General features: G+C 51.4%; 52 protein-coding genes (1 of these 52 running past the window's edge). 22 read left to right on the forward strand and 30 right to left on the reverse strand.

The window, feature by feature from the left end:
* Positions 1-147 precede the first annotated feature (147 nt).
* The gene (gene orn / locus ABT56_RS07990) at positions 148-693 is read right to left on the reverse strand and encodes an oligoribonuclease (RefSeq protein WP_047878357.1); all 546 of its coding nucleotides are present in this window, start codon (positions 691-693) and stop codon (positions 148-150) included.
* 28 nt (positions 694-721) lie between these two features.
* On the opposite strand from orn, the gene ABT56_RS24580 reads away from it, so the two are divergent.
* The 6 genes from ABT56_RS24580 to ABT56_RS08015 all read left to right on the forward strand — a co-directional run bounded on the left by ABT56_RS24580 (position 722) and on the right by ABT56_RS08015 (position 7,552).
* The gene (locus tag ABT56_RS24580) at positions 722-853 is read left to right on the forward strand and encodes a hypothetical protein (RefSeq protein WP_276203178.1); all 132 of its coding nucleotides are present in this window, start codon (positions 722-724) and stop codon (positions 851-853) included.
* Complete coding sequence (gene rsgA / locus ABT56_RS07995; RefSeq protein WP_047878358.1) at positions 828-1,880, forward strand: small ribosomal subunit biogenesis GTPase RsgA; 1,053 nt, start codon at positions 828-830, stop codon at positions 1,878-1,880. Before ABT56_RS24580 ends, rsgA begins: the two co-directional genes overlap by 26 nt.
* A gap of 136 nt (positions 1,881-2,016) precedes the next feature.
* Positions 2,017-2,898: an archaetidylserine decarboxylase gene (gene asd / locus ABT56_RS08000; RefSeq protein ID WP_047878359.1), complete on the forward strand. Its 882-nt coding sequence runs from the start codon at positions 2,017-2,019 to the stop codon at positions 2,896-2,898.
* A gap of 135 nt (positions 2,899-3,033) precedes the next feature.
* Positions 3,034-4,449: an SLC13 family permease gene (locus ABT56_RS08005; RefSeq protein WP_047878360.1), complete on the forward strand. Its 1,416-nt coding sequence runs from the start codon at positions 3,034-3,036 to the stop codon at positions 4,447-4,449.
* Between the two features lie 231 nt (positions 4,450-4,680).
* A complete protein-coding gene (locus tag ABT56_RS08010; protein WP_047878361.1) occupies positions 4,681-6,564 on the forward strand; it encodes a methyl-accepting chemotaxis protein in 1,884 nt (627 codons plus the stop codon).
* Between the two features lie 271 nt (positions 6,565-6,835).
* Positions 6,836-7,552 (forward strand): carbonic anhydrase, encoded by a 717-nt coding sequence (locus tag ABT56_RS08015; protein WP_047878362.1) that lies wholly within the window; start codon positions 6,836-6,838, stop codon positions 7,550-7,552.
* Between the two features lie 302 nt (positions 7,553-7,854).
* Here the strand turns inward: ABT56_RS08015 and epmA are convergent, their stop codons facing one another.
* Positions 7,855-8,826, reverse strand: coding sequence for an elongation factor P--(R)-beta-lysine ligase (gene epmA / locus ABT56_RS08025; protein ID WP_047878364.1), 972 nt, complete (start codon positions 8,824-8,826; stop codon positions 7,855-7,857).
* 535 nt (positions 8,827-9,361) lie between these two features.
* Here epmA and frdA point away from each other — a divergent pair.
* Genes frdA through frdD form a run of 4 tightly spaced genes read left to right on the forward strand, consistent with a single transcriptional unit; the run spans position 9,362 to position 12,666 of the window.
* Entirely contained in the window at positions 9,362-11,167 is a 1,806-nt protein-coding gene (frdA, locus tag ABT56_RS08030; RefSeq protein ID WP_047878365.1) for a fumarate reductase (quinol) flavoprotein subunit, read from the forward strand.
* Positions 11,167-11,907 (forward strand): succinate dehydrogenase/fumarate reductase iron-sulfur subunit, encoded by a 741-nt coding sequence (locus tag ABT56_RS08035; protein ID WP_047878366.1) that lies wholly within the window; start codon positions 11,167-11,169, stop codon positions 11,905-11,907. The genes frdA and ABT56_RS08035 overlap by 1 nt, the downstream gene beginning before the upstream one ends.
* A gap of 2 nt (positions 11,908-11,909) precedes the next feature.
* Positions 11,910-12,293, forward strand: coding sequence for a fumarate reductase subunit FrdC (frdC, locus tag ABT56_RS08040; RefSeq protein WP_047878367.1), 384 nt, complete (start codon positions 11,910-11,912; stop codon positions 12,291-12,293).
* A gap of 10 nt (positions 12,294-12,303) precedes the next feature.
* Entirely contained in the window at positions 12,304-12,666 is a 363-nt protein-coding gene (gene frdD / locus ABT56_RS08045) for a fumarate reductase subunit FrdD (RefSeq protein WP_047878368.1), read from the forward strand.
* Between the two features lie 67 nt (positions 12,667-12,733).
* Here the strand turns inward: frdD and ABT56_RS08050 are convergent, their stop codons facing one another.
* Positions 12,734-14,122, reverse strand: a complete 1,389-nt coding sequence (locus tag ABT56_RS08050; RefSeq protein ID WP_047878369.1) for an SPFH domain-containing protein — start codon at positions 14,120-14,122, stop codon at positions 12,734-12,736.
* Positions 14,123-14,295: 173 nt separating this feature from the next.
* Complete coding sequence (efp, locus tag ABT56_RS08055; protein WP_047878370.1) at positions 14,296-14,862, reverse strand: elongation factor P; 567 nt, start codon at positions 14,860-14,862, stop codon at positions 14,296-14,298.
* A 33-nt stretch (positions 14,863-14,895) separates the two neighbouring features.
* On the opposite strand from efp, the gene epmB reads away from it, so the two are divergent.
* The 4 genes from epmB to rimK all read left to right on the forward strand — a co-directional run bounded on the left by epmB (position 14,896) and on the right by rimK (position 20,093).
* Positions 14,896-15,918 carry an EF-P beta-lysylation protein EpmB gene (epmB, locus tag ABT56_RS08060; RefSeq protein WP_047878371.1) on the forward strand — a complete coding sequence of 341 codons (1,023 nt, stop codon included), beginning with the start codon at positions 14,896-14,898 and terminating at the stop codon, positions 15,916-15,918.
* 240 nt (positions 15,919-16,158) lie between these two features.
* Positions 16,159-17,376, forward strand: a complete 1,218-nt coding sequence (gene alr / locus ABT56_RS08065; protein WP_047878372.1) for an alanine racemase — start codon at positions 16,159-16,161, stop codon at positions 17,374-17,376.
* A 344-nt stretch (positions 17,377-17,720) separates the two neighbouring features.
* The gene (alr, locus tag ABT56_RS08070; RefSeq protein WP_047878373.1) at positions 17,721-18,941 is read left to right on the forward strand and encodes an alanine racemase; all 1,221 of its coding nucleotides are present in this window, start codon (positions 17,721-17,723) and stop codon (positions 18,939-18,941) included.
* A 243-nt stretch (positions 18,942-19,184) separates the two neighbouring features.
* The gene (gene rimK / locus ABT56_RS08075) at positions 19,185-20,093 is read left to right on the forward strand and encodes a 30S ribosomal protein S6--L-glutamate ligase (RefSeq protein WP_047878374.1); all 909 of its coding nucleotides are present in this window, start codon (positions 19,185-19,187) and stop codon (positions 20,091-20,093) included.
* 947 nt (positions 20,094-21,040) lie between these two features.
* Here rimK and groL read toward each other — a convergent pair.
* Entirely contained in the window at positions 21,041-22,687 is a 1,647-nt protein-coding gene (gene groL / locus ABT56_RS08080; RefSeq protein WP_047878375.1) for a chaperonin GroEL, read from the reverse strand.
* Between the two features lie 41 nt (positions 22,688-22,728).
* On the reverse strand, positions 22,729-23,019 hold the full coding sequence (locus ABT56_RS08085) for a co-chaperone GroES (RefSeq protein WP_047878376.1): 291 nt from the start codon (positions 23,017-23,019) through the stop codon (positions 22,729-22,731).
* A 208-nt stretch (positions 23,020-23,227) separates the two neighbouring features.
* On the opposite strand from ABT56_RS08085, the gene ABT56_RS08090 reads away from it, so the two are divergent.
* Complete coding sequence (locus ABT56_RS08090) at positions 23,228-24,598, forward strand: MATE family efflux transporter (RefSeq protein WP_047878377.1); 1,371 nt, start codon at positions 23,228-23,230, stop codon at positions 24,596-24,598.
* A 66-nt stretch (positions 24,599-24,664) separates the two neighbouring features.
* Here the strand turns inward: ABT56_RS08090 and ABT56_RS08095 are convergent, their stop codons facing one another.
* Positions 24,665-25,231, reverse strand: coding sequence for an FxsA family protein (locus tag ABT56_RS08095; RefSeq protein ID WP_047878378.1), 567 nt, complete (start codon positions 25,229-25,231; stop codon positions 24,665-24,667).
* 458 nt (positions 25,232-25,689) lie between these two features.
* Between ABT56_RS08095 and aspA the strand changes: the two genes are divergently transcribed.
* From aspA to ABT56_RS08115, 4 genes are all read left to right on the forward strand, one after another.
* Positions 25,690-27,153, forward strand: a complete 1,464-nt coding sequence (aspA, locus tag ABT56_RS08100) for an aspartate ammonia-lyase (protein ID WP_047878379.1) — start codon at positions 25,690-25,692, stop codon at positions 27,151-27,153.
* Between the two features lie 102 nt (positions 27,154-27,255).
* Entirely contained in the window at positions 27,256-28,563 is a 1,308-nt protein-coding gene (locus ABT56_RS08105) for an anaerobic C4-dicarboxylate transporter (RefSeq protein ID WP_047878380.1), read from the forward strand.
* 705 nt (positions 28,564-29,268) lie between these two features.
* Positions 29,269-30,159 carry a LysR family transcriptional regulator gene (locus ABT56_RS08110; RefSeq protein ID WP_240478280.1) on the forward strand — a complete coding sequence of 297 codons (891 nt, stop codon included), beginning with the start codon at positions 29,269-29,271 and terminating at the stop codon, positions 30,157-30,159.
* A gap of 236 nt (positions 30,160-30,395) precedes the next feature.
* Positions 30,396-32,189 (forward strand): protein-disulfide reductase DsbD, encoded by a 1,794-nt coding sequence (locus ABT56_RS08115; protein ID WP_240478284.1) that lies wholly within the window; start codon positions 30,396-30,398, stop codon positions 32,187-32,189.
* Between the two features lie 73 nt (positions 32,190-32,262).
* Here the strand turns inward: ABT56_RS08115 and ABT56_RS08120 are convergent, their stop codons facing one another.
* Positions 32,263-33,402 (reverse strand): GGDEF domain-containing protein, encoded by a 1,140-nt coding sequence (locus ABT56_RS08120; RefSeq protein ID WP_047878382.1) that lies wholly within the window; start codon positions 33,400-33,402, stop codon positions 32,263-32,265.
* A gap of 179 nt (positions 33,403-33,581) precedes the next feature.
* On the opposite strand from ABT56_RS08120, the gene ABT56_RS08125 reads away from it, so the two are divergent.
* The 3 genes from ABT56_RS08125 to ABT56_RS08135 all read left to right on the forward strand — a co-directional run bounded on the left by ABT56_RS08125 (position 33,582) and on the right by ABT56_RS08135 (position 36,414).
* Positions 33,582-34,217, forward strand: coding sequence for a response regulator (locus ABT56_RS08125; RefSeq protein WP_047878383.1), 636 nt, complete (start codon positions 33,582-33,584; stop codon positions 34,215-34,217).
* Positions 34,218-34,433: 216 nt separating this feature from the next.
* Positions 34,434-34,700 (forward strand): DUF4212 domain-containing protein, encoded by a 267-nt coding sequence (locus ABT56_RS08130; RefSeq protein ID WP_047878384.1) that lies wholly within the window; start codon positions 34,434-34,436, stop codon positions 34,698-34,700.
* A gap of 10 nt (positions 34,701-34,710) precedes the next feature.
* On the forward strand, positions 34,711-36,414 hold the full coding sequence (locus ABT56_RS08135; RefSeq protein ID WP_047878385.1) for a sodium:solute symporter family protein: 1,704 nt from the start codon (positions 34,711-34,713) through the stop codon (positions 36,412-36,414).
* Positions 36,415-36,535: 121 nt separating this feature from the next.
* Here ABT56_RS08135 and ABT56_RS08140 read toward each other — a convergent pair whose 3' ends face one another.
* From ABT56_RS08140 to flgE, 22 genes are all read right to left on the reverse strand, one after another.
* Positions 36,536-37,336, reverse strand: a complete 801-nt coding sequence (locus ABT56_RS08140; RefSeq protein WP_047878386.1) for a hypothetical protein — start codon at positions 37,334-37,336, stop codon at positions 36,536-36,538.
* Positions 37,329-38,360: a plasmid segregation protein ParM domain-containing protein gene (gene parM, locus ABT56_RS08145; protein ID WP_240478281.1), complete on the reverse strand. Its 1,032-nt coding sequence runs from the start codon at positions 38,358-38,360 to the stop codon at positions 37,329-37,331. The genes ABT56_RS08140 and parM overlap by 8 nt, the downstream gene beginning before the upstream one ends.
* A 163-nt stretch (positions 38,361-38,523) precedes the next feature.
* Positions 38,524-39,723, reverse strand: a complete 1,200-nt coding sequence (gene fliB / locus ABT56_RS08150) for a flagellin lysine-N-methylase (protein ID WP_047878388.1) — start codon at positions 39,721-39,723, stop codon at positions 38,524-38,526.
* A 96-nt stretch (positions 39,724-39,819) separates the two neighbouring features.
* Positions 39,820-41,028 (reverse strand): flagellin lysine-N-methylase, encoded by a 1,209-nt coding sequence (gene fliB / locus ABT56_RS23215; RefSeq protein WP_157037803.1) that lies wholly within the window; start codon positions 41,026-41,028, stop codon positions 39,820-39,822.
* A gap of 1 nt (position 41,029) precedes the next feature.
* Positions 41,030-42,058 (reverse strand): flagellar motor protein MotB, encoded by a 1,029-nt coding sequence (locus ABT56_RS08160; RefSeq protein WP_047878389.1) that lies wholly within the window; start codon positions 42,056-42,058, stop codon positions 41,030-41,032.
* Between the two features lie 2 nt (positions 42,059-42,060).
* Positions 42,061-42,909: a flagellar motor stator protein MotA gene (gene motA / locus ABT56_RS08165; RefSeq protein WP_047878390.1), complete on the reverse strand. Its 849-nt coding sequence runs from the start codon at positions 42,907-42,909 to the stop codon at positions 42,061-42,063.
* A gap of 12 nt (positions 42,910-42,921) precedes the next feature.
* Entirely contained in the window at positions 42,922-43,677 is a 756-nt protein-coding gene (locus ABT56_RS08170; protein ID WP_240478282.1) for a FliA/WhiG family RNA polymerase sigma factor, read from the reverse strand.
* A gap of 9 nt (positions 43,678-43,686) precedes the next feature.
* Positions 43,687-44,175 (reverse strand): flagellar basal body-associated FliL family protein, encoded by a 489-nt coding sequence (locus tag ABT56_RS08175; protein WP_047878391.1) that lies wholly within the window; start codon positions 44,173-44,175, stop codon positions 43,687-43,689.
* 43 nt (positions 44,176-44,218) lie between these two features.
* Positions 44,219-45,421 (reverse strand): flagellar hook-length control protein FliK, encoded by a 1,203-nt coding sequence (locus ABT56_RS23220; RefSeq protein ID WP_053062417.1) that lies wholly within the window; start codon positions 45,419-45,421, stop codon positions 44,219-44,221.
* A 12-nt stretch (positions 45,422-45,433) separates the two neighbouring features.
* Entirely contained in the window at positions 45,434-45,739 is a 306-nt protein-coding gene (locus ABT56_RS08185) for a hypothetical protein (protein ID WP_240478283.1), read from the reverse strand.
* Positions 45,736-46,143, reverse strand: coding sequence for a flagellar export chaperone FliS (fliS, locus tag ABT56_RS08190; RefSeq protein WP_047878392.1), 408 nt, complete (start codon positions 46,141-46,143; stop codon positions 45,736-45,738). The genes ABT56_RS08185 and fliS overlap by 4 nt, the downstream gene beginning before the upstream one ends.
* A gap of 83 nt (positions 46,144-46,226) precedes the next feature.
* Complete coding sequence (fliD, locus tag ABT56_RS08195; RefSeq protein WP_047878393.1) at positions 46,227-47,840, reverse strand: flagellar filament capping protein FliD; 1,614 nt, start codon at positions 47,838-47,840, stop codon at positions 46,227-46,229.
* A 225-nt stretch (positions 47,841-48,065) separates the two neighbouring features.
* A complete protein-coding gene (locus ABT56_RS08200) occupies positions 48,066-49,322 on the reverse strand; it encodes a flagellin N-terminal helical domain-containing protein (protein WP_047878394.1) in 1,257 nt (418 codons plus the stop codon).
* 410 nt (positions 49,323-49,732) lie between these two features.
* Complete coding sequence (locus ABT56_RS08205; protein ID WP_047878395.1) at positions 49,733-50,824, reverse strand: hypothetical protein; 1,092 nt, start codon at positions 50,822-50,824, stop codon at positions 49,733-49,735.
* Positions 50,825-50,851: 27 nt separating this feature from the next.
* Positions 50,852-51,766: a flagellar hook-associated protein FlgL gene (flgL, locus tag ABT56_RS08210; RefSeq protein WP_047878396.1), complete on the reverse strand. Its 915-nt coding sequence runs from the start codon at positions 51,764-51,766 to the stop codon at positions 50,852-50,854.
* Between the two features lie 12 nt (positions 51,767-51,778).
* On the reverse strand, positions 51,779-53,182 hold the full coding sequence (gene flgK / locus ABT56_RS08215; protein WP_047878397.1) for a flagellar hook-associated protein FlgK: 1,404 nt from the start codon (positions 53,180-53,182) through the stop codon (positions 51,779-51,781).
* Positions 53,179-53,688, reverse strand: a complete 510-nt coding sequence (locus tag ABT56_RS23225) for a rod-binding protein (protein WP_053062418.1) — start codon at positions 53,686-53,688, stop codon at positions 53,179-53,181. Before ABT56_RS23225 ends, flgK begins: the two co-directional genes overlap by 4 nt.
* A gap of 12 nt (positions 53,689-53,700) precedes the next feature.
* Positions 53,701-54,807 (reverse strand): flagellar basal body P-ring protein FlgI, encoded by a 1,107-nt coding sequence (locus tag ABT56_RS08225; RefSeq protein WP_047878398.1) that lies wholly within the window; start codon positions 54,805-54,807, stop codon positions 53,701-53,703.
* A complete protein-coding gene (flgH, locus tag ABT56_RS08230) occupies positions 54,807-55,469 on the reverse strand; it encodes a flagellar basal body L-ring protein FlgH (protein ID WP_047878399.1) in 663 nt (220 codons plus the stop codon). Before flgH ends, ABT56_RS08225 begins: the two co-directional genes overlap by 1 nt.
* Before the next feature lie 13 nt (positions 55,470-55,482).
* Positions 55,483-56,268, reverse strand: a complete 786-nt coding sequence (gene flgG, locus ABT56_RS08235; protein ID WP_047878400.1) for a flagellar basal-body rod protein FlgG — start codon at positions 56,266-56,268, stop codon at positions 55,483-55,485.
* 62 nt (positions 56,269-56,330) lie between these two features.
* Positions 56,331-57,062 carry a flagellar basal body rod protein FlgF gene (locus ABT56_RS08240; RefSeq protein WP_047878401.1) on the reverse strand — a complete coding sequence of 244 codons (732 nt, stop codon included), beginning with the start codon at positions 57,060-57,062 and terminating at the stop codon, positions 56,331-56,333.
* 9 nt (positions 57,063-57,071) lie between these two features.
* Positions 57,072-57,671, reverse strand: partial view of a flagellar hook protein FlgE gene (gene flgE, locus ABT56_RS08245; protein WP_047878402.1) — the 3' portion only. It continues 612 nt past the right edge of the window; 600 of the gene's 1,212 nt are visible here — the last part of the coding sequence; the start codon falls outside the window, past its right edge — the gene reads right to left on this strand; its stop codon occupies positions 57,072-57,074.

Consider the following 57,671-nt stretch of genomic DNA (forward strand, 5'->3'; position numbering starts at 1 on the left):
AGCTGCTCCACCCCGCGTCCATAAGTGAAAGGCAAATAAACAATTAAGAATTGCCTTTCGAGGCTGCGCATTATACGAGGAAATTAGATGGATGCAATAGATCTTGGGAAAAATTTGATCTTTCCCGATCGAATGCCTAATTAGCCGTCAAATATTGAAAATTTGCTCACGATAGAACCGCAGTTCGGCAATCGATTCGCGAATATCATCCAATGCCAGGTGGCTTCCTGTTTTCTTAAACCCGTCCAATACTTCAGGCTGCCAACGTCGAGTCAGTTCTTTTAATGTGCTGACATCAAGATATCGGTAATGAAAATATTGTTCAAGATCCGGCATGTGCTTATAAAGAAAACGACGATCCTGTCCAATACTATTACCACAAATCGGCGAGGCTCCTTTAGGTACCCATTGCTCTAAAAATGCAATCGTCTGACGAACAGCCTCGGCTTCGTCGATCTCGCTTGCCTTCACTCGCGCAACTAAGCCACTACCTGTATGCGTTGTCGTACACCACTCATCCATCTTTGCCAGCTCTTCATCCGACTGATGGATTGCAAGAACCGGCCCTTCAGCCAAAATATTAAGCTGAGGATCTGTCACTATCGTCGCTATTTCAATGATTTTATGGGTTTCAGGATCCAGACCGGTCATTTCTAAGTCGATCCAAATCAGGTTCTGATCGCTGATCATCATCGGATATTGCCTATTCTATGAGTAAACCATGTATGATAATACCATTCGCGCCATTGCCGAGACAGTTCCGCTGTCGTTCGGCGAGGGGACTCCAGGTATTGTACCGACAGCCAACTTAACTGAACGAAATTCTTGTGGCAAAAAAGAAAAAGCTAACTAAAGGTCAGAGCCGCCGAGTGCGCTCAAACCAAAACAAGCGCTTAACACGCGAAAAAGATGAAATCCAATGGGATGAGTCTCTACTCGAATCTGCTCGCGAGGGCTTGGTGATCACCCGATTCGGCCAACACGCCGACGTCGAAGATCCTGAAACGGGGATCATTCACCGCTGCAACCTGCGCCGCAGTATCAAAAGCCTTGTCTCCGGCGACCGTGTCGTCTGGCGTCCTGGGGTGGAAACCCTTCAAGGAATTGCAGGTGTCGTTGAAGCCGTGCACGAGCGTGAATCCATGCTGACCAGACCGGACTACTACGATGGTGTCAAAGCCGTCGCAGCCAACGTCAACCAGATCATCATTGTTTCTGCGATTTTGCCGGAACTGTCGCTGAATATTATTGACCGTTATCTAGTCGCAGCGGAAACCGTCGGGATCGAACCATTGATCGTCCTCAACAAAGTCGATCTTCTCGATCAAGAAAGCCGAGCATTGATCGATGGCACGCTGGAACTCTATCGCTCAATCGGTTATCAGGTTCGTATGGTAAGCCGAGAGACCGGTGAAGGCTTGGATCAACTCAAGGAAGATCTAAAAGATCGCATCAGTATCTTTGCTGGCCAATCGGGCGTAGGCAAATCCAGTCTGGTGAATGCTCTGATGCCAGAAGTCGAAGCTGAAATCGGCGATGTATCTGAAACCTCCGGCTTGGGCCAGCACACCACGACGGCGGCACGCCTCTACCACTTCCCTGAGGGTGGCGATCTGATTGACTCGCCAGGGGTACGAGAATTCGGTCTATGGCACCTTGATGCCGAGCAGGTCACCAAGGCATTCGTTGAATTCCGCGATTTCCTCGGTGGCTGCAAGTTCCGAGACTGCAAACATGGTGACGATCCAGGCTGCCTGATCCGCGAAGCCGTTGAAGAAGGCAAAATCAGCAAGGAACGCTTTGACAGCTACCATCGCATCATTGAAAGCATGTCGGAAAATATTGCCAACCGCCAGTTCTCACGAAACAAACCCGATTGATCCACCAGCTCTCCCCCTCACGGGGGAGAGCTGCAGCAAGTAACTGACTTTCATCTGCAAGTTAGGTATTATAATAGGTTAACGTTACATTTAAGTAACTATCTTGTTGAAAGACTGACTGTTTCTGGAAGATCCCGTGCACGATAATTTCAAAATCGGCCTGCAGTACTGCGCGCCAAAACAAACTCTGACCCAGCTTGCCGGCAAACTGGCCTCACTCAAGGCAGGCAAACTGACGACGGCAGTGATCCGCTGGTTTATCCGCCAGTACGGCATTGACATGACCGAAGCACGTAACCCTGATCCAGCGGCTTACGCCACCTTCAACGATTTCTTTGTCCGGGAACTCAAAGAGGGTGCACGCCCGATTGATATCCAGCCTGATATGCTTTGCCACCCAGCCGACGCATGTGTCAGCCAACTAGGCCCTATCAATGATGGTCAACTGATCCAAGCTAAAGGTCACACATACGATGCGCAAGCATTGCTAGGCGGAGACAATGAGCTAGCAGAGCAGTTCAAAGATGGCCACTTTGCCACCTTGTACCTGTCACCAAAAGACTACCACCGCGTCCACATGCCATGTGACGGCACCCTTCGTCAGATGATTTACGTGCCGGGCGAACTGTTCTCAGTAAACCCGATGACAGCAGAAAACGTACCTAACCTGTTTGCCCGTAACGAGCGCCTAGTCTGTATTTTCGACACCTCATTTGGCCCGATGGCACAGGTTCTGGTAGGCGCAACTATCGTCGGTAGTATCGAAACCGTCTGGGCAGGTACAATTACCCCGCCACGCAGCCCACGCCTTCACGTCTGGAACTATCCAGCAGACGGCGAACAGGCCGTCACCCTGAAAAAAGGCGAGGAAATGGGTCGCTTCAAACTGGGTTCCACCGTGATCAACCTGTTCCCACAAGGTGCAATTGAATTTGCCGAGGAACTGGCAACTGGCGTTCCAACCCGAATGGGCAGTGCCTACGCCCAGTGTCTAACTGGTACCGTTCAGGAAGGATAACCAGTTAACATTTTTGAATAAAAGGGTCCTTTATTGGGCCTTTTTTTATATAAAAAATTGACCATATCGAGGAAATTTTAGCCACCCCAATAGTATGCTGGGACCAGTCCAATAATTAAAGCAAACCAACATACTATGAAAAAAAACCATTTATCCCAGCTACTTAAAATTGGGGTAGCATTCGGGGTCCCGCTCGGAATCCTGATGCTGCCAATTGATGCCATACCCATTGACGATCTGACCCTGACTCAACACCGACTACTTGCCATCTTTGCCCTCGCCGCCCTGCTCTGGGTGCTAGAGCCTGTACCCGTCTTTGCAACATCTATCCTGATTATCGCCCTTGAACTGATCATGATCTCCGATAAAGGGCTCCATTTATTCAGAGAAGCGCCACCAGGGCATGATATGGGGGTTGTACTGAGTTATACCGATATATTCAGTGCCTTCTCATCCCCCATCATTATTCTGTTCATGGGGGGCTTTGCCCTGGCTATCGCTGCATCAAAATATGAACTCGACAACAACCTTGCTCGCGTGTTGCTCAAGCCTTTTGGCACCCAGCCCAAATACATCATGCTCGGCCTGATGCTAATCACCGCCGTCTTCTCAATGTTCATGTCAAACACCGCAACCACCGTCATGATGCTGGCCCTACTCGCCCCTATCGTGGCCTCTGTTCCCAAAGGGGACATCGGCATCAAGGCGTTGGTGTTGTGTATTCCTATCGCGGCCAATACCGGCGGGATTGCCACACCAATCGGTACCCCGCCCAATGCCATTGCCTTGCAGTACCTGACCGGCGACAACGCCATTAGCTTTCTTGGCTGGATGGCCATCGGCCTACCTTTTGTCATCATCCAGCTCGCTTTTGCCTGGTGGCTACTACAAAAGCTCTTCCCCTCTTCCCACAGCCACATGGCGCTCAAGCTCAATGGTCAATTCCAAACCAGTTGGCAAGCCATCGTGGTCTACATCACCTTCGGATTAACGATCCTGCTCTGGATGACCACCTCCATCCACGGTATGAACAGCTACGTCGTCTCCATCATCCCATTGGCCGTTTTCACCTTGACCGGAATCATGGGTAAAGAAGAACTCAAGCTGATTAATTGGGACGTACTATGGCTGGTTGCAGGCGGTATTGCCATCGGCTTGGGGCTAGATAAAACCGGACTTGCTGAAGCTCTTGCTCATGCCGTGGATTACGATAGCTTGTCCCCGGTTGCCGTCGTACTAACCCTGTCGCTGATTTGCTGGCTAATGGCCAACTTCATGTCAAACACCGCCACGGCCAACCTGTTGATGCCCATCGCCGCAGCGGTCGCCGCCTCGATGGAGAGCCTGGCCTCTATGGGCGGGCTGCAAGGGGTGCTTGTTGTCGTCGCCTTCTCAGCATCACTCGGCATGATACTGCCAGTCTCCACACCACCCAATTCGCTGGCCTATTCAACAGGCCTGATCGAAAGCAAGGACATGGCCAAAACCGGGCTTATCGTCGGTATTGTCGGCCTTGGGATGGTCTACCTCGGCGCAATGCTCTTCACCTAAGTACCTACACGGGAAGGCCGCTTGGCGGCTTTCCTGTCATCAAGAGTCATGACTACAGGGCATATTTTTTGCCACAGGGATCACATTTTCCCCACTTATGAAGCCTCATGAATATTACTGGCTGGCCGATATAAATCTATAGATGCCGGCAATGCTGTCCTATCCATTCAGATATCCGCAGCCATGCCTCCAACAATACATTATTACATTACGGCATTTCAGAGAGTCCTTATGAAATTAACGATCAAACTAAAGATACAGATTGCCATCGGAGTCATCATTGCCACGGTCAGTTCCGTCCAGGCATGGATATCCATAAAACAGCTAAACCAAGAAACCACCAAAGCAGTTAGCAGCCAGATGCAAAATGTGGGGCATGCCACCAGCAAATCAATCAGCGACTGGCTGTCATTGCGTAGCGAGATGATGTTGGCAAACGAAAGCCTCATCGCGAACAACCGCAACATTGATCGCGAACTGCTACTCACCAAACGCGCTGGTAATTTCCTATCGGTATATGCTGGCTTCAGCGATGGCAGCATTGCCTACGGCGACAAAAACGAAAGCTGGCCGGCCGATTACGACCCTCGCTCGCGACTGTGGTACCAAAACGCCATGCGCGAAGGTTCGCTAGTGCTCACCGAGCCCTACCTCGATTTCGACGGCAGCATGGTCGTCAGCTTTGCCAAATCTTTTCAGGGCCAGAACCAAGGCGTTTTGGCTGCCGATCTCACCATCAATGCCATTATCAACCAAGTACTAAATACAAAGCTCGACAATGACGGGTTCGCCTTGCTGATCGACGGCAACAACAAAATTGTTGCTTACAAAGACGAATCACTAAGCCAGAAAAACCTCACAGAGCTTGACCAAGATCTCACCCCTGCCTTGCTCCAGCAACTCGCCGAACAGAAAACAATCAGCACAATCCATTGGGATAGCGAACAGCGCGATAAGTTGGTGTTTGCCACGCCGGTTTCGGGGACCGACTGGACGCTTGCTGTCGTAGAAGATGAGACCATGGCATTTTCATCTATCAGCGAGCAAATCACTTTCATCTTACTGGCATCGATCGGTCTATACGTCATCATTGCCGCCATTGCCGCGATGATCATCAACAGCCTGCTGCGCCCACTCAGCAACCTTAGCCAGTCTGTCGAGCAGTTGGCCCAAGGCAGCGGCGATCTCACCCGCCGTATCGACATCGAGCGAATGGACGAAATCGGCGAACTGGCCGATCACATGAACCGCTTCCTCGGCCAGCTCCAGAGCATGATCCAGGGAATCGTCAGCCAATCGACCGAGCTCGGCGTTCAGGCCGAACAATCCGCCATTCACACCGAGCAAGCTAGCCAAAAGGTTGCCGACCAGCAAAATGACATCAATCAGATCGCGACCGCGATCCACGAAATGTCAGCCACCTCAAGCGAGGTTGCCAGCCATGCGGAAATGACCGCATCAGCGGCGCAGGCATCAACCTCCTCGTGCGAAGAAGGCCAGCAAGTGATCGGCCAGAACCGTGAGGCCATCACTCAGCTAGCCAACCAAGTGCAGGATGCCGCCAATGTGATCCACAAACTGGAGAGCAATGCGCAGGACATCAACCAGATCCTTTCTACGATTCAAGGCATTGCCGAACAAACTAACTTGCTGGCACTCAACGCCGCCATCGAGGCAGCGCGAGCCGGTGAGCAGGGACGGGGGTTTGCCGTGGTGGCCGATGAGGTACGCGTTCTTAGCAAACGTACCCATGACTCCACCGAAGAGATCCGAACCATGATCGAAACCCTGCAGCAAAATACCCGCCAGGCCGTCGACAGCATGCAGGCCAGTACCGATCTCGCCGGGCAAAGCGTCGGTTATGCCGAGGATGCCAGCACCAGCCTCAACCAAATCACTCAGGCGATTACTGAAATTTCGGATATGGCAGTTCAGATTGCCAGTGCCGCAGAAGAGCAACGTGCTGTCAGCGAAGATATCAGCCGCAATACCCAGGCCATCAAGGATGTCTCAGACCACCTCGCTCTCCAGACAGGCGAAGTCACCCAAAGCGCGCTGGCTATGCGTCGTGCGGCGACCTCTATGAACACCGAGGTCTCACGCTTCAAGGTTTAACCCCGTCCTTATTACTCTCCTCCCTTCTCCCAGCGGCCTTTCCGCCGCTGGGACAGCCATTCACCCCACATCAGCTCAAACTTAGTTTGCACATCACGGCTATATTTCTCCCAAGATCCTGATGTAGATAGCAATTGTAATTTCCCCAGCACGCATTTTTCACCGCGGCTCTTACACTAGATCTAGGCGGGCACCCAGATTTACGCCACTCTGATACAAAGAATCAAAACGCCATCTAGGCAGGAAACAATAAAAACGAAGAGGATGAGAAATGAAGAAGCAACTGATCGGGGCCATATTGTGCGCCCTTGCTACCACCAGCGCACAGGCCGCGGAGTGGAGCTACCAAGGGGAAAATGGTGTCGAACACTGGGGAGAGCACTTTGCCACCTGTGGTGAGGGGCTCAACCAGACCCCGATTAATATCGCGAATACCATTGAAGCCGAGCTGGCCCCGCTACATCTTGACTATCAAGGTAAGATCACCAGTATCACCAACAATGGCCATACGGTTCAGGCAAACATTAGCGGAAAAAACGAGCTACTTATTGATGGACAAGCTTTCACGCTGAAACAATTTCATTTTCACACCCCGTCAGAAAACACCATCAACAACAAGCAATTCCCGATTGAGGTGCACTTCGTCCATGCCAATGAGGCCGGCCAGCTCGCGGTGGTCGCCGTGATGTTTAATACCGGTACCCGGGGCAATGAAACACTCTCCGCTCTTACGGCATCACTACCAGCCACTGGTGAGAGTATTACGCTCAGTTCCGATCTGAGCCCGGCCGATCTTCTGCCTCGCGAACGAGACTACTACCGTTTCAACGGCTCGCTAACCACCCCGCCATGCAGTGAAGGGGTTCGCTGGTTCGTTCTAAAAGAGCCCGTTGCCGCAGGCAGTGCTCAAGAATCCGCACTGAGCCGCACGATGGGAGAAAACGCCCGTCCCGTCCAACCGATCAATGCCCGGGTAATCCTCGAGTAATACAGCAGCGCTCTATTATGACAACAAAAGCAAGTGATAACCATTTGCATTTGAGCGGTTAACTGGTTATGATTCGTGCATTGCGATAAGAAGCCTTGGAATCCTACCCTGCCTCTTAGCGTCAATAATGGATATATCTGGCTGTTCCCCCAGAACCATGGCCGCCCGCAGCTCTTTGCAGAGCGCACCAGCAGTATGAACCCGCTTATCTCTGTGACCATACAGTGAATAGCAAAGCGCGGCCGTAAAGGCCGCGCGGTTCATTGGGTTATACCTGCCAACGGATCCTATCCGCTCAACAATCAAGCTATTCCGATCGGAAATGCGGTAACTTGATCAATATGATCCAAACCAAGAGCCAGCATGATCAAACGATCAATACCCAGAGCGACCCCCGCACAATCAGGGAACCCAGCACGCAATGCCTCGACCAGATGCATGTCAATCGGCTGAGGTGTCAGCCCCATCTCAAGGCGTTTACGGTTATCCTCCTCGAAACGGGCTAACTGCTCATCGCCATCAGACAGCTCATGGAAACCATTGGCCAACTCAATACCCTTGAAATAGACCTCAAACCGTTCAGCAACCCTCGGATCCTGCGGATTGATCTGGGCCAAAGCGGCCTGAGAGGCAGGAAAATCATAAACAAAAACCGGTGTTTGCTGGCCGATTTCTGGCTCAATCCCTATGCTGAACAGCAATTGCAGCAAGGTGTCACGATCCTGCTCGGGATCTGCAATGTCAGACAATCCTAGCTTGCCTGCAGCCACTTTCAATTCATCCATGCTGCCTTCCAACGGACAGACGCCTAGCACGCGAAGAAACGCCTGCTGGTAAGTCATACGCTCGGCCGGACCGCACTTCAAGATCAGGCGCAGCAATGCTTCCATTTCATCCATAAGAGCATGGTGATCGAACCCCGGGCGGTACCACTCCAGCATCGTGAATTCAGGGTTATGGTATCGCCCTGACTCCTCATTACGGAACGATTTGCAAATCTGATAGATCGGACCGCTTCCCGCAGCCAGCAAACGCTTCATATGAAATTCCGGGCTGGTCATCAAATATAGCGTCTGACCATCAGCATAACCCGGACCGACAAACTGAGTCTGAAAGGTATGCAGATGAATATCTGTTACCGTTGCCTGACTCATCGCGGGTGTATCCACTTCCAGCACTCCTTGCTGGGCAAAAAATCCCCGGATCGCCGCCAATAACGCGGCACGTTGTTGAAGCTGGGCAAGGTCTGCCGTTGGTTGCCAATGCACTGTCATAACCTGTCTTCATCTTGTGGCAATAGAGTGGCCGCAGTGTATCAAAACTCCCCGTTCTCACCCACCGCCACCGGCGGTTTCCTTTTTGAGATAAATATGAAAGAGTGTGAAAATTTTATGATCAGATAGTACACACCCTGCCTCATCCATCACCACGCAAAACCAACCTATACGCAACACCACGGTCACATCAAAAGCAAAGAAACAACATAAAAAAACGGCCAACATATCCAATATGCAAATATTGGCTTTTTTATTAGTGACTTAACGAGAAATTGCGAAACACATATTTAATGAGCCAGAAACAAAAATTACATTTCATTTCGCTCAATTAACAATCAAAAAACATTACAACTTGTGACAACTCTCACATTTTTTGTAATCACCTTATACTTTTGGGCTATTTCGTTTAAAAAGCTGCGTCTAAATCAAATTTTCTCCCGATGTTGTTTCATAGAATGTCGTCAGGATTTCAAGGTTAAGTACGCTACGGCGTACTTTTTAAATTTTATCGTCTTATCTTCGGAGGATAGCTGTGAAGACTATTACCACAGATATCGCTGTTGTCGGCGCAGGTGGTGCAGGCCTACGCGCTGCCATTGCTGCGGCAGAAGCAAACCCAGAATTGGAAATTGCACTGATTTCTAAGGTTTACCCAATGCGCTCTCACACAGTAGCAGCAGAGGGTGGCTCCGCCGCTGTCATCAAGGATGAAGATAGCTTGGATAACCACTTCAACGATACTGTTGGCGGTGGTGACTGGCTATGTGAACAGGACGTTGTTGAGTACTTTGTAGAAAACGCTACCCGCGAAATGACCCAACTAGAACAGTGGGGCTGTCCATGGAGCCGTAAGGAAAACGGTGAAGTGAACGTACGTCGTTTCGGCGGTATGAAAGTTGAGCGTACTTGGTTTGCCGCGGACAAAACCGGCTTCCACATGCTACACACCCTGTTCCAGACTTCGATCAAATACGAGCAAATCAACCGTTTTGACGAATACTTCGTGGTTGACCTAATCGTTAACGAAGGCGAAGTACAAGGTCTGATTGCTATCCACATGTCTGAAGGCGAGCTTGTTTGCATCAAAGCCAAGTCAGTGGTTCTAGCGACAGGCGGTGCAGGCCGCGTTTACAACTGTAACACCAACGGCGGTATCGTGACCGGCGACGGCATGGCTATGGCCTTCCGCCACGGCGTACCTCTACGTGACATGGAATTCGTTCAGTACCACCCAACAGGCCTACCTGGCACAGGTATCCTGATGACCGAAGGCTGTCGTGGTGAAGGCGGTATCATCGTCAACAAGAACGGCTACCGTTACCTGCAAGACTACGGCATGGGCCCAGAAACACCTGTTGGCCAGCCAAAGAACAAATACATGGAACTGGGTCCTCGCGACAAAGTTTCCCAGGCATTCTGGCACGAGCTGCAAAAAGGCAACACTATCAAGCACCCACTGGGTGACGTGGTGCACCTAGACCTTCGCCACTTGGGCGAAGAGTACCTGCACGAGCGCCTACCGTTCATCTGTGAACTGGCAAAAGCCTACGTAAACGTAGATCCAGCCAAAGAGCCGATTCCAATTCGCCCAACCGTACACTACACCATGGGTGGTATCGAGACAGACAACCACAACGAAACCCGTATCAAGGGTCTGTTCGCTGTTGGTGAATGTTCGTCTGTTGGCCTGCACGGCGCTAACCGTCTGGGTTCTAACTCTCTGGCAGAGCTTGTGGTATTCGGCCGCCTAGCGGGCGAAGGTGCTGCCAAGCGCGCTGAAGAGTTCAAGGGCTGGAACGACGAAGCCGTTGCTGCTCAGATCAACGACGTTCAAGCTCGCATTGATGCCCTACTGGCACAAGAAGGCGACGAGAACTGGGCTGATATCCGTACTGAAATGGGTCACTCCATGGAAGCCGGCTGTGGTATCTACCGCCAGCAAGATCTGATGGAAGCAACCATCGAGAAACTGGCTGAGCTGCGCAAGCGCTACAAGAAAATCAGCATCAAAGACAAAGGCAAAGTGTTCAACACTGACCTGCTTTACGCTATCGAAGTTGGCTACGGCCTAGAAGTTGCAGAAGCCATGGCTCACTCCGCTATCCAGCGCCGTGAATCACGTGGTGCCCACCAGCGTCTAGACGAAGGCTGCACCGAGCGCGATGACGTGAACTTCCTGAAGCACACGCTAGCGTTCTACAACGGTGACGAAGCACCTCGCATCGAATACAGCGACGTGACCATCACCAAGTCTCAGCCAAAAGCCCGTCTATACGGTGCTGCCGCTGAAGAAGCCGCCGCAAAAGAAGCCGCTGAGAAGAAAGAGGAGCAGGCATAATGTCAGACAATCGCATCCAGAAAGTAGAAATTCTGCGTTATGACCCGGCCAAGGACGCAGAACCGTACTTCGAAATGTTCGAAGTACCGTTTAACGAAACCATGTCTGTGCTTGATGCACTGGGCTACATCAAAGACAACCTAGACAAAGATCTAGCATACCGCTGGTCTTGCCGTATGGCGATCTGTGGTTCTTGCGGCATGATGGTCAACAAGGTGCCAAAACTGGCTTGTAAGACCTTCCTACGTGATTACCCGAATGGCCTGAAGATCGAAGCGCTGTCTAACTTTGCCATCGAGAAAGACCTGATTGTTGACATGACGCCGTTCATCGAGCGCCTTGAAGCTATCAAGCCTTACATCATCGGTAACAACCGCACGCCGGAAGACGGTCCTAACAACCAGACTCCTGCACAAATGGCGAAATACAAGCAGTTTGCCGGCTGTATCAACTGTGGTCTGTGCTACGCGGCCTGTCCTCAGTTCGGCCTGAACCCAGAGTTCATCGGCCCAGCTGCGCTGACACTGGCTCACCGTTACAACCTAGACAGCCGTGACAACGGTTCTGCCGAGCGTATGAAGCTGATCAACGGCGAAAACGGTGCATGGGGCTGTACATTTGTGGGTTACTGTTCTGAAGTTTGTCCGAAGAGCGTTGATCCAGCAGCAGCGGTTAACCAAGGCAAAGTGGAATCTTCTAAAGATTTCGTTATTGCCATGATGAAACCTCAGGAGGCATAAGGATGAGCAACCGTAAACCTTACGTTCGCGAAATGACACGTACCTGGTGGAAGGATCATCCTTTCTACCGCTTCTACATGGTGCGCGAAGCAACTGTACTACCACTGATCTTCTTCACCATCTGTCTGACTTTCGGTCTTGGCAGCCTGGTAAAAGGTCCTGAAGCATGGCAGGGCTGGCTAGATTTCATGGCCAACCCAGTCGTCATCATCCTGAACATTCTGGCACTGGCAGGTAGCCTGTTCCACGCCCAGACATTCTTCAGCATGATGCCACAGGTAATGCCGATCAAACTGAAAGGCAAGGCTGTGGACAAGAAAGTAATTGTGCTTGCTCAGTGGGCTGCTGTTGCCGCTATCTCACTGTTCGTACTAGTACTAGTTTAAGGAGTGCACTGTGATTAACCGTAACCCGAAACGTTCTGACGAACCAGTATGGTGGGGTCTGTTTGGTGCAGGCGGTACTTGGTTTGCAATGCTTACCCCTGTAACCGTTCTTGTACTGGGCATCATGGTACCGCTAGGCATGCTTGATGCCGACGCGATGAGCTACGAACGTGTGTCTGGCTTTGTAACCAGCATCATTGGTGCGCTGTTCACCATCGCGACACTTGCTCTGCCAATGTGGCACGCGATGCACCGTCTACACCACGGTATGCACGACCTGAAATTCCACACTGGCACAGCAGGCAAAGTGGCTTGCTACGCAACGGCCTTCTTGGTCTCTGCACTTGCCGTTATCTTCGTGTTTATGATCTAACCATAAGCCGAAGACAAAAAAGCACCGCCTATGCGGTGCTTTTTTTATGCCCAGACTATACGGACAGCTATTCCCCCGCAGCCAGCTTCTCGCTCTTCTCAACAATCCCCAGCGCACCGAACCCGGTGATCACATCAAGATTGGTGGTCAGCTTGCCGCCCTCGCCACCACCAAAATAGTTCTTCGGCATCTCGATTTGGTAGTTTTTCAGGTTGCTGTATAGCGCCGTGGAGACATCGCGATTGAGCTCCGCCAGATAAACATCCCGGTTAGCACCGTAGGCATCATACTTGGCCTTGAGAATTTCGGCTTCTGCCCGTCCCTTAGCAAGTATCGCCTTGGCTTCGTATTCGGCAGACAAGGCATTGGCTTTCTGAATCGCCAAATTAGCCTCGGCAATAGCCAGTTCCTTTTCCTTGTCGACTTCGGCTAGCCGTTTCTTCTTCTCTACCTCGACAATCTCACGCTCGGCGATCTGGCGGGCAACCTCAACTTCTTCCTGCTGAGCGATAATCGCCAGCTCCTTCTTGCGCTGGGCATCCTGTACCTCCCGGGTCCGCTGGATCTCCTTTCGCAACTGCTCGGTTTCCGCCTGTGCCTTGGAGGTTTCCTGTTCCTGGATCGCCCGGATCCGGTCAGCGACCAGCCGCTTCTTATCCGTCAGCAATTTATCAAGCTGCTCTTCCGGCTTAGGATCACCAATGGTCACCTGCGTCACCGCAATACCGTACTGGCTCAATGGATTGTCCTGACGAATAGGCTTGCCCTGCTTATCCAATACAGGAACGGTCTTCCAGATAAGCTGCTGGGTACGCTGGAGCTGATTCGAGTTGGACTGGTTCACCCCAACCGGAGCCAGGTCAATCTGCTCAACCTCAACCTGACGGCGTTCAGTCATGTAGATCCCATCACGGAGCTGATCACCGAGTTTGGATTTGAACTGATTCAACCCACCCTGGAAGAACTCCTCACCGGTATACTGGGTTGCCGTAATCACCGTGACGTTACGGGCATTTTTCACCAATAGTGCGTCAATCAGGTTATTGTTGTTGCGGAACTCCTGATGCATCTTGATGATCGACTCTGGGTCCTGCGACAACTTGAAGCGGAAAGTCACCGGAATTTCGCCGATATAGGTATCGGCAAAGCGCACCTGAATAGCAGGCAAGCGTTGGTAGAAATCCTCACCGGTAGTATTACCGTAAGAGACCGTGATGACCTGATCATACTGGGTGATTTTCGACAGAAAAGGCATCCGAAAATGAATACCGGGCTGATTGAATACGTCCAACTCACCCGTCAGATTGTTCTGATGAACATAGGTATACCCCGCATCGGTCATCAACACTGAGTTGCCCGCTAAGCCGGCAACTAGCGCCAAGCCAAGCAAACCGCCAGCCAATGGCGCCGATACCCGACGACGTAATCCTGTGTGCACTTCGGATTTGATATCCATTCTCTATCACCTTTTGCCAACCAAAAGGGATAGGATAAGGATATTGATATGCAACCAGTAGTAACTCGTAACCTGCCTTCAAAAATTTACAGCGCAGATCACTTAACGACAACAAATATACCGGCAACAAAAAAGGCCGCCAAGGCGACCTTTTTCATTCAAGCAGCTGCGAATTACTTCACGCGGCTTACGTACTCACCAGAGCGAGTGTCAACTTTGATCACTTCGCCGATAGCGATGAATAGAGGTACACGTACTACCGCACCGGTAGACAGTGTTGCTGGCTTGCCGCCAGTACCCTGAGTATCACCCTTCAGGCCAGGATCTGTCTCGGTAACTTCCAGTTCAACGAAGTTTGGTGGTGTCACGGCGATAGGGTTGCCGTTCCACAGAGTAAGAGTACAAGTATTGTTCTCTACCAACCACTTAGCGTTCTCACCAACAGCTTTAACGTCTGCCGCGATCTGCTCGAACGTTTCGTTGTTCATGAAGTGGTAGAATTCACCGTCGCTGTATAGGTAGTCAAGATCAGTATCAATAACGTCAGCAGCTTCAACGGTTTCACCAGACTTGAATGTCTTCTCCAAAACCTTGCCTGATAGCAGTTTACGGATCCTGACGCGGTTGAACGCCTGGCCTTTACCTGGCTTCACAAATTCGTTTTCGATAATGACACATGGTTCATTATCTAGCATAATTTTCATTCCGCCGCGGAATTCATTGGTGCTGAAAGACGCCATTTCTATCCTCTTAACATCTTCGAGTTGTATTTAATGCCGCACATAATAACCCGAAACGCATCAACTGTTGAGCAAAACTGGCTTAATGATCTTGCTAATGCGATTTCAGATCCCCTAGAGCTACTAAATCGGCTAAAAATCGATCCTACCCCGTGGGAAACAGGCTTGGCCGCCCGGAAATTATTTGCGCTACGTGTCCCTAAGAGCTTTGTTGAAAGAATGGAGGTTGGCAACCCCTACGATCCACTCCTGCGACAAGTATTGCCTTTAGCTGAAGAGTTCGAGGTGCACGAGGGCTACTCGCTCGACCCACTCGAAGAGCAGGATAATGCGATTCCCGGCCTGCTGCATAAATACAAGAACCGGGCACTGTTGATCGTCAAAGGTGGCTGCGCCGTCAACTGCCGTTACTGTTTTCGCCGCCACTTCCCTTACAAAGATAACCCTGGCAGCAAACGAAGCTGGCAGGCTGCCCTTGATTACATTGCAGCCCAACCGGCGATCAACGAAGTGATCCTTTCCGGCGGCGATCCCCTCATGGCCAAAGATCACGAATTGGAATGGCTGCTCGACGGCATAGCCGCGATTGCACATGTTAAACGGGTACGAATCCACTCGCGCCTACCGGTTGTGCTGCCAGCCCGAATTACCCCGGCACTGTGCCAATTGCTAGCCCATAGCCGGCTGCAAACTGTCTTGGTCACCCATATCAACCATGCCAACGAAATCAATGACGAGCTGACCACAGCACTGCAACCTCTCAAACAAGCCGGTGTGACCCTGCTAAACCAAGGCGTTCTGCTCAAGGGGGTCAATGACTCCGTCGAGGCCCTCACCAATCTGAGCGAAGCACTGTTCGATGCAGGGATCCTGCCTTACTACCTTCACGTTCTCGATAAGGTTCAGGGCGCTGCCCATTTTATGGTCGACGACACACGAGCCCGCCAGCTGATGGCAGGGCTAATGGAAAACGTCTCTGGCTACCTTGTCCCCCAACTCACCCGTGAAATTGGCGGGCGCACCAGCAAAACCCCGCTCGACCTGCACCTAGAATAATTATCGACGCCGCAATCACTCTCCCGGTTGCGGCGGGTCAATATCGCCCCAAAAAACCAACTAAAAACACATTTCACTGTTAAGGGGCGCATAAATACTGTCGCCTTATGTTAATGGGTTCAATTAAATGGGATTAATATCACGTCCCATATCATGACTATCCGGCACATGCCCTCAGCAACCACTGAAAACCCTGCTACCGCATAATCACATGCCGGATCACAAGCTCAAGGACAGCAAATGAAAACACGTCTAAGCCTCATCGCCCTTGCACTACTGGGCATGCAGCAAGCCCATGCAGCACCACTACTTAGCGATGCTCGCCAAGCACCAGACGCAGAAACCCGTATCGCCGCCAGCAATGCTTGGCTGGAGATCAATACTCAGGCATTCAATGAAAATATCCAGACTTTGCAAGATCGCCTAAGCGGTGACTCAAAGATCTGTGCGATCATGAAAGCAGATGCCTACGGCAATGGTATCGCTGGCCTAATGCCAACCGTACTCGCCAACAATATCCCGTGCATCGGCATTACTAGCAACGAAGAAGCCCGTTTGGTGCGTGCAGGTGGCTTTAAAGGCCAGCTAATGCGCGTTCGTTCTGCCAGCCGCAACGAAATTGAAAACGGTATCCAATACCAAATCGAAGAGCTAATCGGCACTCAGGGCCAAGCGAAGCAAATCATTGCCATCGCCGAAGCCAACGATGCAAAAATCCCGGTGCACCTAGCCCTGAACACCTCTGGCATGGGGCGTAACGGCCTTGATCTGACCACTGAAGATGGCAAGAAAGAAGGTCTAGCGATTGTCCAATCACCGGCATTGACGATTACCGGGATGATGACCCACTTCCCGAACGAGAATATCGATGAGATCAAAACAAAGATCGCCCAGTTCAAAAAGGACACCCAGTGGCTGATCGATAACTCACCGCTCGAGCGCGAAGATATCACTCTGCACGCAGCCAACTCATTCACCACCTTGAATGTACCAGAAGCCCACCTAGACATGGTTCGCCCTGGCGGCCTGCTATACGGTGACATGCCTGCACCGAGCGATTTCAAGCGTATCGTGGAATTCAAAACTCGCATCGCTTCGCTGCACCATTTCCCTGCGGGCAGCACTGTGGGCTACGGCAGCACCGCCAAACTTGAGCGTGATTCTGTCCTTGCCAACTTGCCTATCGGCTACTCAGACGGTTTTGCCCGCTCGCTAGGCAACAAAGGTGAAGTGCTCATCAACGGCCAACGCGCCAAAGTTGTTGGTGCCGCATCAATGAATACCGTCATGGTTGATGTTACCGACATCAAAAATGCCAAGGAGAACGACGAAGTCGTGCTATTCGGCCATCAGGGTAAAGATCAAATCACCAGCCCTGAAACCGAAGCCAACAGCGGCCGTATCCTGCCAGAAATCTACACCCTATGGGGCGCGACAAACCCTCGCATTTACCTTTAACCTACCGTTAAAGCCTGTGCGATAACATCGTACCCAATGCATTCACGGCCAGTTTCGCACTGGCCGTTTTCGCCCTTCCAAGCGACCACTGCAAAAACATGGAACGGCTCCCCCCTATCCTCTTCTCTTCGTGCTTCCCCAAAAAAACATAACGAGTCAAAAACAACCCACAAACTTAAAAACCCCAGCCATAAGTGTTACTTAAGTCATAGATACACCTTGTTACATTAAATTACATAAATAAATGCGAGTAATATCACATTCTTGATGTAAATGACCGGCATATAACTCAGCCAACACTGAAAAACATTCCAACACGCCGGAAACAATCTTCAGGAATATCTATGAAAACACGTCTAAGCCTCATTGCCCTAGCCCTACTAGGTGGCATGCAATACGCCCATGCAGCCCCGCTACTTAACGAGGCAAGCCAAACACCTAACGCAGAATCTCGTATTGCAGCAAGCAATGCTTGGTTGGAAATCAATACTCAAGCTTTCAGCGACAACATCCAGACGCTACAAAATCGCCTAAGCGCGGGTTCCAAAATCTGTGCAATCATGAAAGCGGATGCCTACGGCAATGGTATTGAGGGCCTAATGCCTACCGTTATTGGCAACCATATCCCTTGTATTGGTATTACCAGCAACGAAGAAGCACGTATTGTTCGCGCCAGTGGTTTTAATGGTCAGCTAATGCGTGTTCGCTCCGCAAGTCGCAACGAAATTGAACATGGCATTCAATACCAAATCGAAGAGCTGATCGGCACGAAGGCACAAGCGGAGCAGATTATCGATATCGCCTCTGCGCACAACACGACGGTTCCGGTTCACCTAGCCCTGAATACATCAGGCATGGGTCGTAACGGTCTAGATCTCACCACTTATGAAGGTCAGGTTGAAGGCGTACAAATCGCGGGCGATCCAAATCTGAGAATCGTCGGTATGATGACTCACTTCCCGAACGAAGATGTCGAAGAAATCAAACGCAAAGTTGATCGCTTTAAAGTAGAAACGCAATGGCTAATCGACAGTGCAGATCTAGAGCGTGAAGATATCACCCTGCACGTTGCCAACTCATTCACGACCCTGAACGTACCGGAAGCCCACCTTGACATGGTTCGCCCTGGCGGCCTGCTATACGGTGACATGCCTGCACCGAGCGATTTCAAGCGTATCGTGGAATTCAAAACTCGCATCGCTTCGCTGCACCATTTCCCTGCGGGCAGCACTGTGGGCTACGGCAGCACCGCCAAACTTGAGCGTGATTCTGTCCTTGCCAACTTGCCTATCGGCTACTCAGACGGTTTTGCCCGCTCGCTAGGCAACAAAGGTGAAGTGCTCATCAACGGCCAGCGCGCCAAAGTTGTTGGTGCCGCATCAATGAATACGGTCATGGTTGATGTTACCGACATCAAAAATGCCAAGGCAAACGACGAAGTCGTGCTATTCGGCCATCAGGGCCAAGATCAAATCACCAGCCCTGAAACCGAAGCCAACAGCGGCCGTATCCTGCCAGAAATCTACACTCTGTGGGGCGCGACAAACCCTAAAATTTACCTCTAAGCCCTCGTTAAAGAAGGCGAATTCTGCTCATCACCTTCTAGGTTTACGGCCAGTTTACGACTGGCCGTTTTTACATCATTGGAAAAATTTTCAAATGGTGATGATAAAAAAAGATCATCGTCAATTCGCTCGCTTTTTCTCCCGACAAGGCGCATAGTCGCGCTCCAACTTGCTGTTCGCGAAGACAGCCAAACTTCGTATTCACAGAACATTAATTCCCCTTATATCTATACGAGAAAGCGAATGAAAATTGGCATTCTGTCCCAGAACGAAAACCTATACTCCACTCGCCGCTTGGTTGAAGCTGTAGAACAACGAGGCCATGAAGCCGTTGTTATCAACGCCCTGCGCTGCTACATGAATATCAACTCGGTCAAACCCTCGATCCATTTCGAAGGCCAAGATCTAACAGGCTTCGATGCCATCATCCCGCGCATTGGCGCTGATATTACCTTCTACGGTTGCTCAGTCCTGCGCCAATTCGAAATGATGGATGTGTTTTCGGTCAACCAGTCGATTGCCATCACGCGCTCTCGTGACAAGCTACGCTCGCTGCAGCTCCTGAGCCGCAAAGGCGTTGGTATGCCTATTACCGGCTTTGCCAGCAAGCCTGACGATGTGCCAGACCTAATCAAAATGGTTGGTGGCGCGCCGCTGGTTATCAAGCTGCTTGAGGGTACCCAAGGTATCGGTGTCGTTCTGGCAGAAACACAGAAAGCCGCAGAGAGCGTTATTGAGGCTTTCATGGGCCTGAAAGCCAATATCATGGTTCAGGAATTCATTGAAGAAGCAGGCGGTGCAGACATCCGTTGTTTCGTCATTGGCGACAAAGTCATTGCTGCCATGAAGCGCCAAGGCGCAGAGGGTGAATTCCGCTCTAACCTACACCGAGGCGGCAGTGCCTCGCTGATCCGTATTTCGCCAGAAGAGCGCAAGACAGCCGTTGCCGCCGCCAAGGCAATGGGCCTTAGCGTCGCCGGTGTTGACCTGCTTCGCTCGAACCGTGGCCCACTAGTCATGGAAGTGAACTCCTCTCCGGGCCTAGAGGGCATCGAAGGGGCGACAGGCAAGGACATCGCAGGGATGATTGTCGAGTTCATCGAGAAAAATGCAGGCAAGGCAGCCAACCGTCGTCGCAACGACCAGCAATAAGCCCTACACCAACTATTTTTCCTAAAAGCAGCCGTCTGGCTGCTTTTTTGTCGATCCCCTTTATAGCTCCCCATTTATCTTCTCTCGCCTGAATGCCCCCGAAGGCTTCACCAAGCGAACGTACAGCATTACTGCTCATTATCAGCAAAATGGTGTGCAATTTCACACCTGGCATACAAAACCTCCAAACAAACAACCTAAAACTTTGTTTATTAAGTAAATTTATTTATGTTCAGCTTTTCTACCTTTTTCCCTGACAAACTAAATCCGTACAAAAACAACAATTACACCCATGATGTACAGCTTATCAAGCATGTAACAGCTAATTCCTGAACAAAATCACACCTAAGATAAAAAAACACAATAAACATATTAAATTATTGTTTTTCAACAATTTTTTGCGCGTACAGCTTTTTATGCTTTTTCTTGTAGGAACCATGGCAACCAAATGCGATTTGCTCCACTCAATAGAGAGCAACTCACGTTCAGCTTTCCATGCAATACTCAGCTAAAAGGTGAGCACCATTACACCAATAGGAAAAATGCCAAACTACATTTGTAAGCGATTGAATTTAAAGAAAATAAATAACGTACAGCTTTTTGATATTTTTCCCGAGCGAACTAATACAGCTTATTTAGCGATAAATATCGATAAAAGACACTACTGCGTACAGCTTTTTACTCAATAGTTAGCTTTTTCATGATCAAAATAAACATGATAGAGAAAAAGCCAATCACTTACACATAAGGCATTGATTTATAATGGCTTTATTTGCGTTCAGCTTTTTGAGCTTTTTTCACAACAAACCCTGCACAGAGATAGTCGTACCACTGCCGCAACACTAGAGGTGAGAATAGAACAATAATGATAAAAATTAGGCATAAAAAAACGGAGGCCTAAGCCTCCGTTCATCACCAAAAGGTGCTATCTCAGTGAGATAGGCGCATTACATCATGCCGCCCATACCACCCATGCCACCCATGCCACCCATATCAGGCATTGATGGTGCATCTTTCGCTGGTAGGTCAGTTACCATCGCTTCTGTGGTGATCATCAGGCCAGCAACAGACGCTGCGAACTGCAGTGCAGAACGAGTTACCTTTGTAGGGTCCAAAATACCCATCTCGATCATATCGCCGTATTCGCCCGTTGCCGCGTTGTAACCGTAGTTACCTTCGCCAGCGCGTACGTTGTTGGCAACCACAGACTCTTCGTCACCTGCGTTCTTAGTGATTTGACGGATTGGCGCTTCCATCGCACGAAGTGCTACGCGGATACCTACGTTTTGCTCTTCGTTGTCGCCTTCAAGACCAGCTACTTTGGCAGCAGCGCGGATCAGCGCAACACCACCACCAGCAACCACGCCTTCTTCTACCGCTGCACGGGTTGCGTGTAGGGCATCTTCAACGCGGTCTTTCTTCTCTTTCATTTCAACTTCGGTAGCTGCACCGACTTTGATTACCGCAACACCGCCAGCGAGTTTCGCTACGCGCTCTTGCAGTTTTTCTTTATCGTAGTCAGACGTTGCATCTTCGATTTGCTGACGAATTTGTGCAACACGACCAGCAATCATCTCTTCCTCACCCATACCATCGATGATAGTCGTGGTTTCTTTGGTGATAGTGATGCGCTTAGCCTGACCAAGATCTTCCAGCTGAACTTTTTCCAGCTCAAGACCGATTTCTTCAGAAATAACCGTACCAGCAGTCAGTACTGCGATGTCCTGAAGCATCGCTTTACGACGGTCGCCAAAGCCTGGAGCTTTCACAGCAGCCACTTTCACGATACCGCGCATGTTGTTCACAACCAATGTTGCCAGTGCTTCGCCTTCTACGTCTTCTGCAACGATAAGCAGTGGACGAGATGCCTTAGCTACGCCTTCAAGGGCTGGCAGCAATTCACGGATGTTAGAAACTTTCTTGTCGATAAGCAGGATGAACGGGTTGTCCAGATCAACACTGCCCGCTTCTTGGTTGTTGATGAAGTAAGGAGACAGGTAACCGCGGTCAAACTGCATACCTTCAACAACATCAAGCTCGTCTTGCAGTGCCTGGCCTTCTTCAACAGTGATCACGCCATCACGGCCAACACGCTCCATCGCTTCTGCGATGATGTTGCCGACGGTTGCATCAGAGTTAGCAGAAATTGTACCTACCTGAGCAATCGCCTTGGTATCTGCACAAGGTACAGACAGAGTCTTCAGCTCTTCAACAGCTGCGACAACAGCTTTGTCGATACCACGCTTCAGATCCATCGGGTTCATGCCAGCAGCTACCGCTTTCAGACCTTCTTTGATGATAGCCTGAGCCAGTACTGTTGCTGTTGTAGTACCGTCACCAGCAGCGTCATTCGCTTGAGACGCTACTTCTTTAACCATCTGTGCGCCCATGTTCTGGAATTTGTCTTCCAATTCAATTTCGCGCGCAACAGAAACACCGTCTTTAGTGATAGTCGGTGCACCGAAAGATTTGTCCAGTACCACGTTACGGCCTTTAGGACCCAGTGTTACTTTTACCGCATCAGCCAGAATGTTTACACCTTCTAGCATTTTAACGCGTGCATCGTTACCAAATTTTACGTCTTTAGCAGCCATGTCAGTCTTCCTTTCTTAATTCTAAATTTGAGGTGATCGGATTATTCAACGATTGCCATGATGTCGTTTTCAGACATGATCAGGACTTCTTTACCGTCAATCTTTTCAGATTTAGTGCCGTAGCCTTCTGCAAAGATAACAGTATCGCCAACTTTTACGTCCAATGGCTGTACAGAGCCATTTTCCAGAATGCGGCCTTTACCTACTGCCAGTACTTTACCGCGAGTAGATTTTTCAGCTGCAGAACCAGTTAGAACGATGCCGCCCGCAGACTTTGATTCAACTTCTTGGCGCTCAACGATAACTCGGTCATGTAAAGGACGAATGTTCATCGGTCGTCTCTCCTGATTTTGGTAATATCCATACAATATAAAAGTACGGGCTCCGACGCCCTGCACTTCCTCTAATACCTAGACATGTTGGGTCTAATTTCGAGATCCCAAGTCTTATGGCGATTTTTTTTCAATTTAGTGCAATAGAGTTTTTGCCCGATCACATTCTTTGCTTTAGGGTAGGCGAGCATTTCCGACTCAAATCACGATGGCTACAATGACGACACCCGATAAACACGGGTTACTATCCGACCCAATTCCGACGGTACTGACCCGCCTAACTATCCCGATGATCTTCGGCATGGTGGCGATCTTGATGTTCAATCTGGTCGATACCTTCTTTATTTCCCTACTCGGTACCGAGGCACTGGCTGCGGTCAGTTTCACTTTTCCGATCACCTTTGCCCTCAACTGTATCACGATGGGGATCAGCGTCGGGATCTCCACCAGCATCGGCCGCCTGCTAGGAAGCGGGGATACCCGCTCGGCAGCCCGTTTGACAACCCACGGGCTGCTACTTGCCATTGTCTTGGTCACCATTGCCGCCCAAATTGGCCTGTTGACTATCGAGCCGCTATTTACCCTGATCGGGGCCAAGGCCAGTCTGCTGCCCGTCATCCATGACTATATGTCTATTTGGTATCTGACTATCCCGCTACTGGTGATCCCGATGGCAGGCAACAGCGCGATCCGAGCAACCGGAGATGCCAAGACCCCGGCAATGATCATGATCCTCGCAGGGGCAATTAATGGTGTACTGGATCCTTTACTGATCTTCGGGCCCGGCCCGTTTCCTGAACTGGGCGTCAAAGGCGCGGCTATTGCCAGCGGGATCAGCTGGGCATTCGCCCTTGCCGGATCGCTCTATGTACTGATTGCCCGTGAAAAGCTCGCAGCCAGGCCACAGTTGGCAAAACTGTGGCACGACTGGCGACAAATCCTGCATATCGGCACCCCTGCAGGCTTGTCCAATGCCCTCAACCCGCTTTCCGGCACCCTGCTGATGAGCCTGCTGGCCGCACAGGGCACCGCGTCTGTCGCCGCCTACGGTGCGGCAATGCGGATAGAATCAATACTGGTCACAGTAATGATGGCATTGGGATCGGCACTGATGCCGGTCATGGCACAGAATCTCGGGGCGAAGCAGCCCGAGCGAGCCTTTTCCGCCCTATTTACCGCTATGCGCTTTGCCATTTTGTTCCAGCTACTGGTCTTTGTGATGATGGTTCCGCTGAGCTGGCCGATCTCGTCTTTATTTAGCCAGGATGAGGCTGTCCGCCATCAGCTCTGGCACTACCTGATTGTCGTTCCGGCCAGTTATGGCCTGCAGGCTGTCTGCCTACTGCTAGTCAGTGCACTCAATGCCATGCACAAATCAGTACAGGCATTGCAATGGAATCTACTTCGGCTGTTCGGCTTGCTCCTTCCTGCGGCTTGGCTTGGCCGCCATATTCATGGTACTGAAGGCCTGTTTATCGGCATTGCTCTCGCCAATGCTATCGCAGGGATAGGAGCCTATTGTTATGGCCTAAAATTACGTCGTGATGTAAGTAAAAACGGGCATAAAAACCAACTTTAAATATTAACAGCATGAATAAAAAAAGACGGCCAAGGCCGTCTTTTTTATTCACAATTTTTTGCCTAATCAATGTAAGCGGGGATTGTCATCATTGTTATTGTCTCGCTTACGATCGTCATCCTTGCGTTCGAATTCACCATCAAACACATCGCCACCATGATCCTTTCCATTATCATGTCCAGAATGGCGGAATGGATCTGAATCATACGGTTCCTGCCCGCCAAATCCCTGCTGGTTGCCAAATCCAGCACTGAAACCATTTCCAGATGCCATCCCCTGAACCTTGACTCGGCTCATCAACTGCTTGGCCAACCAGGCCCGCGGCGCTGGCAGCAACACCGCCATCCCCATCGCATCGGTCATGAAGCCCGGTGTCAGCAGCAGCACACCGGCAACCGCCAGCATCACCCCTTCAACGATCTGCTGAGCGGGCAACTCCCCTTGCTGCAAGCGGTTTTGTACCGACAGCAAGGTTGCGATCCCCTGACTGCGCACCAAAGATGCCCCGACTACCGCCGTCACCAATACCAAGCCTACTGTCGGCCAAAGCCCAAGAAATCCGCCGACCTGTATGAACAGGGCGATTTCGACAATCGGCACAACAATAAACATAAACAGTAAAATCGGAAACACGGTTTTCCCCTTGCAGTTTGAAATATAACGGCCAGCGCTGTAGCACGATTCCTCATTGCTACATAACACCGAACCTCGTTTAGTAATAATGGGAGCAAAAAGGCCATTTTCAACTTTGCTCTATAAGCATATATCGTAACCAACCGTTACTATAGCTCCCTCATCCCCCATACAACATTCACTTCACATATTGTCATAATTGGTCATTTTCCAATATAAATAGGGCATGGATTATTAACAGAATTTGTGAGAGAGATCTCATTACAGTGTAAATGTTTTCAGTGTGCTTCAAAAAGTGATCTGGGTTATGTTTTTACCCCTAAAGGGGAGTATTATCGGCCTCATACAATAGGTGTCAGGTACGATCATCTAGCCAAACTCTCTGCGGAATGGATTCTAAGGTTACAGAATTGGCTCTATATATGAATTTTATTAGCAGATTCCACTAAGGCTACGTTATGTCTCAGATGATTGATATTGAAAAGAATGAAGCAATGGTAAACAACGTTGCAACCCGTATCGAAGAAGACCTACTAGGTGAGCGTCACGTTCCTGCAGACGCATACTGGGGTGTTCACACTCTTCGCGCTGTTGAAAACTTCAACATCTCTAAGACGACTATTTCTGATGTACCAGAATTCGTTCGCGGTATGGTTTTCACTAAGAAAGCCGCTGCGATGGCTAACAAAGAGCTAGGCGCAATCCCATCAGAAGTTGGCGAGTTCATCATCAAAGCGTGTGATGTGATCCTTGAAACAGGCAAGTGCATGGATCAATTCCCATCAGACGTTTACCAAGGCGGTGCTGGTACTTCTGTAAACATGAATACCAACGAAGTTATCGCTAACCTTGCACTAGAGCTTATGGGCAAGGAAAAAGGCGAATACGACATCGTCAACCCTAACGACCACGTTAACAAGTCTCAGTCTACAAACTGTGCTTACCCAACAGGTTTCCGCGTTGCTGTATACAACAGCATCATGACTATGCTTGAGTCACTGGAATACCTAAAAGAAGGTTTCGAAGCGAAGAGCGTTGAGTTCGCAGACATCCTGAAGATGGGCCGTACCCAGCTACAGGACGCTGTACCAATGACTGTTGGTCAGGAATTCCGTGCGTTCGCGGTTCTTCTAAAAGAAGAAATCAAAAACCTTCAGTACACTGCACAGCTTCTGCTTGAAGTTAACCTAGGTGCAACTGCGATCGGTACTGGTCTGAACGCGGCAACAGGTTACCAAGAGCTAGCAGTTCAGCGTCTAGCTGAAGTAACTGGCCTTCCTTGCGTACCAGCAGAAGACCTAATCGAAGCAACCTCTGACTGTGGTGCTTACGTAATGGTTCACGGCGCGCTTAAGCGTACTGCAGTGAAACTATCTAAGATCTGTAATGACCTACGTCTGCTTTCTTCTGGCCCACGTGCGGGTCTGAACGAAATCAACCTACCTGAAATGCAAGCAGGTTCTTCAATCATGCCTGCAAAAGTTAACCCAGTTGTTCCAGAAGTGGTTAACCAGGTTTGCTTCAAGGTTATCGGTAACGACACAACCATCACTTTCGCAGCAGAAGCTGGTCAGCTTCAGTTGAACGTAATGGAGCCAGTAATCGGTCAGGCACTATTCGAGTCAATCGACCTGCTGAAGAACGCATGTATTAACCTTCGCGACAAGTGCATCGACGGTATCACAGTGAACAAAGAAGTTTGCGAAAGCTTCGTGTTCAACTCTATCGGTATCGTAACTTACCTGAACCCGTTCATCGGCCACCACGAAGGTGACATCGTAGGTAAGATCTGTGCTGAAACAGGTAAGAGCGTACGTGAAGTTGTCCTAGAGCGCGGTCTACTGACCGAAGAGCAGCTAGATGACATCTTCTCTGTTCAGAACCTAATGCACCCAGAATATAAAGCGAAGCGTTACAACTAATAAGTAACGACAAACCCGGCGGATTTTCAGGATGAAGATCCGCCATTTTTTGCTACAGATTTCCCATTTTATATTTATTAACTTTAAAGACAGGACAATCATATGGTTGGAATAGAACTCTTAGTCGTTCTCGCGTTCATTTTCCTTGGCGCACGAATCGGCGGTATCGGTATTGGTCTGGCAGGTGGCGCCGGTGTTATCGTGCTTTCCCTTATTTTGGGCATGCCAACAAGCCAAAGCTACATCCCTATCGACGTAATCCTTATCATCATGTCTGTAATCACCGCAATCGCTGCCATGCAGGTCGCCGGTGGTATGGACTGGCTGGTTGAACTAGCCGAGAACTTCCTGCGTAAAAACCCTAAACATATCACTTTCTACGCACCTATCGTGACTTACCTGATGACCCTAATGGCAGGTACTGGCCACACTGCATTCTCAACACTTCCAGTTATCGCTGAAGTAGCCAAAGAGCAAGGCATCCGTCCTTCTCGTCCACTGTCTATTGCCGTGGTTGCTTCACAAATCGCGATTACAGCATCGCCTATCTCCGCTGCGGTTGTTTTCTTCTCAGGCATTCTTGAACCGCTCGGAGTGGGCTACCTAACGCTGCTTGCTATCTGTATCCCAACAACTTTTGCTGCTTGTATGGTTGGTGCTTTCGTTGCTAACTTCCTAGGCTGTGAACTAAAAGACGATCCAGTTTACCAAGAGCGTCTGGCAAAAGGCCTAATCAAACTACAAGGCACAACCAAGCGTGAAATCCCTGCTTCTGCAAAGAAAGCAACCTTCATCTTCTTGGCTGCTATCGTGATTGTTGTTGCTTACGCAGCGGCTATCTCAAGCTCTATTGGCCTAATCGAAAACCCAGCCCTAGGCCGTAACGAAGCAATCATGACATTCATGCTGGCTGCCGCTGCTGCTATCGTATTCACAACTGGCATCGACGCTGCGAAAATCCCATCAGCACCAACGTTCCGCTCTGGTATGACAGCGTGTGTGTGTGTACTGGGTGTGGCATGGCTTGGTTCTACTTTCGTTAACGGCCACGTTGACGGCATCAAAGAAGTTGCGGGCGCTCTACTGAAAGACTACCCATGGATGCTGGCGATGGTACTGTTCTTTGCCTCTATGCTGCTTTACTCTCAGGGCGCAACAACAACTGCCCTGATGCCTGCGGCACTGGCTATCGGCGTTGCACCGCTAACTGCTATCGCATCTTTCGCAGCGGTAAGTGCTCTGTTCGTACTACCAACTTACCCAACACTGCTTGCGGCAGTAGAAATGGACGACACAGGTTCAACCCGTATCGGTAACCTTGTCTTCAACCACCCATTCTTCATCCCTGGCGTGGTGACTATCGCAACATCGGTTATTCTTGGTTTCGTTGTTGGTGGCATGATTCTATAAACCACCGCAAGAACCTCAAAGGCTGCCTCAGGGCAGCCTTTTTCATATATATAGAAGACAGATAAAGTTATCTGGCCTCACCGCTTCCAGTACCAGCTCTAACAGAGCAAGTTAGACATCCTCTTTGCTATTCTTTGCAATCAGATAGCACTGATGTAACTGTATGTTCTTAAGGGAAGCTGCTTTATTTTTATCTATCCGCCAAGCATCCTTCCTCCCCTAAAACAGTTAAAGAAATAGCGTAGGGGATATAGGATTTATCCAGTAATATCTGGAGTCAAAGAGTGTGTAAGTACACGCTTACATTCAATGGCAAAGCAATTATCGCGGGTGAGAACGAACGGTACTGCAAGCAGGTAGGGGCTCAATACGAATACGCCCATACGAGGCACGCAAGAGGCCTTGGTGATAAACACCCGAAAACAAAGAATAGAGAATGAAGGAGTGGTTCAGGAAGCGAACCATAAAGATAGGTAAACTTGAAAATAACTGTCTCCGCCCCGTCCTAGGGCGAAGACAAGAACAAATATGGATTCCAACATATTTGCCCTGTCCGGAGCAATCGTCAATCCCAACGAGTGAACCGGTATCATGTCTCTTTTTTGCTACAGAGCAGGCAAGACAGGAAAGCCTGCCAAAACATAATAGCGGCTGAGACACCGCGGTTATAGAGGTAAAAGCGTTATGCAGCGATGCAAAAATGGTATGAAGTTAGATGACCTGCGCACCCTGATTGCGATTGCCCAACACGGAAGTTTCAGAGCAGCCGCCAGTGCATTGGATATCCCCCCGACAACACTCAGCCGCCGCCTCCAGCGGCTTGAAGACACTCTCGGCAGTCAGTTGGTGATCCGCGACAGCCGCAATGTATCCCTGACCCCACTCGGACAGAGCTACACCGACCGCTGCCAGCCATTGCTAAGCGAGCTGGAGGCTGCCACTTCCGAGTTGCACGACAGCAGCCATAGCGATCCACGCGGCGCTCTGCGCATCTCGGCACCGGTTGGGTTGCTGACCTATCGGCTCACCCCGCTGTTCAACCAATTTCTGGCCCAATATCCGGAGATCACCCTGTCGCTGACTCATCTGTCGAACCAGCACCACGACTACAGCCCCGAACAATACGACGTGGTCTTTCGCGTCGGTGAACAGGCTGATTCGAGTTTTGCCGCTGCCTGTATCGGCCAGTCACAGCGTATCTTGGTCGCTAGCCCCGATTATCTGGCTCAATTCGGTGCCCCCTTGCATCCCGACGATCTCAACCAGCATTCCAGGCTGGCCAGCGTGCCCGAATTTGAGTGGGCACTAACTAACAAAGGGCAAAGTGAAACTATCTGGATCAACTCGCCGGTCAGGATGGCTATTGCCGATCTCAACAGCATCAAGCAGGCTGCCATTCATAGGCTCGGTATTGCTTGCCTCCCCAACTATGTAGTCACCGATGCCCTAGCAAGCGGCCAGCTCACCACCATGATGGAGCAATGGCATTCGCCGCCGCGCCCTATCTATATGCTCTACCAGCGAATGGGCTATCTCCCCGCCCATATCCGGCTCTTCATCGACTTCATGCGGGATGCCTTCCAACATTCTTCCTGAGTGTTGAAACCAAACCCATCAAAGCACGGTCTCACCGAGTATAGTGATAGGTATACCCATTGCTGCTATGATGCGCGGCAATGGGTCCCTTTTCGTGATACCGCCCGGCGTGTTTCCGGGCACTCAGAGACGAGTCAGTTCCGATGACATTATTACAGCGCCTACACGGCACGGTGCACCGCACCTTATCCCTACTGGCTACAGTTAGCCTGACAACCTGCCTGCTGCTAACCAGTATGCCGGGCTATACCTTCGACCTGCCCGGCTTTGCCAGCAGCGAGAACCAATTTGTCACTGTCGACGAAGCCTTCGCCTTCAACTTCACCCAGCAGGGCAACCGAGTTTACCTCGACTGGCACATCAAGCCCGGCTACTACCTCTACCAGCACCAGCTGTCTGTCAGTAGCAGCAACGCCACACTGGGCAAGGTAGATATCCCGCAGGGTAAGCCCTATAACGACGAATTCTTCGGCAAGGTCAATATCTACACCCAGCCCCTCACTCTGAGTGTACCGATCAATGCGGCAACCAACAGCGACACCCTGACCGTGCGCTATCAAGGCTGTGCCGAGGCCGGCTTCTGCTACCCGCCAGAAGTCCGCCAGATCCCGCTGACCGCCGTAGTCGCTAACACCTCAGCCCCAGCAGCAGTCCCTGCAACAGGGGCCGCGGTAAGCACACAGAACGACAATCAGCCATTGTCAGGAAGCACTGAAAAAGTAAGTGCACACAAACCCAATACCACGGTCACTCCCCCACTATCTGAGCAGGATGAGCTTGCCAGCAAGCTGGCTGACCAATGGTGGACGCCGCTGATCTTCCTCGCGCTAGGGATCGGCCTAGCCTTTACCCCCTGTGTCCTGCCGATGTATCCGATCCTAAGCGGTATCGTGCTTGGCAACGGCCAACTCAGCCAAGGCCGCGCTTTCCGCCTTGCCTTCACCTATGTTCAGGGTATGGCCCTGACCTATACCCTGCTTGGCCTGGTCGTGGCATCGGCGGGGATGCAGTTTCAGGCCGCCTTGCAGCATCCGTATATCCTGATCGGCCTAAGCGTGTTGTTTGTTGCACTGGCCTTCTCAATGTTCGGTGCCTACACCCTGCAACTGCCAAGCAGCGTCCAGACATGGCTCAATGGGCTGAGCAACAAGCAGCAAGGCGGCAATAGCGGCGGCGTTTTCGCGATGGGGGCGATCTCCGGCTTAGTCTGCTCGCCATGCACCACCGCCCCGCTCTCCGGCGCCCTGATCTATGTCGCCCAGAGCGGTGATCTGCTGACCGGGGCTGTTGCCCTGTACGCCCTTGCCATCGGTATGGGTATCCCGCTGATCTTGGCAGCGATGTTCGGTAATACCCTGCTGCCAAAGGCCGGCAACTGGATGACCCACGTCAAAACCTTCTTCGGTTTCGTCCTTCTCGCCGTCCCGCTGTTCCTGCTAGAGCGTATCCTGCCGCACAACCTGATGCCTTATCTGTGGGCACTGCTGGGCGTTGCCGCCTTCGGCTGGCTCTACCACGTCAAGCAGACACTGACCGTTTCATGGCGTAGCAGCACCTTGGCCGTCGTGGCCATCGTCGGCCTGTTCCTGTCAGTACAGCCGCTCTACCCGCTGCTGACCGGCAAGAGCACGGCAACTACGGAGACCCTGCCAGCCCCGAGTGTCACCTTCAAAACCATCAGCAATATCGACGAGTTGGATCTTGCACTCGCCGATGCCAAAGCTCAGGGCTTGCCAGTGATGCTAGACTTCTATGCCGACTGGTGCGTGGCCTGCAAGGAATTCGAAAAATACACGTTCCACGACCCGGCTGTTGCCGAAAAGCTGCAACCGTTCGTTTTGCTGCAGGCTGATGTCACCCGCAATACCCCTGCCGATATCGAATTGCTCAAGCAGATGGATGTTCTCGGGCTGCCAACGTTGGAATTCTGGGACACGCAGGGCAACCGTATCAACGGTGCCCGCCTGACAGGCTTCATGGAAGCCGGGCCGTTCCTCGACCATTTGCAAAACCACCAGCTAGCTCAATAATCGCCGCTCGCCCTGCAGATATAAAAAAAGCGTCTATCTCTAGACGCTTTTTCTTTATGCTCTTCTCTGAGTCTTACTGAAGGTTGTGGCCCAAGATACGCACACAGTCCCCTTCCGCATTCTCTTCGCGCAATGCCTCCAGCGATGTCCGGAGCAACTGGCGCACCATCACCTCGCTCATGTCTGGCTGCCACTCCAGCACAACGGCTTTCACCGCCACCGGCTTCTTCAATCGCTCGCGAATCGTATGGTCGCAGCTCAGGTGGACCTGCTCACTCAGTCGCTCTGCGACGATCTTAGCGCCTTCCTCGTTGGTATAAGGCAGCAGCAGGGCAAACTCATCATTGCCCTGACGGGCAAGAAAATCGCGCGGGCGGAACACCCCCCGACGCAAACCGCGACCGATACGGCGCAGCACTTCCTTGGCCTCCTGTTGACCGTAAGTCATACCGTGCTCACGAAGCGGGTCAATATAGAGCGCAACAACCGACAGGGCGGTATTCTGGCGCCGCGCAGACAGCACCTCACGCGAGAGCATCATCGAGAAATGGCGGTCATTTTGCAGGCCGGTCACGTTATCGATCAATGCAACGTTGGCCAGCTCCAGGCGCAAGCGCTGCTCTTCATAACTGCGCCAAACCGATGAGTGGAACCAGTAAAACAGGTACTCACGCACCACCACCACGATCGTCAGCCTCACCATCGCGGTGAAAAAGACCAAGGGCTGCATACTGCCCGCGACGACCATATCCGACACCATCCAGGCTGCCAGTACTGGCAACACCGCACAATAGGTCGCACTGCGGTAACTGAAAAAGCCGATCACCGCGATAATGGTAAACAAGTCACTGTACAGGGCGACCGACTCATAGCGCCCCCCATAAAGCGGCAGCATAAACAGCGCCGCCCAGCCAAGGCCGAAAATCAGCGCCATGACCGACGATATTACCTGCCAGCGCATCACCGACGGGATAAGATGGCGCAGGCTTGCCAGCAGCAATAGCCCGCCCATCACCGCGCATGCGATAACCTGCACCAGGAGTTTAGCCCCCTCGGGTTCGTATTGGCGCACGGCAAAAACCTCTACTGCCACCAGCACAAATAAAAACAGGAAAGTCAGCGAAACGAGTTTCCATCCTTGTTGTTGGCGATAAAGCTGTTGGTGCTCAAAATAGCTTTGCCCATCCATTTCAGGCGTTAACTGGCGAGGCATACGATGTTAGATCCTACGTAAAAGACAAGAAGTTAAAATTGAACGGCCATTTTACTGCAATCTTGAACCATCAATACGATTATTTTCCTGATGATCCAGCTCAGATCTTAAGTGTTAACAAATTGATCTGCGCAATTGGCAATGATAGTTTGGTAAGAAAAGGATCATGAAGTATCGCCATGGAAGATCAATACACCATCGTCATCGCCGATGACCACCCCTTGTTTCGCAATGCCCTGTTTCAATCCGTCCATATGGCAATTGGCGGCGCCAACCTGCTCGAGGCCGATTCGCTCGATACCCTGCTCGCCTTGCTTGAAAAAGAGCCGGATATCGACCTGCTCCTGCTGGATCTGAAAATGCCCGGCGCCAACGGTATGTCTGGCCTGGTTCAGCTGCGCAACCAATACCCCGACCTGCCGGTTGTGGTCGTATCTGCCAGCGAGGAAACCAGCGTAGTACGCCAGGTTCGCAGCCACGGCGCGTTCGGCTTCATCCCTAAGTCCAGCGATATGCGGGCACTGATTGCCGCCCTGAACCAAGTACTGGACGGCGAGCCGGTCTTTCCTGACGGGCTGGGTGATGACGATACCGAACTCAGCGAGTTGGCCAAACGTATCGCCGCTCTCACCCCGCAACAATACAAGGTACTGAGCATGCTCGCAGACGGCCTGCTCAACAAACAGATCGCGTATGAACTGAATGTCTCAGAGGCCACCATCAAAGCCCATATGACGGCGATTTTCCGCAAGCTCGGGGTAAAAAACCGTACCCAAGCCGTGATCCTGCTACAGCAGATGGATTTTTCCCGCTAGGTAAAAAATACCGTTTGGGGCGTTAGACCTTTGGCTAACGGCCACTTTCCCTACCTTGCCATTTTCACCGCTCTGCCTCACAAAAGCCCAGTTCAGGCGGGATATACCCGCCCCTGCGCTCGACTAAAGTTGCACAGCCTCCTCGCGCAATCATTGTTATGGTTATCTCGTAACATTTCATTAACCTGATATGCAGCGACATGAAAGGAGATAACAATGGCGTTTGAATCCAAGGAGCAGGCACAGGCCTACTGGAAAGAAAACCTCGCAACGATGGGCTCATTGCTGGCCATCTGGTTTCTCGTCTCTTTTGGAGCCGGGATCCTGTTCATCGAGCCCCTCAACAGTATTCAATTTGCAGGCTTCAAGCTCGGGTTCTGGTTCTCCCAACAAGGAGCCATCTACACTTTCGTAGCACTGATCTTTGTCTACGTAGTGCGTATGAATGCACTCGACCGTAAGTTCAACGTACAGGAAGACTAAGGGGCAATTAATGGAAATCCAAACGTGGACATTTATCTTGGTAGGCATCACCTTCGCCCTCTACATCGGCATCGCGATCTGGGCCCGGGCCGGCTCAACCAGCGAGTTCTATGTCGCCGGTGGCGGCGTCCATCCGGTCGCCAACGGCATGGCAACCGCTGCCGACTGGATGTCGGCAGCCTCTTTTATTTCTATGGCCGGTATTATCTCGTTTGTCGGTTATGACGGCGGGGTCTACCTGATGGGCTGGACCGGCGGCTATGTATTGCTGGCGCTTTGCCTTGCCCCCTACCTGCGCAAATTCGGCCAGTTCACCGTGCCAGACTTCATCGGTGAGCGCTACTACTCGAAAACAGCGCGTATGGTCGCCGTTTTCTGTGCCATTTTCGTTTCCTTCACTTACGTCGCTGGCCAAATGCGCGGCGTCGGGGTGGTGTTCGCCCGCTTCCTCGAGGTCGACATCAATATGGGGATCATCATCGGGATGGGGATCGTCTTCTTCTACGCCGTACTTGGCGGCATGAAAGGGATCACCTATACCCAAGTCGCCCAATTCTGCGTCCTCATCTTTGCCTTCCTGGTTCCGGCGATCTTCACCTCGATCATGATCACCGGCAACCCGATCCCACAACTGGGTTTGGGATCCACTATCAACGGTTCGGAAACCTATGTGCTGGATAAACTCGACGGCCTGACCACCGAGCTTGGCTTTACTGCCTATACCGACGGCTCGAAAAGCATGGTGGATGTCTTCTTCATCTGTGCCGCGCTGATGGTCGGCACCGCCGGCCTACCACACGTCATCATCCGCTTCTTCACCGTCCCACGCGTGAAAGATGCCCGTATTTCTGCCGGTTGGGCATTGCTGTTTATCTCCATGCTTTACACAACCGCACCATCGGTCGCCGCCTTTGCCCGGGTCAACATGATCGAGACCATCAACGGGCCAGAGATGCAGGGTGTCGCGGCAGAGCAGGCACCAAGCTGGGTCACCAACTGGGAAAAAACCGGATTGGTCAAATGGGAAGACAAAAACAACGACGGCAAGATGTTCTACTCAGGTGACGAGCGCAACGAAATGGACATCAACCGCGACATCATCGTGCTAGCCAGTCCCGAGCTGGCAAGCCTGCCAAACTGGGTCGTCGCCCTACTGGCAGCCGGTGGCCTCGCTGCCGCCCTGTCAACAGCAGCAGGCTTGCTGCTGGTGATCTCAACCTCAATTTCCCATGACTTACTCAAGAAGGGCTTCAAACCGAATATGACCGACAAACAGGAACTGCTCGCAGCCCGAGTCGGGGCCGCGGTAGCCATTGTCGGTGCCGGCTATCTGGGGATCAACCCGCCGGGCTTTGTGGCACAGGTGGTTGCCTTCTCGTTCGGCTTGGCCGCAGCCTCCTTCTTCCCGGCAATCATCCTCGGGATCTTCTACAAGAAGATGAACAAAGAAGGGGCTATCGCCGGTATGCTAACGGGTATTCTGTTCACCGCCTCGTACATTATCTACTTCAAATTCATCAACCCGGCAGCCAGCACACCGGATAACTGGTGGTTCGGGATCAGCCCGGAAGGGATCGGAACGCTGGGTATGTGCCTGAACTTCATGGTCTCGATTGTGGTGAACAAATTCACTGCCGAAGTCCCAGATGATGTGCAGGAGATGGTGGAATCCATCCGCTACCCGAAAGGCGCAGGCGAAGCCCATAACCACTAATGGGCAACAGAAAAAATAGTGTCGTCACAGACAAACCACAAACAAAAAACGGAGCCATTGGCTCCGTTTTTTGTCGGTACATTCCTGCTAAGGCACAGCCTTTCGGCAATGCTTCTCGCAATCAGAATAAACCTTTCTTCTTGATCTTGCGTACGTTGGCAATCTGCTCGCTCAGGTTCATCTCCGGCTCGGCAGGGGTTGCGGCCACGGCGGGTGCCGCCACGCCACTGTGCTGCATCGCACGGATCAGCTGGTTCTGGGCAGACAGCAACGCTTTCAGCTCGGCAATTTCGGCCGCCTGACTCTGCGCCTTCAGTTGTGCTGCCATATCCTTCCGGATCTGCTCGCTCAGCTCGGCAACCAAATGACCTTTCATCGAGGTCAGTGCCTGCTCCAGCGCTGCCGGATCCAACTCGGCAGTTGCCGATGCCGGAGCCTGCTGCTGCAACTGTGCCATCGCATCGGTCAGGGTCTCAGCCTGAACCTGTGCCGTCGCACTCACTTGATCACTCACCTCGGCCAACTGCGACATCATGGTCTGGCGCAACTGCACCAACTCCTGCTCGACATCAGCCGAACGCGCTGTACTGGTTGCCGCATCCTGGCCTTTGTTCGGCAAAACCAAGCCGCACATTTCCAGCTTCTGGCCCAAGGTTGCCATCGTCACATTGCTGGGTGACAACACCGTCGCCAACTGGCGCGTCAAGGCCGGGCTCAGCAAATGCAGAAACAACCCCGAAAGGTAGATATCTTTGTGCTTGTGCAGATTCTCATGCAGGGCCTTGCCCGCACTGGGGTTTTCCACCAGTTGCTTTCGCTCTTCCACCCAGCGCTGCATGATGCTAACCGCATAGCGGTCAGCATCCGAGTTCACAGGATCAAGAAATAGCGAACAATTGACCCGCTTGAGTTGGTTAGTCATCCATAACCTCTACAAGGGCTTCGGGCTCAACGTTCACATCCAGATCTTCAGCATGGTACATGCAAAGCTCGCGGGCCAAGGCCGACTGCGAATCGTTGATCAGCACCACGCGCTCACCCAAGGTTGCATACGCTTCTTTAACCGCAGGGTAAATCAATGGGGCACCGCCACCAACCAGGTAAACACGGTTAGGGTTTTTGGCAAATTTCTTCGCCTCGATAGCAACGGCATTGCCAAGCTCGGCAACCTTGTTCTCGATCTTCGTCAGAATCGCATCGATTTGGGATTCGTCGTTAACCACTTCTTTGACAAATTCCACATCGTGACGGCGCTTGATCAGCTCGTTGGCCACCAAGTAGCTCGCATCACTGTCGGCAGCGGCCAGTACTTTGCGCGCCAAGTCAGTGACCATAGATACGCCGATTTCCTTGTTGCCGTATACCGCAGACACGTCGTCGAACTCACCGACAACCACGCCCATATCCAGCGTCGTACCGCCGCAGTCAATGACCAGCGAACGGGTGAACTCGTTGCAGTTAGAGTTAAGCAGCGTAGACAGTACCGCCGGTACGCTTTCAGGCATCACCTGCACATCAACGATCTCGAACAGCTCGCCCTTGTTCAGGGAAATCTCGCGCATCAGGTTCTGGCGCTTCTTCTCGATGTTGGCTTCGTCACGCTGACAATCTTCCGGATCGTAGTACTCGGTAATTGGTAGGGTAACAACCAGTGATACAGGGCATGGCTTCAGACCGGTCTGCAGCAGGGCATGGTGTACTGCCAACAGGTTTAGGTCATCGTACTGGTAATCCACATGAGTGGTTTCCAGCGCCTTGTCCGACGTTGCATCATAGGTGTACTTGGTCGTGCCAACCGTGTAGTTGTACACCTGCTTGTCGCGGCGCAGAGCCGCACTCTTCCAATCTTTGCGGAATGAGTTTGGTGACACAATGGTCTTTAGCTGGTTGTTCTCAATCCAGCTTACCTTTACGTTGGTTGAGCCGTCATCTACTGCGATTGTCAATGCCGATACCGTCATCGTCTACTACTCTCACATTCATTCAGAGCCACAGCCCTGACAATTCATTTATTAATAAAAAAGGTGCTAACGCGAACCGCCATCGGGCTTCACACCGTAGCGCATTCTCTATCAAGCAAGGCGCGCGATTATACACCGCAGACATACGCTACGCGACTTTCAGCAACAACAAAGGAAGCATGGCCTCGTCAATCTGCAGGTGATTATTTATTAATCTATTGATAACGATGGAAACATTCTCCGTGTGACTGCGCGATCGGTGATAGCTCTGCACTACAAGGATCACATCATCATCAACCAATTCACGGGATGAACCAATTGCCATCAACGCGCCGCGCAGCATAAAGAAATCAATCACCTGTTCAGAAAATGTTTTATAAAAATCCTTCGCAGGGAAATCAGCCATGTACATACCATGCAAGAAATAGTTCACCCACACATGCGAATTTGACTCAACATAGTCACTATAATGACCTTGGTAACCTTTTAGTAAAATAGCCTGCTGGGCTTCAGCATCACACTCTGCTTGACCAAGAGTCTGATCAAGCAGAGTGTGAACCTGCTTGATTCGAGCTACGACATGCTCATAATTATCGTTAACGCCCATGGCCAATCTTGCATTATACAAACGGATCAAAAAGGTCGCATGCATATCAAGCATGGTACCGCTTTGCTCAAACATCGCCAGAAAACTGCCGTCAACAATACTGTCAATACAAAAATTCAAAGTTTGCTGGAACGCCTGCTCGTCATCTTTCTTTTCATCAAGTAACTTAAGAGTCATACCCAGCATATAGAGACGCGATTCCAGAGAAACTCCTTCCATCAACAGTACATCAACATACAATTGACGCAGTTCCTGATAATAAAACGGGGTACGGTAGACTGCTGGCTTTACTGCTGTGAAGCGGACCTTCTCACTAAACGACATCGCTGAAGGATTAAGCAGTACCTGACGGGCCGCTTCTGGGCATGACAAGGTCAAACCACGGTCAATCCGATCGCCGCGCACTGTATCTACACGCGGATAACTTTGGCAAATTTTTGCTAACCGTTGATGACCATAATGTTTATGTACATCACACAAGCCCTGAGCGTCACGAAACGGACAGAAACCTTTCTCATTAAACTTAATCATTGCATAGGCTTCAGCCATTGGAAGATTAGTCTTGGGCTTTTTGATAAATGCCTGCTGTGCCCGATCTTTAAACACGCTCTTTTCAGTAAGAAAACGGTAAGTTGGCTTATCGAAGTAAATATTCCAGCCTTGACAGCAATGATCTTCGCAACGATCAGTCGCGCAGGAAAAACGCTCGACAAACTGCGGGATTAATTCAATTTGTTTCATTTAAAGTACTGTCCATTTTATGTCGCCAAAAAGAAATAGCAGATCGCTTGAACGTCACACCGCTATTTTCTTAAAGATTGAATTAGAAGGTAAATATCACACAGCCTTTAACAGCAGCAGAGGAAGCATGGCTTCATTAACTTCCAATTTATTCGCCAATCCCTGATAAATATCATCGATACGCGAACCATGCTGACGGCTGCGATAATAAGTACTAAACACCAATGACATATCATCGATACCCAGCTCTTTACCGGCACCTATCAACGCTAACACGCCACGCAGATACACATAGTCCATCAATATCTTGCGAAATTGAGTGGCTGGCGTATCAGATGGAAAATCGGTGTCATACATTTGATAAACAAAGAAGTTAGCCCATACTGATGGATGCTTATCCATAAATGCGCTATAGCGAGTATTCAACCCTGTTTGCAGACACAGCGCCTGTAGAGCAAGATCATCACCAGCATCACTCACCCCATTTTGAATCCGCTCGCGCAGTTGCTCTGAACGACGATGAGTTTGCGCTTTATCCCTTAATATTGACCAAGCAAACTGAGCATTCAGTGACTTCAGAATAAAATCAACATTAAAACCCGTCGTTGTCGGCATCGTATCGAAATAAATGCCAATATCACCGCTCACCACCTCATCAATTATTTGAGCCAGTGCCGCCTGCTGAGCCTCTTGATCTTGTTCTACTGATTCCAGACGATTGAGCACCATACCAATGATAAACAATCGCTTGTCGAGTGACATTGACTCATCCCCCAGCAGTTGCAAAAACAAATCGCGGATGAGATCCAGATACCATGGAGGATTATAAGTCGGCGCGATATATCCTTTTTTCAGTTCTGTCGCAAACTCAAACTGCATCGCCTCTGGGTCAAGCAACACCTTGCGCGCCACTTCAGGGCAAGAGAGAGTCAGTGAGCGTTGGATCTGATTACCCCGCACGTGCGTCAAGCGCGGATAGGTTCGGCAAATTATCGACAAACGATCCGGACCGTGTTCTTTATGAACCCGGCATAGCCCATTTTCATCACGCAGACTACAAAAACCTTGCTCATCTAGCTTAATTGATGCATAAGTTTTTTGGCCTGGTGTGCGAACAAAAATTTCTTTTGCTTCGTTACGGAAAATACTCTTTTGGGTCATAAATTGATAAGTTGGCTTATCAATGTTTATCTTCCAGCCATAACAACAATTATCTTCACACTTATCAGCTATACACCTAAAATCCGAATAAAACTTTGGTGTAACAATAGTCTGCGGTGATACTACGGCGTGATTTCTTTTCATCTTAATTTACCATCACATCTAGTCGAGACACTGGCTGATTTGTTTCTGCAAAATGGCGAGCCTGTTCAAGAGCCAAGCCTTGGTGGTGTGGGGCTTGTGATTGAGATAGCTGCTGTGATCCCCCCTTACCGAACAACATTGCCAATTGAGCATCGGCCTCTGGGGTCAATACCATGATCTCGATTCGGCGGTTCTGGCCACTGGTCGGGTGCTTCTCGTCAATCAACATCCGCTCGGCCATCGCCACCACCTGCATCACATTCTCTGGCGGCAGTCCGGTGTCCACCATAAATTGGCGCGCGGCCAAAGCGCGATCACCAGACAAGTTCCAGTTACTATAGGTTTTCGAGCGGTAGTGAGTGTTATCGGTATGCCCACTTATCACCAAACGGTTCTTGATTTGCCCCAGCATCGGTGCCAGTTCGAACAGCATATCTTCAAAAAACGGCGTAATCACCGCACTGCCGCGGCTAAACATCGAATGATGATCGGTGTCCTGAATCAAAATCCGCAGACCTTGCGGAACCAGCTCTAATACCACGTTACTGCTGGCCGACAAAGCTTCCGCCATCTGCGACACCTCATTTGCCAACATACTCAACTGAGACGTTGTCAAATACTGCCCTTTAAGCATTGAGTTAAGCTGTCGACCGCGACCTGCATTGGCGGCAATTTCCCCTTCAGGCAATTGCTGATGCAAAGATGGGCCAAGGGCATTGGGCCCATTGAATTTAGACTGTACAGGGTTTTCAAACGGCGAGGCCTGGCCACCAAAGTCAATAGGAAACGGGCTGTTGCGAATATCAAACAAGTTATCCATGCTGTCGAACACGCTACTATTCTGCAGCTGATACTGGATCTCCTCCCGCTCTTCCTGAGAGGCGATCTCCATGATCCACAACACCATAAAAAAGGCCATCATCGCAATAGCGAAGTCGGCGAAGGCAACCTTCCACGCCCCGCCATGCGACTCATCGTGATGGCCGCCTTTTTTCTTTTTGATAATAATTATCGGGTGATCGTTGGCCATACTTACCCCTTGGCTACCCAGCCTTCCATCTCGGAAAACGACGGCTTGTACTCGGTATGTAGCACTTTACGGCCAGCATCCAATGCCAACAAGGTTGGCTTGCCCTGAACCTGAGCCACCAAAATCGCCGCAGCCATGTTCAGTGCCATCATCTCTTTTTTAACCTGACCAGCCATGCCCGATGCCAACGGCTCGAACACCCCGTAGGCCATCAGTACGCCGAAGAAGGTACCCACCAGTGCCGCAGCAACCTTCACCCCAATCAGGGTCAGCGGGCCACCGATATTCTGCATAGTTACCACAATACCCAATACCGCCGCCACGATACCAAAGCCCGGCATTGCCTCACCCACTTTGCCCATCGCCTTCGACGGGCGCAGCAAGTCTTCTTCCAGAGTATGTAGCTCCACTTCCAATGCCGCTTCAAGATCATGATGGTTCATTTTGCCCATCGCCATCATCCGCAGGTTATCGGTGATAAAACTGAGCAGGACATTGGAATTGGCGATTTCAGGATAACGATTGAAAATATCGCTACCCGCTGGATTCTCGATATGGTCATCAAGCTTCTTGATACCGTCTTTACGGATAATCTCCAGCAATTCAAACATCACTTCCAACAGGGCTTTGTAGTAATCCTGACTGTAGCCTTTACCCATCAGCATCTTGATCCGAGTTAGGATATTCTTGATCACATACGATGGGTTGGAAATTACCAAGGCACCAATAGCGGCCCCGAGAATAATAATAAATTCAGCAGGCTGCCACAGGGCTGCCATTTTGCCGGTCGCCATAAGGTAACCGCCGGTTACACTACCAAAGACGATAATAAAACCAAGGATCGTTTGCATTGTTGCGCTCCGTTACGCTGATTCCCGCCAATCAGCCAGCAAAGAATTTAGCGTTTTAAGTGCCTTACTGTGGATCTGACTGATACGGGCTTCCGTCACCTCAAAGGCCAAGGCTATTTCTTTAAGATTCATTTCATGTTCGTAATAAAAGGTCAGGATCAGCTGCTCGCGCTCGCTTAACTGGCTCAACGCCCCCTTCAATGCCCCTTTGAGCGCCTCGCGCTCATGGGAGTGACACTGAAAGCTCAGGCCGAAGAACTGCTCCCCGCTCTCCATCACCGCTTCGAAACTACCAAGGTGTTCAGCCTCGTTATCCAAACGGCGCTGCTGCACTTCCTCGAGGGGAATGTCCAGCGCATCAGCGAGCTCCCGCTCGGTCGGCGTCCGCCCCAGCTTGCGGCTGAGTTGGCGTTCATGATCCCGCATCTCGTGACCACGCTGGCGGGTCCGGCGCGAACGCCAGTCCATCCGCCGCAGATCATCGAGGATCGCCCCTCGGATCCGCTGCACTGCTATCCGCTCCAGAGCCTCGCCGTCAAGCTCGGCATGGCGGCGGATCACCTCCAGCAATGCCACCAGACCGACCTGCTCCATGTCTTCAAGGGTCATCAACGACGTCACCTGCGCCGTCATATGACGACACACCCGCCTAACCAAACCGGCATGGCGACGAAGCAAGCCTTCTTCTCGAGCCCGATCGACCGCCTGCTGGCTTTGCTGATAGGCCATCAGCCCTTCTTGAGCCGGGGAAATAAGCGCGCCTTGCACACCGCCTCCTTACTGGATAACCATTTTGGTGATCAACACCTTGTCAAGGCCGCTACTGCCAGCCATGCTCTGCATCACATTACGGATATCAGTCAATAGTTGCGCCTCGAGAGCCGGAATTGCATTCTGAGCAGTTAAATCCTCATAAGCTTTCTGGCTCACCGCAGAAATCACCGTGTTACGGATCAACGGGGTGTAATCGGTAAGCAAATCCATCTGCGCTTGGTCATAACCCATAAGGGCGATTTCCAGCATCAGATAATGCAAGTGCTGATCACCCTGCACACTGACCACAAATTTGGTCATAGGCTGGAAAATCGGCTTTTTGACCCGTACCGCCGCTCCTTCCGCAGCCTGTGCCTGCTTGAGTGCCACAGTATTAGCCTGCGACTGCTGCCACCAGAACCAACCACCACCACCGGCAAGGGCTAGAACCAGCACAGCAACGGCTGCCAACACTAATTTATTATTTTTTTTTGGTTGAACATCTTCTGTCATATCACTACTCACAGGCCAGCCGAATGCTGGCCAACGTTAAGGGTTACACCATAGATTCAAAACGTGAACCCAGCGTATAGGCAGGGATTGACCCCATCGCCGGCACAATATCATTCGTCGCAATCAGCTCTTCGTCCGCTGAAGGCTGCTGCTGTGATTGGTTCTGCTGCTGGGTGCCACTCGACACCGACACATCTACCAAGTCCATATTACTCATGCCGAAATCCATCCGCAGGCGGTCAGCGTTAGCCGCCAACGCCTCGCGCAACTGGGGGTGGGCGGCAGTGAAATGCACACTGGCTTTATCACCATCAACCCGCACCGTCACCTCAAGCCGACCCAACTCTGGCGGATCGAGACGAACATGCGCTTTTTGCAAGTGATCCTGACTGCTCACGCTCATTCGCGCGCGCAGCTGTTCCACCAAATCACGCCCCCAGTCCGGCTCGCTGACATCCACCTGGGCCTGCCACTGCTGTGGCAGGGCTTCACTACCCGTTGCCGTCATCGCGGTTGGAGTGGGTGCAGCCCCTGCCGTCGGCATTGCCGCCGGAGCAAGCACCATTGGTTGGCCATTAGCCTGAGCCAACAGTTGCCCCAATGACTCAGTCAGCTGCGGTGTATGGCTGGCTGGCTGAGCTGGCACAGAACTGGCCGCCGCGGCTAATGACTGCGGCATAATCGTCACCTCGGGCTGAGCCTGACGACCTATCAAGGCAGCCTCTGTGACAGAGGTCGCCGCCATACCATGACTTGGCTGAGCCATTAAACTATTGGCCTGAAATGCCAATGGTTTATTACCCACTGTTAACGGCTGGCTGGCAACCAGTTCCCCTTGCGGCAATGACTGACCCAACTGGGCCACGACTCCTGTCAGCGCCTTCGGCAATGCACCTTGCTGCGCCTGAAGCTCAAGCTGCTGCAATGCCTGCTCGGGATCCGGCTGAGCCGCCAGCCACTGGGCCAGCATGGCTACCAAATCGGCCTCGTCTCCCTGAGCCTGACTTTTTCCCTGCAGCCACTCCTTGATTAATGCCTCACGATCAGGTCCCGCCATCTGCGCGGCATCATCGGCCTGAGCCTGAAGGTTTTGCTGTTCAGGCTGGGACTGAGTGGCTGAGTTATCCCCTTCACGCAAAACTTGCTCAAACGACGATGCGCTATCGCTATTGCCCTGACCTGCCTGCACCGAGGCGGGTGCCGCGCTGTTCGGCACGGCAGGGGACGAGGATACAGAAACTTGCATAGTAATTTTCCGTTACTGGTGTTGCAAATAGGCCAGCACCCCTTCGCGGTTGCCGGCCTGTTGAGTAATTTGACGCTGGGTCGCTGCCTTTTCGGTTTCTCCAGCTGCAATCATTTCACTGTAAAACGCATTGAGCTGACGCAGTTGGTGTTGAATATCCGGCTCGGAGCGGCGTCCCTGTATTTTTGGCAGAGCCTGTTGCAGCTTGGCATCAAGCTCGGCCAGCTGATCCCAGTTTCCGGCATTCAGGGCCTGTTGCATCCGCATCAACATCGCCGCCAACTGCTGATCAATACGGCTCACAGTAGGTCGCTTCACTGCGCAGCACCCACTTTGACATTCTCAGGCTTGAGCACCACCCAACCTTCGAGAATATCAGTAATCAAGCGAGTGACTTCATCGATCCCTGCCACATCGTTATTAATATTGGCTTCGAACAGACGACGACCGCAGTAATCGTACAGACGGAACATCTCCTGGGTCACTTCACCGCCCTTCTCTTCGTCGAGCACCGAGCTCAGGCCGTTAAGAATGTCGAGGCACTTGGAAATGGTCAGCCCCTTATCGGCTATCTGGCCTCGCTCCATAAAACCACGAGCGCGGCTGAGGTTATCCAACAAGCCTTCAAGCAGCATTTGGATCAAACGGTGCGGGCTGGCAGAGGCCGCCTGGGCATTATTCTGGGCATTTTGGTAGGCACCCAAGCCTTCTTGGTTCATCATGGTTCTATCTTTCGTATTCTATGATTTGACGCGTATTTTCCAAACTACAAAGCCGGGTATCGCTACCCGGCCAAAAACAAGACTTACATCAACATGCTGATCATCATGTTCTGGGTCTGGTTCATCTGAGCGATCTGGCTATCCATCTTGGCATAGTAATCACGCAGCGATACCGTCTTGGCCTCCATCCGAAGATCAAGCTGTTCACGCTCTTCAATAATGCGCTTATTATCTGCATCCAAACGGTCCTGACGAACATCAAACAAACCACCGTTTTTATGGTAATCATCAAGCACCGTCAGCATATTGGTCATCATGCCCGGCTTGCTGTCATCCAGCGGATCACCCATGAACAAGTTGGCGATTTCATTGAAGTTATCTTCCAGCGCCTTATCCATCTTGGTCTGGTCTATTTCCAGTGTGCCGCTGACGGTAGTAGTGATCCCCAACTGCGAAAGCGTTTCCAAACTCGAGGCACTGTATTCAGCCGAAATCACTTCGCGCAAGCGCGACACCATAGAGCGCACACCGGCATCACCAGATAGAGCCGCAGCTTGCTCTTCGCTCGACTTGGTGTAGGTGTTGACGGTTTCCATCACCTTGTTGTAGCTGTCGACAAACTTCTTGACCGTGTCCTTGACCCCGGCCTCGTCGCGAGCCACCTTAACGGTTACCTTACCTGGCTCTTTCAAGGTCAAGGTCAAACCGTCGAGTACATTTTCCATCTTGTTGGTGGCAGATGTCAGCTCAATCGCACCGTTAATCGGTTTACCATCAGCATCTGTTTCACCCAACACTACCTTGGCGTCTTTGGCGGCCTGAAGGGATGTTCCCATATCAGTAATTGTCGGCGGCGGCATCACCACATTGCCGGTATCATCCAGCTTGACCGCTGTCATCCCCGTCACAGATAACATCTGGTTAGCATTAGCCGTTCCGGTATCTTTGGCATTGAGCACCATGGTCACCTTGCCATCGGTCTGCACCAGCGAGACCTTGGCACCATCGGCATTCTCATGGTTATTGAGCGCTATCTGCACCTCTTCAATTGACATCCCATGATTGTTCAGGCGATCAATTTTCTTATCGAATTCGGCAACGCCCTTGTCAAAAGCTTCTTGGGCATCTTTGTCTTCAGCCAACTTGGCTTTGGCTTCGTCTTTCCAATTCGGGTTTTTCGCCGGATCAGTCTCGATATTGTTCTTGTTGGCAATATCAGTCAGCTTGTCGTTAATATAGGCGTCTTTCTTATCCGCCTGCGCCTGGCTGAGCTTTTGCTTTTCTGCCGCAATATCCAGCGTGACTTCACCCTTAGGGGTGGTGTACTTAATCACCCCTTGCGATAGCAGGCTATCTTTCTCGACAGTCAGCAACTTATCACGCCCCGCCTGCGCCAACTGGGTCACGTTGAAGTTATATTCACCGGCCATTGCCCCAGCGCCAACACTGGCACCGAGTACATCGCTGTTACTCAACTCCGATTTCAGCTTGTTAAGCTCAGTGGCGGAATTCAAGTCTTCCACTGTATCGCGAAAGCTGTTGATAGTATTCTGAATTTCTTTCAGCGCATCCATCTCAGCTTCGTTCATCGCCTCTTGGCGGTTGAGCTGGTTGTCTTTCGGTGCCCGCTCGGCGGCAACAATCACCTCGATCATGGCATTAAAATCGAGACCTGAACCAATACCTGTCATAAACATACGGCGTTCTCCTGTCATGGCCCGGCCGAGCTAGCTCACACCTTACGTGACACTGCTAGAGCCAACGGCATAATAAGCAAAAAACATACCATTTATTTGAATGACTGCCATTCAAACAGTTGGGTGTTTTTCTAAAAAAAAAAAAGGGAATTTTTAAGACGTCAGATAAAAAACGAGCGGAAGTAAAACTTCCGCTCGGAAATGAAAATCGATAGGAAGAATCGATTAACGCAGTAGCTGAGAAACCATGCTTGGCATCTGGTTAGCCTGAGACAGTACAGTGATACCAGCCTGCATCATAGTGTTCTGCTTAGTCATGTTTGCAGATTCAGCAGCGATGTCTGCGTCCATGATTCGACCTTTAGCTACAGACATGTTTTCTGCGATGTTGCCTAGGTTGTTAATAGTAGACTGGAAGCGGTTCTGCGTAGCACCAAGTTCAGCACGAACAGCCCCCACTTTATCAATCATCAAATCGATATTTGTCATTGCTGAACCAGCTTTATCTTCTGAACCAATTCCATCGGCCAAAGTGGTTGTTTTTAGATCATCGCTTTCTAGAGTAACATTAATTACGTTTGGATCAGATACTGTAGCATTAATACCCGCGGCTTTTGCCTTACCCTCAAAATCTGACAGGTCATATTTCCCATCAGTTGCTGTTAGACCAGATAAATCAGGCTTACCATCTGTATCAACTAATCCTTCAAGAGCTGTGGTAAAATCAGTCCCTTTCTGTGCTATAGCAATGTTAGCTGCATCTAATTTTACTTGAATTTTACCTGATGCTGTTGAAACAACCCCTGTGATGCCGTATTTATCAAGAAATGCATTAGCATCATCTTCTGTAGCGAACGCTGTATCAGTGGCTGTATTTGCTGTCAGACCATCTAACTCCGTCAACTGCGTTTTGTCAGCCGTCACTGCTGCTTCATCCGCAAATCCAGCATCTGACATTGCGCTTGAAATAGCCTCTTTTGCTTGAGACTCACTTAAAGCTGTCATATCAACAGTTTGAACATCTGCACCCACTTGGAAGTTCACACCATCGCCACCCAACTTATCAAACAGCTTCTCGCCTTTACCGTAAGTGGTTGTATCAATGATACGGTCCAGTTCTTTAGTTAGTGCTTTAAATTCTTTATCCAATGCATCACGGTCTGATTGCGAATTAGTGCCGTTCTTAGACTGTACCGCTAGGTCACGCTGACGCTGCAGGATGTTAGTGAATTCCTGTAGCGCACCTTCAGCAGTCTGTGCCATAGAGATACCGTCGTTAGCGTTACGCTTAGCAACGTTCAGACCGTTAACCTGAGAAGTCATACGGTTAGCAATCTGCAGGCCAGCAGCGTCATCTTTTGCGCTGTTGATACGTAGGCCAGTAGACAGGCGCTGTAGTGAGCTGTTAAGTGAGCCCTGAGTGTTTAGCAGGCTACGCTGCGCATTCATTGATGCGAAGTTAGTGTTGATTGTCATTGACATGGAACGATTCCTCTATATAGGACTAACATCTCCCGGCTTGATTGCCGGCGGTTAAGCTTTTGCTATTTCCATCAAGCGACCCCCTAACCTGTTCACTTAACCCTTTTTCGCATTTTTTTTTCATGACACTGTTTTTTGGAAGCAAGACAACAGATTTAAACCAAGCAGGGTGACGAGCCAAACAGAACGATATAGAAATACGCTACAGGCATACCCGTTATTACGGAAAATGCCACCCCAAAGCGAATCTCACCCGAACATACCAAATGAACACACAAAAACAGCAACAGTTCGGATCACGTGACAGCGCAAAGAACAAAACAAAAGGGCGAGGAACAATAAAGAGTGATCCCCTTTCTTATTCCTCGCCCTTTGGCGTTTATTTTTACACTACAGATATAAAGTGCGCGTTATACCGCCGGTTCCAGCAGTGCCACGACGTTGTGGCGGGTCGCGTTAGCTTGGGCCAACAAGGTCGGTACTGCGTTGTCGATCAGTAACAACGACACGTCTTCCGGCGCCTGCAACCAGCTGGCCTCGATGCTGCCATCGCTGTTGATCACACCAGACTTGGCGGTAATGCTACGAGAGACCTCTTCCAACTGCTGAACTACAGCCTGCTGCTGTTTCTCGATCTGCGCCAGCGACTGAGCCACCTTCTGCATCATCCGGTCGATATCCGCCAGTGCCTTGCGGGTTGACTGCGGCTTGCCGAACTCTAGCTGTTGCGGTTCAACCTGGCCCTTGTCGCGGTTTTCCACCTTGGCCTTGACCGGGCTGCCCGACGGCAAAACTTGGCCGCCCCCTGACATCCAAACACCACGGCGGATTTCCGGCCATGCCTCTTTCGGGGCCGTAAAAGACAGATCGCCGTAGCGGTCGACCCCAACCTTGATATCACGCGGAGCAAACGCCTTATCCAGCACTACCGCAATTTCATCCGTCGAATGGTGCGATTCAATCTTGGCGCGCACCGAAGAAGGTTGGCCTTCCTCAAATTGGAACCGCAAGATCTCGTCTTGCTGACGCATGGTATTCAGACGCATGCCTTTGATCGAGAACTGCTCGGTCTGGGTGTCACCATCCAACTTAGGGGTCAAATCATGGTGCAACACCGCTTCACCGCCGTAACTGGCTTCTCGGGTCAAACGAACCAGTTTGCCTTTGAGTTGGTGCAACGACTGTTGGAGCTGGTCTTTCTTGTTTTCCTGCGCGTTCAGCGAACGGCGAGCCATGTTACGCAACTGACCCAACAAGCTGTTAGCTTCTTTGAGTGCCTGCATGGCACTTTCGGCCTGAGCGGCCTGACGGTGGGCGCGAGAGGTTTGCACCAGCATACTGGATGTATGCTGGTTGCCGGCTCCCTGACGCCGCGCCGAATCTTCTTTCTTTTCCACTACCCGCGAAAGCGGAGCAACCGGCTGCTGGCTCGCAACCCGGCCAAGCTGGGTGCTGTCACCACTGCGCAGGGTACCGGTGCTGGAATTAATATGGTTAACCAAAGGTGCCTCGCCTATCTTGCTGTGCGATTACATCAACTTAAACAATGAGAGATTCTGGATCTTGCTGTAGGTCATCTGAGTTGCCTGCAATGCGGCCATCTGGGTATTGAGATCCAAAATGGCCTCACTGTAATCCAGATCTTTAACCTCGCTGATCATATTCTTATTAAGCAGCTTGTTGTCCTCATGGGCACCATCAACACGCTCTAGCGAATTCATATGACCACCCACCGCAGTCATCACTTTGTTGACCGAGTTCTGGGTTGATTCAATCGAACCTTGGGCACTAGTCACGGCACTCGTCAGGCTGTCACCCGCTACCGCCGGATCGCGCAAATCTGTCACCAACTGATCCAAGGTGTTGAATATATCATCACCACCATTAAAAAACATAGAATCAGCAGTCTGGTTAGCAGGTACCGTCATCGATTCGTCAATGCGAACCTCGCGCTGATCACTGTTACCGTTGTAGACATATTTACCTGTCGCCGGATCTTTGGCTATCGGTTGAGTATCGGTCTTGGTGCCAGAGAACATGTAATCACCGTTTGGTGACTTACTGTTGGCAATATCCGTTAGCTGATCAAGCAAGCCTTCCAGCTCGGTGGCGATCGCCTCGCGGCCTTCCATCGTCGAGTTGCTGGCATTGAGGATACTGTTGGTCAGCTCCTCAACCCGCAGCAGGGCATTGTTGCTGGCATCAATATTAGATTCAGTTTGAGCCAAATCCCCTTTGAGGTTGGCAATGTTTTTCTGGAACTGGTCAATGGTTGCCTGTTCGCGGTCCAGCATCATCAGCTGGACCGAACCTAGCGGATCGTCAGATGGCTTGAGCATCTTCTCGCCGCTGTTAAGCTGAATAAAGGCCTTGTTAACCCCGGTGGTCGAGGTCTGCATGCTGGTCAGCATGACATCATTAAGTTGGGATGTACTTAGACGCATTGCAGCCTCCCGTTAGCGGAACATAGACATAGTAACATCGAACAGCTGCTGAGCTGTCGAGATAACCTGGGCATTAGCCTGGTACATCTGGGTATACACCATGATGTTGGCTGCTTCCTCGTCAAGGTTCACCCCGGCAATCGCATCGCGGTCACCCTGAGCCTGCTTGACCAACGACTCTGACGACTTGGCATCCGCCTCAAGCTGGGCGGTCTTGATCGCCCAGTCACCGACTAGGCCTGTGTAACCTTCGTAAATCGACTTGCCGTTCAGGCGACCAACCGCATCACCGTACTTCTCCTGCTCTTCAGCAGTCAGTTTGGTCAAGTCAACGTTCACCGATGAATTGCGCAGATCATTAAGCGCTTCAAGGTTTTCGCTGTTACCCGGTTCATCGGCTTTTGACGAGAACGCCAATTTCTTCGGATCATCCACCAGCAAAGTCAGGTTCTTGGCCGCACCGTCAATCGAATCAACACCACCGAACACCGCTTCGCCAGCATCACCGTTCAAATCGAAGCCCTTGGTGTGAGTTTCATTGAACTGGGTGGCAAAGTTATAGGCCATTACATCCAGCTGGCGCTGGAGATCTTTCAGCTCACCATCACGGTAATTCATCAGGCCGCCGATGGTACCACCTAGGTTATCGTCGATCGCCAGTTCTGAATTACCACGCTGCAAAGTCAAAGTACCATCGCTACTTTTCTTTAGCTGGCTGGCACTGGTGCCGTTCACCAATGGCTGGCCACGATCGAGCATCAGGCTCACGGTACCGTCATCATTGTAGGTAGTGTTGACATCCATCATGCCGGAAAGCTGCTTGATCGCCTCGTCACGGGTATCCAGCAAGCTGCTGACATCCTTGCCGCTGGCCGAGTTCGCCTTGATGCTTTCGTTGAGGCTAGCGATGCTGGCCATCAGCGTATTAGCGTCAGAGATAGAGGCATCCAGCTGACCATTGACCTGATCGGCTTGGTTTTCCAACTGGCTGCTCAGGTTATTGAAACGCTGAACCATAGACTGGCTCTGGCTGATAATACTCTGGCGGTGGGCAATGTCCTGCGGGGCTGTCGATGCTTCACCCAGTGCCGCATAGAAACGGTCAAGACCCGTGTTGACACTGGTGCTGTCGCTGTTGAGCAGCGATTCGGCCTTCTGCATGTACTGCGAGCTGATGGAGTTGTAGCCCCACGAACCGCGCTGCTTGTAAATCTGCTGGTTAAGGTAGTTGTCAGCCATGCGCTCGACGCTCGTCACGCCGACACCAGCGCCCATGCTACCGCTGACCTGAGCACCAAAACCGACCCGCTGACGGCTGTAACCCGGGGTCAGGACGTTGGTGGTGTTGTGGGCGGTCACAGACAGCCCCGCGTTGGATGCATTCAGGCCGGACAATCCGATATTAATTAGACTCATTGTTCTTCTGGATCACCTAGGTTATTGATGTGCTCAGCCAGCGGGCCAGCCGACAGCGCCCAGTTTTGCACTGGGCTGAAAGGATGTCGGGCGACCGGCGTCTGCGCCAAGCTGTTTTCAGCTTGCGGCGCCAAGGCTGTTCCTTGTCCAGTAATAGCGACCAATTGCGACTGCGGCTTAAATGCTTCGTGGTGCCCAAGTTGCTTAACTAGCATATCTGAAATGCCTAGGCTCTTCTGGCGACTCATTTCTATCGCTAGCTGGCTGTCATACATCGAACGGTAGAACTGCTGCTGGCGGCTGTTGAACGGGTTGTCGTCGCTCTCGTCCTGCAAGGCCTCGCTGGCCTGCCGCATGTGTTTGAGCACGCTTTGCAAGAACACCGCCTCAAACTGTTCGGCCGCCTGCTCTAGCGCCTGCTGCTGATCCGGATTGCTCTTGATCGCCTGCAGGCTCGACATATCGTTGTAGAGGGGGGAGTGGTTCTCAAATTCAGATACTTTCATCCCGTTGGCTCCTTACAGCACAATGAGTTCGCCCTCAAGGGCTCCGGCTTCGTCCAAGGCGATCAGAATCGACATCAAGTCGGTCGGCGATGCCCCCAAACTGTTAACGGCATTAACAATGGTCTGCAGCGAGGTCGTGCCTTCGCTCTGCGGCCAGATAAACACCTTACCGCGCTCTTCATCGATACTCACATCCGACTCAGGCGTGACAGTTGTATTGCCGCGACCAAACGCATTTGGCTGGCTCACGTTGGATTTCTCCATCACGCTAACTGTCAGGTTACCGTGGCTGACCGCTGCGGTATGCACGCGCACTTCCTTGCCGACAACAATGGTACCGGTCCGGGAGTTGAACACGACCTTGTCATATTCCTTATGCGGTACGATATCAACATCCTCCAGCATCGCCAGAAAAGCAACGCGCTGGCTCGATTCATGCGGTGCCAGAACTTTGATTCGAGCATGGCTTTCTGCTGTTGCGACACCAGGGCCAAACAATGTGTTAATTTCACGCTCGATTTTACGCGCCGTGCCAAAATCCGGGTCTTTGAGGTTCAGAACCAGTTCCGAAGAAGTTTGGAATGATGACGGGATCTCACGCTCAATGATTGCGCCGTTTGGGATCAGGCCCGCGGTAGGAATGTTAATTGTCACACCGCTGCCGCTGCTGCCCTGGGCGTTCACACCGCCTACCACCAGATTACCTTGGGCCATCGCATACACTTGGCCGTCGACACCTTTTAGCGGCGTCAGCAACAAGGTGCCGCCACGCAAGCTCTTGGCATCACCAATTGACGATACTGTAATATCCAGCGTCTGGCCCCTGCCCGCCAAGGCTGGCAAGGTGGCATGTACCGCTACCGCAGCCACGTTCTTCAGCTTGGGATCGTCTTTCGCCCCAAGCTGAACACCAAACTGGCTCAGCATGTTCTTGACCGACTGCGAGGTAAACTTAGTCTGGCTCTTGTCACCGGTACCACTCAGGCCCACCACCAGGCCGTAGCCCACTAGTTGGTTCTCCCGTACCCCTTGGATATCAACCAGACTCAGCAATGGGCGGGCTGCGGTCATAGCCGGGCTGACCAGCAATGTCAGCGCGAGCAATAGTGTCTTTTTCATCAAATTGGGAACCATGAACTGTTAAAGAACCGCGACAACCAGCCTGCCTCGTTGGCACTGGCCAAGGCACCACGGCCTGAATAGGTAATGCGCGCATCGCCAAGGCGCTGGGATGATACCCGGTTGGTGCCGTCAATATCATCAACACGCACCAATCCCGACAGGCGGATAAACTCATTGCCTTGGTTTAGCTTGAGCCATTTCTCGCCGCGAATACGCAGCACGCCGTTCGGCAGCACTTCCTGCACCATCACGGTGATATTGCCGCTCAGCGAGTTCTGCTGGGAGCTCGATGAAGAACCGGCAAAATCCCGCTCGGCATCAAGCGCCATCTGGCCTTTAGGGTAAAGCGTACCAGCCAGTGTCGGTGCCGATACCCCTACGCTGCTGGTTTTGCCGAAGCTGGTACCAGCCTGCTTGCTTGAACGGGTCTGCTCGTTAAGCTCAACCGTCAGGATATCGCCGATACGGAATGCACGACGATCCTGAAACAGCGCCATCCCGTAGTTGGCACTGAACAAACTGCCGTCAGGGTCAACCTTGTATGCTGGAAAAGCCATATCAACTTCATGCTCTTCCGGCTGGCTGTCTACAATTTCCGATACTGGGGCAATACAGCCAGACAAAAGCATCGCGAGCGCCAGTAGTAAAATCTGTCTCATATTGCCCCTGCTATTACATTGACTGGCTGACAAACTGCAGCATCTGATCCGCGCTTGATACCACTTTGGCATTCATCTCGTAGGCACGCTGGGTCGTGATCATATTGACCATCTCTTCCACCACGCTCACGTTAGAACCTTCCAGGGTATGCTGGCTGATCGCACCAATGCCGTCTTCACCGGCAACGCCCTCGATCGCCGCACCTGACGAACCTGTTTCGCTAAACAAGTTACCGCCTAAAGCTTCTAGGCCTGACGGGTTGGCGAAGTTCACCACAGTGATCTGGCCAATTTCCTCAGGATCTGTATTACCCTGAGTGGTAATGGTAACCATACCGTCGCTACCGACCGTAAACGTCTTGGCATTGGCTGGCACTTCGATACCCGGGATCAGCGGCATACCCTGGGCATTCACCAGCGCGCCTTCTGAGTTGCGGTGGAACTGGCCGTTACGGGTATAGCCCGTCGTGCCATCAGGAAGTTCTACCTGGAAGAAACCCTGACCCATAATTGCCAAGTCCATTGCTTCCTGAGTGTTCTGGTAAGCGCCGGTCTTCATCAGCTTCTGAGTACCCACGACCCGGACACCGTTACCCAGCTGAAGGCCACCCGGCACTTCGTTCTGCTGGTCGGCCATCGAACCCGGCTGCTTCTTCATCTGGTAGAACAGATCTTCAAATACCGCACGGTCTTGCTTGAAGCCAACCGTGTTGACGTTAGCCAGGTTGTTCGAAATAACCTGCATTTGGGTATCTTGCGCTGCAAGACCCGTCTTACTTACCCATAATGCTGGGTGCATAGTGAAACTCCTAATAAGACAGCAGCAGGCGAACCTGCTGCTGGACATTCCCGCAACAACGGTTAGCTGCCACGAATAATTCTATTACCGGCGGTTGCCAGCTCTTCAGCCGTTTTCATCATCTTGACTTGGAATTCGAAGTTCCGAGACAACGTGATATTGCTGACCAACGCATCAATCGCATTGACGTTACTGCTCTCTTGGTAACCCGAGGCAACCGTCACCGTATCATCGGCATCGGCGTTGCCCTGGCCAGCGAGACGGAACAAGCCGTCTTCCGCCTTGTACAGGTTGCCAGCATCCGGCTTGACCAGCTTGAGGCGATCAACTTCCTGCACCAAGCCACCGCCCTGCGGGACGATGGAAATCGTGCCATCGCTACCCACGTCTAGGTGAGCAAACTCCGGCAGAACAATCGGCCCACCAGTACCCATCACTGGACGGTTACCTAGCATCAGCTCGCGATCGGCAGTCAGGTGGAAATTACCCGCCCGAGTATATGCCTCGTCATTCTCGCCAGCCTGTACCGCAAAGAAACCCTGACCGCGAATGGCCATATCAAACGGGTTATCAGTACGCTGCAAGGTACCTTCCGAGAAGTCCGTACCACCGGCACGGGCTGCCACCAAAGCTCGGGTATCAAACCCTTCGCCGTGAACCTCTACCGTATCGGCATGTTCGATATCAGCACGGAACCCCGGCGTATTAACGTTGGCAAGGTTGTTGGCGTGAACCTGCTGCGCCATCATGGTGCGGCTGGCACCCGACATCGCAGTAAAGATCATCTTATCCATCGGCTAGCCTTACAGGTTCTGGAACAGGATCTGAGTCATTTCCTGCGATACCTGAATGGTCTTTGCGTTGGCCTGGTAGTTACTCTGGGCCGACATCAAGCCAACCATCTCGCTGGTCAGATCCACGTTGGAGTTCTCGTACATACCGGTACGCAGTGCACCTAACTGACCCGTACCCGGCGCACCTGTCAGTGGAGCACCCGATGCAAACGTCTGGGTCCATGCGGTACCGCCCGCCTGCTGCAAACCTTCCTGATTAGGGAAGCGCGCAAGGGCAATCTGGCCTTGTTGTTCAGTCTGGCCGTTCGAGTAACGGGTATACACAGAACCATCAGTGTCGAAGTACCAACCCGCAAGTTTACCCGGTGCATAACCGTTCTGGGTGTTCTTGTTCACGGTGAACTCACTACCAAACTGAGTAACATCATCAACATGCAACTTCATCGCCAGTTCGCCCGCACCGTTTTTCGGTTTGAAGGAAACCGCCATATCATTGCTGCTGGTCAGCTTACCGTCTTTATCAAACGTCAACGAAGCCTTACCGTCAGTAGGTGCTGTTGGTTTTTCGCCATCAACACGGTAGTGCACATCCCACTGATTCTCGCCGGT

Source organism: Photobacterium aquae, from assembly GCF_001029445.1.
Lineage (GTDB): Bacteria > Pseudomonadota > Gammaproteobacteria > Enterobacterales > Vibrionaceae > Photobacterium > Photobacterium aquae.

Coding starts and splice junctions, on each gene's coding strand:
- flgG (WP_047878400.1), bottom strand. CDS start 56,268: ATGCACCCAGCATTATGGGTAAGTAAGACGGGTCTTGCAGCGCAAGAT.
- ABT56_RS08005 (WP_047878360.1), top strand. CDS start 3,034: ATGAAAAAAAACCATTTATCCCAGCTACTTAAAATTGGGGTAGCATTC.
- ABT56_RS08105 (WP_047878380.1), top strand. CDS start 27,256: ATGGTTGGAATAGAACTCTTAGTCGTTCTCGCGTTCATTTTCCTTGGC.
- motA (WP_047878390.1), bottom strand. CDS start 42,909: ATGCAAACGATCCTTGGTTTTATTATCGTCTTTGGTAGTGTAACCGGC.
- alr (WP_047878372.1), top strand. CDS start 16,159: ATGAAAACACGTCTAAGCCTCATCGCCCTTGCACTACTGGGCATGCAG.
- frdC (WP_047878367.1), top strand. CDS start 11,910: ATGAGCAACCGTAAACCTTACGTTCGCGAAATGACACGTACCTGGTGG.
- groL (WP_047878375.1), bottom strand. CDS start 22,687: ATGGCTGCTAAAGACGTAAAATTTGGTAACGATGCACGCGTTAAAATG.
- ABT56_RS08175 (WP_047878391.1), bottom strand. CDS start 44,175: ATGACAGAAGATGTTCAACCAAAAAAAAATAATAAATTAGTGTTGGCA.
- ABT56_RS24580 (WP_276203178.1), top strand. CDS start 722: ATGTATGATAATACCATTCGCGCCATTGCCGAGACAGTTCCGCTGTCG.
- fliB (WP_047878388.1), bottom strand. CDS start 39,723: ATGAAACAAATTGAATTAATCCCGCAGTTTGTCGAGCGTTTTTCCTGC.
- fliS (WP_047878392.1), bottom strand. CDS start 46,143: ATGATGAACCAAGAAGGCTTGGGTGCCTACCAAAATGCCCAGAATAAT.
- ABT56_RS08225 (WP_047878398.1), bottom strand. CDS start 54,807: ATGAAAAAGACACTATTGCTCGCGCTGACATTGCTGGTCAGCCCGGCT.
- flgH (WP_047878399.1), bottom strand. CDS start 55,469: ATGAGACAGATTTTACTACTGGCGCTCGCGATGCTTTTGTCTGGCTGT.
- ABT56_RS08240 (WP_047878401.1), bottom strand. CDS start 57,062: ATGGATAAGATGATCTTTACTGCGATGTCGGGTGCCAGCCGCACCATG.
- orn (WP_047878357.1), bottom strand. CDS start 693: ATGATGATCAGCGATCAGAACCTGATTTGGATCGACTTAGAAATGACC.
- ABT56_RS08130 (WP_047878384.1), top strand. CDS start 34,434: ATGGCGTTTGAATCCAAGGAGCAGGCACAGGCCTACTGGAAAGAAAAC.
- ABT56_RS08010 (WP_047878361.1), top strand. CDS start 4,681: ATGAAATTAACGATCAAACTAAAGATACAGATTGCCATCGGAGTCATC.
- ABT56_RS08160 (WP_047878389.1), bottom strand. CDS start 42,058: ATGGCCAACGATCACCCGATAATTATTATCAAAAAGAAAAAAGGCGGC.
- ABT56_RS08115 (WP_240478284.1), top strand. CDS start 30,396: ATGCCGGGCTATACCTTCGACCTGCCCGGCTTTGCCAGCAGCGAGAAC.
- fliD (WP_047878393.1), bottom strand. CDS start 47,840: ATGTTTATGACAGGTATTGGTTCAGGTCTCGATTTTAATGCCATGATC.
- flgL (WP_047878396.1), bottom strand. CDS start 51,766: ATGCGTCTAAGTACATCCCAACTTAATGATGTCATGCTGACCAGCATG.
- ABT56_RS08050 (WP_047878369.1), bottom strand. CDS start 14,122: ATGGATATCAAATCCGAAGTGCACACAGGATTACGTCGTCGGGTATCG.
- rimK (WP_047878374.1), top strand. CDS start 19,185: ATGAAAATTGGCATTCTGTCCCAGAACGAAAACCTATACTCCACTCGC.
- ABT56_RS23225 (WP_053062418.1), bottom strand. CDS start 53,688: ATGAAAGTATCTGAATTTGAGAACCACTCCCCCCTCTACAACGATATG.
- fliB (WP_157037803.1), bottom strand. CDS start 41,028: ATGAAAAGAAATCACGCCGTAGTATCACCGCAGACTATTGTTACACCA.
- ABT56_RS08085 (WP_047878376.1), bottom strand. CDS start 23,019: ATGAACATTCGTCCTTTACATGACCGAGTTATCGTTGAGCGCCAAGAA.
- ABT56_RS08135 (WP_047878385.1), top strand. CDS start 34,711: ATGGAAATCCAAACGTGGACATTTATCTTGGTAGGCATCACCTTCGCC.
- ABT56_RS08110 (WP_240478280.1), top strand. CDS start 29,269: ATGAAGTTAGATGACCTGCGCACCCTGATTGCGATTGCCCAACACGGA.
- ABT56_RS08090 (WP_047878377.1), top strand. CDS start 23,228: ATGGCTACAATGACGACACCCGATAAACACGGGTTACTATCCGACCCA.
- ABT56_RS08200 (WP_047878394.1), bottom strand. CDS start 49,322: ATGTCAATGACAATCAACACTAACTTCGCATCAATGAATGCGCAGCGT.
- ABT56_RS23220 (WP_053062417.1), bottom strand. CDS start 45,421: ATGCAAGTTTCTGTATCCTCGTCCCCTGCCGTGCCGAACAGCGCGGCA.
- ABT56_RS08125 (WP_047878383.1), top strand. CDS start 33,582: ATGGAAGATCAATACACCATCGTCATCGCCGATGACCACCCCTTGTTT.
- ABT56_RS08120 (WP_047878382.1), bottom strand. CDS start 33,402: ATGCCTCGCCAGTTAACGCCTGAAATGGATGGGCAAAGCTATTTTGAG.
- ABT56_RS08015 (WP_047878362.1), top strand. CDS start 6,836: ATGAAGAAGCAACTGATCGGGGCCATATTGTGCGCCCTTGCTACCACC.
- flgK (WP_047878397.1), bottom strand. CDS start 53,182: ATGAGTCTAATTAATATCGGATTGTCCGGCCTGAATGCATCCAACGCG.
- aspA (WP_047878379.1), top strand. CDS start 25,690: ATGTCTCAGATGATTGATATTGAAAAGAATGAAGCAATGGTAAACAAC.
- efp (WP_047878370.1), bottom strand. CDS start 14,862: ATGGCGTCTTTCAGCACCAATGAATTCCGCGGCGGAATGAAAATTATG.
- ABT56_RS08140 (WP_047878386.1), bottom strand. CDS start 37,336: ATGACTAACCAACTCAAGCGGGTCAATTGTTCGCTATTTCTTGATCCT.
- alr (WP_047878373.1), top strand. CDS start 17,721: ATGAAAACACGTCTAAGCCTCATTGCCCTAGCCCTACTAGGTGGCATG.
- epmA (WP_047878364.1), bottom strand. CDS start 8,826: ATGACAGTGCATTGGCAACCAACGGCAGACCTTGCCCAGCTTCAACAA.
- epmB (WP_047878371.1), top strand. CDS start 14,896: ATGCCGCACATAATAACCCGAAACGCATCAACTGTTGAGCAAAACTGG.
- ABT56_RS08035 (WP_047878366.1), top strand. CDS start 11,167: ATGTCAGACAATCGCATCCAGAAAGTAGAAATTCTGCGTTATGACCCG.